The sequence below is a fragment of the Tenacibaculum litopenaei genome (assembly GCF_964514025.1).
Taxonomy (GTDB): Bacteria; Bacteroidota; Bacteroidia; order Flavobacteriales; family Flavobacteriaceae; genus Polaribacter; species Polaribacter litopenaei.
Genome location: NZ_CAZEQT010000001.1, coordinates 576,539 through 630,257, shown reverse-complemented (window position 1 = coordinate 630,257; position 53,719 = coordinate 576,539). Strand labels below are relative to the sequence as shown.

The 53,719-nt window shown below is 37.8% G+C and carries 49 protein-coding genes and 2 pseudogenes; 17 read left to right on the top strand and 34 right to left on the bottom strand.

Annotated features, from left to right (window positions below):
* Positions 1–6,136: 6,136 nt before the first annotated feature.
* The 7 genes from ACKTS5_RS02645 (at position 6,137) to ACKTS5_RS02615 (ending at position 11,543) form a co-directional block, all read left to right on the top strand.
* Positions 6,137–6,598 (top strand): Lrp/AsnC ligand binding domain-containing protein, encoded by a 462-nt coding sequence (locus ACKTS5_RS02645; RefSeq protein WP_408042280.1) that lies wholly within the window; start codon positions 6,137–6,139, stop codon positions 6,596–6,598.
* Positions 6,598–7,179 carry a HupE/UreJ family protein gene (locus ACKTS5_RS02640; protein ID WP_408042279.1) on the top strand — a complete coding sequence of 194 codons (582 nt, stop codon included), beginning with the start codon at positions 6,598–6,600 and terminating at the stop codon, positions 7,177–7,179. The genes ACKTS5_RS02645 and ACKTS5_RS02640 overlap by 1 nt, the downstream gene beginning before the upstream one ends.
* A gap of 64 nt (positions 7,180–7,243) precedes the next feature.
* Positions 7,244–7,666, top strand: coding sequence for a deoxycytidylate deaminase (locus tag ACKTS5_RS02635; RefSeq protein ID WP_408042278.1), 423 nt, complete (start codon positions 7,244–7,246; stop codon positions 7,664–7,666).
* A complete protein-coding gene (locus ACKTS5_RS02630) occupies positions 7,659–9,218 on the top strand; it encodes a S41 family peptidase (protein WP_408042277.1) in 1,560 nt (519 codons plus the stop codon). The genes ACKTS5_RS02635 and ACKTS5_RS02630 overlap by 8 nt, the downstream gene beginning before the upstream one ends.
* Positions 9,219–9,360: 142 nt before the next feature.
* On the top strand, positions 9,361–9,918 hold the full coding sequence (locus ACKTS5_RS02625; RefSeq protein WP_408042276.1) for an RNA polymerase sigma factor: 558 nt from the start codon (positions 9,361–9,363) through the stop codon (positions 9,916–9,918).
* Entirely contained in the window at positions 9,908–10,684 is a 777-nt protein-coding gene (locus ACKTS5_RS02620) for a HEAT repeat domain-containing protein (protein WP_408042275.1), read from the top strand. The genes ACKTS5_RS02625 and ACKTS5_RS02620 overlap by 11 nt, the downstream gene beginning before the upstream one ends.
* Before the next feature lie 16 nt (positions 10,685–10,700).
* Entirely contained in the window at positions 10,701–11,543 is an 843-nt protein-coding gene (locus ACKTS5_RS02615) for a DUF4097 family beta strand repeat-containing protein (RefSeq protein WP_408042274.1), read from the top strand.
* A gap of 38 nt (positions 11,544–11,581) precedes the next feature.
* On the opposite strand, the gene ACKTS5_RS02610 is transcribed toward ACKTS5_RS02615, so the two are convergent.
* The 30 genes and pseudogenes from ACKTS5_RS02610 to thiL form a co-directional block, all read right to left on the bottom strand.
* A complete protein-coding gene (locus tag ACKTS5_RS02610; protein WP_408042273.1) occupies positions 11,582–12,133 on the bottom strand; it encodes an MOSC domain-containing protein in 552 nt (183 codons plus the stop codon).
* Positions 12,134–12,195: 62 nt separating this feature from the next.
* Positions 12,196–15,615, bottom strand: a complete 3,420-nt coding sequence (locus ACKTS5_RS02605) for a VIT domain-containing protein (protein ID WP_408042272.1) — start codon at positions 15,613–15,615, stop codon at positions 12,196–12,198.
* 104 nt (positions 15,616–15,719) lie between these two features.
* Complete coding sequence (locus tag ACKTS5_RS02600; RefSeq protein ID WP_408042271.1) at positions 15,720–17,219, bottom strand: GH3 auxin-responsive promoter family protein; 1,500 nt, start codon at positions 17,217–17,219, stop codon at positions 15,720–15,722.
* Positions 17,220–18,083, bottom strand: coding sequence for a M23 family metallopeptidase (locus ACKTS5_RS02595; protein ID WP_408042270.1), 864 nt, complete (start codon positions 18,081–18,083; stop codon positions 17,220–17,222).
* Between the two features lie 74 nt (positions 18,084–18,157).
* Complete coding sequence (locus ACKTS5_RS02590) at positions 18,158–19,042, bottom strand: hypothetical protein (RefSeq protein WP_408042269.1); 885 nt, start codon at positions 19,040–19,042, stop codon at positions 18,158–18,160.
* Positions 19,043–19,123: 81 nt separating this feature from the next.
* Positions 19,124–19,561 carry a hypothetical protein gene (locus ACKTS5_RS02585; RefSeq protein ID WP_408042268.1) on the bottom strand — a complete coding sequence of 146 codons (438 nt, stop codon included), beginning with the start codon at positions 19,559–19,561 and terminating at the stop codon, positions 19,124–19,126.
* A gap of 51 nt (positions 19,562–19,612) precedes the next feature.
* A complete protein-coding gene (locus tag ACKTS5_RS02580) occupies positions 19,613–19,993 on the bottom strand; it encodes a hypothetical protein (protein WP_408042267.1) in 381 nt (126 codons plus the stop codon).
* Positions 19,994–19,999: 6 nt separating this feature from the next.
* On the bottom strand, positions 20,000–20,563 hold the full coding sequence (locus ACKTS5_RS02575; protein ID WP_408042266.1) for an RNA polymerase sigma factor: 564 nt from the start codon (positions 20,561–20,563) through the stop codon (positions 20,000–20,002).
* Positions 20,564–20,682: 119 nt separating this feature from the next.
* A complete protein-coding gene (locus ACKTS5_RS02570) occupies positions 20,683–21,531 on the bottom strand; it encodes a hypothetical protein (RefSeq protein ID WP_408042265.1) in 849 nt (282 codons plus the stop codon).
* A 76-nt stretch (positions 21,532–21,607) separates the two neighbouring features.
* A complete protein-coding gene (gene nadD, locus ACKTS5_RS02565; RefSeq protein WP_408042264.1) occupies positions 21,608–22,192 on the bottom strand; it encodes a nicotinate (nicotinamide) nucleotide adenylyltransferase in 585 nt (194 codons plus the stop codon).
* 6 nt (positions 22,193–22,198) lie between these two features.
* Positions 22,199–22,792, bottom strand: coding sequence for a guanylate kinase (gene gmk / locus ACKTS5_RS02560; protein ID WP_408042263.1), 594 nt, complete (start codon positions 22,790–22,792; stop codon positions 22,199–22,201).
* 2 nt (positions 22,793–22,794) lie between these two features.
* Complete coding sequence (locus tag ACKTS5_RS02555) at positions 22,795–23,661, bottom strand: YicC/YloC family endoribonuclease (RefSeq protein WP_408042262.1); 867 nt, start codon at positions 23,659–23,661, stop codon at positions 22,795–22,797.
* A gap of 31 nt (positions 23,662–23,692) precedes the next feature.
* The gene (locus ACKTS5_RS02550) at positions 23,693–24,592 is read right to left on the bottom strand and encodes a DMT family transporter (protein WP_408042261.1); all 900 of its coding nucleotides are present in this window, start codon (positions 24,590–24,592) and stop codon (positions 23,693–23,695) included.
* Between the two features lie 136 nt (positions 24,593–24,728).
* Complete coding sequence (gene lysM, locus ACKTS5_RS02545; protein ID WP_408042260.1) at positions 24,729–25,199, bottom strand: peptidoglycan-binding protein LysM; 471 nt, start codon at positions 25,197–25,199, stop codon at positions 24,729–24,731.
* A gap of 498 nt (positions 25,200–25,697) precedes the next feature.
* Positions 25,698–26,213, bottom strand: a complete 516-nt coding sequence (locus ACKTS5_RS02540; protein ID WP_408042259.1) for a hypothetical protein — start codon at positions 26,211–26,213, stop codon at positions 25,698–25,700.
* A complete protein-coding gene (locus tag ACKTS5_RS02535; protein ID WP_408042258.1) occupies positions 26,194–26,382 on the bottom strand; it encodes a hypothetical protein in 189 nt (62 codons plus the stop codon). The genes ACKTS5_RS02540 and ACKTS5_RS02535 overlap by 20 nt, the downstream gene beginning before the upstream one ends.
* A 415-nt stretch (positions 26,383–26,797) precedes the next feature.
* Positions 26,798–27,310, bottom strand: a complete 513-nt coding sequence (locus ACKTS5_RS02530; RefSeq protein ID WP_408042257.1) for a hypothetical protein — start codon at positions 27,308–27,310, stop codon at positions 26,798–26,800.
* A 476-nt stretch (positions 27,311–27,786) separates the two neighbouring features.
* On the bottom strand, positions 27,787–28,278 hold the full coding sequence (locus tag ACKTS5_RS02525) for a hypothetical protein (RefSeq protein ID WP_408042256.1): 492 nt from the start codon (positions 28,276–28,278) through the stop codon (positions 27,787–27,789).
* Between the two features lie 576 nt (positions 28,279–28,854).
* Positions 28,855–29,316, bottom strand: coding sequence for a hypothetical protein (locus ACKTS5_RS02520; protein WP_408042255.1), 462 nt, complete (start codon positions 29,314–29,316; stop codon positions 28,855–28,857).
* 121 nt (positions 29,317–29,437) lie between these two features.
* Positions 29,438–30,223, bottom strand: a pseudogene (locus ACKTS5_RS02515) (RHS repeat domain-containing protein); the annotation flags it as partial.
* Positions 30,224–30,566: 343 nt separating this feature from the next.
* Entirely contained in the window at positions 30,567–31,127 is a 561-nt protein-coding gene (locus ACKTS5_RS02510; RefSeq protein WP_408042254.1) for a hypothetical protein, read from the bottom strand.
* A gap of 179 nt (positions 31,128–31,306) precedes the next feature.
* A pseudogene (locus tag ACKTS5_RS02505) lies at positions 31,307–31,465 on the bottom strand (RHS repeat-associated core domain-containing protein); the annotation flags it as partial.
* 133 nt (positions 31,466–31,598) lie between these two features.
* Positions 31,599–32,372 carry a hypothetical protein gene (locus tag ACKTS5_RS02500; protein ID WP_408042253.1) on the bottom strand — a complete coding sequence of 258 codons (774 nt, stop codon included), beginning with the start codon at positions 32,370–32,372 and terminating at the stop codon, positions 31,599–31,601.
* Positions 32,373–32,414: 42 nt separating this feature from the next.
* The gene (locus tag ACKTS5_RS02495; protein ID WP_408042252.1) at positions 32,415–32,657 is read right to left on the bottom strand and encodes a hypothetical protein; all 243 of its coding nucleotides are present in this window, start codon (positions 32,655–32,657) and stop codon (positions 32,415–32,417) included.
* A gap of 1,107 nt (positions 32,658–33,764) precedes the next feature.
* A complete protein-coding gene (locus ACKTS5_RS02490; protein WP_408042251.1) occupies positions 33,765–34,211 on the bottom strand; it encodes a hypothetical protein in 447 nt (148 codons plus the stop codon).
* 627 nt (positions 34,212–34,838) lie between these two features.
* Positions 34,839–35,138, bottom strand: a complete 300-nt coding sequence (locus ACKTS5_RS02485; RefSeq protein WP_408042250.1) for a hypothetical protein — start codon at positions 35,136–35,138, stop codon at positions 34,839–34,841.
* Between the two features lie 457 nt (positions 35,139–35,595).
* Positions 35,596–36,015 (bottom strand): hypothetical protein, encoded by a 420-nt coding sequence (locus ACKTS5_RS02480; RefSeq protein ID WP_408042249.1) that lies wholly within the window; start codon positions 36,013–36,015, stop codon positions 35,596–35,598.
* 38 nt (positions 36,016–36,053) lie between these two features.
* Entirely contained in the window at positions 36,054–36,416 is a 363-nt protein-coding gene (locus ACKTS5_RS02475) for a hypothetical protein (protein ID WP_408042248.1), read from the bottom strand.
* A gap of 447 nt (positions 36,417–36,863) precedes the next feature.
* Positions 36,864–37,151, bottom strand: a complete 288-nt coding sequence (locus ACKTS5_RS02470; protein WP_408042247.1) for a hypothetical protein — start codon at positions 37,149–37,151, stop codon at positions 36,864–36,866.
* A 530-nt stretch (positions 37,152–37,681) separates the two neighbouring features.
* The gene (gene thiL / locus ACKTS5_RS02465; protein WP_408042246.1) at positions 37,682–38,728 is read right to left on the bottom strand and encodes a thiamine-phosphate kinase; all 1,047 of its coding nucleotides are present in this window, start codon (positions 38,726–38,728) and stop codon (positions 37,682–37,684) included.
* Between the two features lie 164 nt (positions 38,729–38,892).
* On the opposite strand from thiL, the gene ACKTS5_RS02460 reads away from it, so the two are divergent.
* From ACKTS5_RS02460 to sufD, 8 genes are all read left to right on the top strand, one after another.
* Positions 38,893–40,356: a choice-of-anchor B family protein gene (locus tag ACKTS5_RS02460; protein WP_408042245.1), complete on the top strand. Its 1,464-nt coding sequence runs from the start codon at positions 38,893–38,895 to the stop codon at positions 40,354–40,356.
* A gap of 8 nt (positions 40,357–40,364) precedes the next feature.
* Positions 40,365–41,687 carry a hypothetical protein gene (locus ACKTS5_RS02455; RefSeq protein WP_408042244.1) on the top strand — a complete coding sequence of 441 codons (1,323 nt, stop codon included), beginning with the start codon at positions 40,365–40,367 and terminating at the stop codon, positions 41,685–41,687.
* Positions 41,688–41,692: 5 nt separating this feature from the next.
* Entirely contained in the window at positions 41,693–42,451 is a 759-nt protein-coding gene (locus ACKTS5_RS02450; protein ID WP_408042243.1) for an MbnP family protein, read from the top strand.
* A 6-nt stretch (positions 42,452–42,457) separates the two neighbouring features.
* A complete protein-coding gene (locus ACKTS5_RS02445; protein ID WP_408042242.1) occupies positions 42,458–43,516 on the top strand; it encodes a cytochrome-c peroxidase in 1,059 nt (352 codons plus the stop codon).
* Between the two features lie 136 nt (positions 43,517–43,652).
* Positions 43,653–43,982, top strand: a complete 330-nt coding sequence (locus ACKTS5_RS02440) for a HesB/IscA family protein (RefSeq protein ID WP_408042241.1) — start codon at positions 43,653–43,655, stop codon at positions 43,980–43,982.
* A 31-nt stretch (positions 43,983–44,013) separates the two neighbouring features.
* On the top strand, positions 44,014–45,462 hold the full coding sequence (sufB, locus tag ACKTS5_RS02435; RefSeq protein ID WP_408042240.1) for a Fe-S cluster assembly protein SufB: 1,449 nt from the start codon (positions 44,014–44,016) through the stop codon (positions 45,460–45,462).
* Positions 45,463–45,540: 78 nt separating this feature from the next.
* Positions 45,541–46,293: a Fe-S cluster assembly ATPase SufC gene (gene sufC / locus ACKTS5_RS02430; RefSeq protein WP_408042239.1), complete on the top strand. Its 753-nt coding sequence runs from the start codon at positions 45,541–45,543 to the stop codon at positions 46,291–46,293.
* A 48-nt stretch (positions 46,294–46,341) separates the two neighbouring features.
* Positions 46,342–47,655, top strand: a complete 1,314-nt coding sequence (sufD, locus tag ACKTS5_RS02425) for a Fe-S cluster assembly protein SufD (protein ID WP_408042238.1) — start codon at positions 46,342–46,344, stop codon at positions 47,653–47,655.
* A 51-nt stretch (positions 47,656–47,706) separates the two neighbouring features.
* Here sufD and ACKTS5_RS02420 read toward each other — a convergent pair whose 3' ends face one another.
* Both ACKTS5_RS02420 and ACKTS5_RS02415 read right to left on the bottom strand, forming a co-directional pair.
* Complete coding sequence (locus tag ACKTS5_RS02420; protein ID WP_408042237.1) at positions 47,707–48,192, bottom strand: acyltransferase; 486 nt, start codon at positions 48,190–48,192, stop codon at positions 47,707–47,709.
* Between the two features lie 84 nt (positions 48,193–48,276).
* Positions 48,277–50,610 carry a trypsin-like peptidase domain-containing protein gene (locus tag ACKTS5_RS02415; protein WP_408042236.1) on the bottom strand — a complete coding sequence of 778 codons (2,334 nt, stop codon included), beginning with the start codon at positions 50,608–50,610 and terminating at the stop codon, positions 48,277–48,279.
* A 232-nt stretch (positions 50,611–50,842) separates the two neighbouring features.
* Here ACKTS5_RS02415 and ACKTS5_RS02410 point away from each other — a divergent pair, with 232 nt between their 5' ends.
* Positions 50,843–51,775: a hypothetical protein gene (locus ACKTS5_RS02410; protein WP_408042235.1), complete on the top strand. Its 933-nt coding sequence runs from the start codon at positions 50,843–50,845 to the stop codon at positions 51,773–51,775.
* Between the two features lie 245 nt (positions 51,776–52,020).
* Positions 52,021–52,737, top strand: coding sequence for a DUF547 domain-containing protein (locus tag ACKTS5_RS02405; RefSeq protein WP_408042234.1), 717 nt, complete (start codon positions 52,021–52,023; stop codon positions 52,735–52,737).
* Positions 52,738–52,796: 59 nt separating this feature from the next.
* Here ACKTS5_RS02405 and ACKTS5_RS02400 read toward each other — a convergent pair whose 3' ends face one another.
* Both ACKTS5_RS02400 and ACKTS5_RS02395 read right to left on the bottom strand, forming a co-directional pair.
* Entirely contained in the window at positions 52,797–53,168 is a 372-nt protein-coding gene (locus ACKTS5_RS02400; protein WP_408042233.1) for a VOC family protein, read from the bottom strand.
* Between the two features lie 16 nt (positions 53,169–53,184).
* Complete coding sequence (locus ACKTS5_RS02395) at positions 53,185–53,706, bottom strand: GNAT family N-acetyltransferase (RefSeq protein WP_408042232.1); 522 nt, start codon at positions 53,704–53,706, stop codon at positions 53,185–53,187.
* Positions 53,707–53,719 lie beyond the last annotated feature (13 nt).

Genomic DNA, 53,719 nt, shown 5'->3' with positions numbered 1-53,719 from the left:
ACAGTAGTGCCTCCCACCAAACGCGCTTCTACTCCTGAGGGTAGATTTTCTGGTGTTCCTAATCCTGTTACTCCCGAAACCGAATGTTCGATGGTTGTTAACAGTGTGCCCACACATAAACGTTGTGATTTATCAACATTATCAACAGTACTTTGTGGTAACACGTCAATACTTCCTTCAGCAAACAGATTTCCACATACCGCCGTTAAAGGAATACGATAATTAAAAACTCCTGATTCAGAAGGTGTTCCTGTGATTTCCACAGTAGTACCTCCTACCAAACGTGCTGCTACTCCAGAGGGTAAATTTTCTGGTGTTCCCAATCCTGTTACTCCTGAAACCGAATGTTCGATACTTGTTAACAGTGTTCCCACACACAAACGTTGTGATTTATCAACATTATCAACAGTACTTTGCGGTAACACGGTAATACTTCCTTCCGCAAATAAGTTTCCACATTCGGCTGTTAACGGAATACGATAATTAAAAACTCCTGATTCAGAAGGTGTTCCTTTGATTTCCACAGTAGTACCTCCTACCAAACGTGCCTCAACTCCCGAGGGTAAGTTTTCTGGAGCTCCCAATCCTATTACCCCTGAAACCGAATGTTCGATAGTTGTCAACAGGGTGCCCACACATAAGCTCTCAGACTTATTAAGGTTATCAACAGTACTTTGCGGTAACACGGTGATGCTTCCTTCAGCAAATAAATCTCCACATTGGGCCGTTAAAGGAATACGATAGTCGAAAACTCCTGACTCAGAAGGTGTTCCTTTGATTTCCACAGTAGTACCTCCTACCAAACGTGCTTCTACTCCGGAGGGTAAGTTTTCTGGTGTTCCCAATCCTGTTACCCCTGAAACCGAATGTTCGATACTTGTTAACAGGGTTCCCACGCATAAACTTTGTGATTTATCAACATTATCAACAGTACTTTGGGGTAACACCGTGATGCTTCCTTCCGCAAATACATTTCCACATACCGCCGTTAAAGGAATACGATAATTAAAAACTCCTGATTCAGAAGGTATTCCTGTGATTTCCACAGTAGTACCTCCCACCAAACGTGCTTGTACTCCTAAGGGTAAGTTTTCTGGTGTTCCCAATCCTGTTACCCCTGAAACCGAATGTTCGATAGTTGTTAACAGGCTGCCCACACATAAGCTCTCAGACTTATTAAGGTTATCAACAGTACTTTGCGGTAACACGGTAATGCTTCCTTCAGCAAATACATTTCCACATACCGTCGCTAAAGGAATACGATAATTAAAAACTCCTGATTCAGAAGGTGTTCCTGTAATTTCCACAGTTGCACCTCCTACCAAACGTGCTGCTACTCCAGAGGGTAAATTTTCTGGTGTTCCCAATCCTGTTACTCCTGAAACCGAATGTTCGATAGTTGTTAACAGTGTGCCCACACATAAACGTTGTGATTTATCAAGGTTATCAACAGTACTTTGCGGTAACACGGTAATACTTCCTTCCGCAAATAAGTTTCCACATTCGGCTGTTAACGGAATACGATAATTAAAAACTCCTGATTCAGAAGGTGTTCCTGTGATTTCTACAGTAGTACCTCCCACCAAATGTGCTTCTACTCCGGATGGTAAATTTTCTGGTGTTCCTAATCCTGTTACTCCTGAAACCGAATGTTCGATAGTTGTTAACAGGGTTCCCACGCATAAACTTTGTGATTTATCAAGGTTATCAACAGTGCTTTGCGGCACTACGGTGATGCTTCCTTCGGCAAATAAATTTCCACATTCGGCAACAAGTGGAATACGGTAGTTAAAAACTCCTGATTCAGAAGGGGTTCCTGTGATTTCCACAGCGGTACCTCCTACCAAACGCGCTTGTACTCCAGAGGGTAAATTTTCTGGTGTTCCCAATCCTGTTACTCCCGAAACCGAATGTTCGATAGTTGTTAACAGTGTGCCCACACATACAGTTTGTGATTTATCAAGGTTATCAACAGTACTTTGCGGTAACACCGTGATGCTTCCTTCGGCAAATACATTTCCACATACCGCCGTTAAAGGAATACGATAATTAAAAACTCCTGATTCAGAAGGGGTTCCTGTGATTTCCACAGTAGTGCCTCCCACCAAACGCGCTTGTACACCTGAGGGTAAATTTTCTGGTGTTCCCAATCCTGTTACTCCCGAAACCGAATGTTCGATACTTGTTAACAGTGATCCCACACATAAGCTCTCAGACTTATCAAGGTTATCAACAGTACTTTGCGGTAACACCGTGATGCTTCCTTCGGCAAATACATTTCCACATACCGCCGTTAAAGGAATACGATAATTAAAAACTCCTGATTCAGAAGGTGTTCCTGTGATTTCCACAGTAGTGCCTCCCACCAAACGCGCTTCTACTCCTGAGGGTAGATTTTCTGGTGTTCCTAATCCTGTTACTCCCGAAACCGAATGTTCGATACTTGTTAACAGGGTTCCCACGCATACAGTTTGTGATTTATCTAGGTTATCAACAGTACTTTCTGGTAACACCGTGATGCTTCCTTCAGCAAATAAATCGCCACATTGCGTCGTTAAGGGAATCCGATAATTAAAAACTCCTGATTCCAAAGGACTTCCTGTGATTTCCACAGTAGTACCCCCAACCAAGTGTGCTTCTACTCCGGAGGGTAGATTTTCTGGAGTTCCCAATCCTGTAACTCCCGAAACCGAATGTTCGATAGTTGTTAACAGGGTGCCCACACATAAGCTTTGAGACTTATCAAGATTATCAACAAAGTTAGGTAGGACCACCAACAATGCCTGAGGACTACTTACACTAAAACAATCTTCGCTTTGACCATCAGAAACTACCACCCGATAGATGTTCGACGATAAGGATCGTCTGACATCTGTTAACCTTAAAGTATCCGTTGCTACTCCTGAATAAGTCTCAGATTTTGAAAGATTCTCCCAAAGCCCGCTGTCTACATTCTTTATTTGCCACTGGTAATTAAAACCATTGAAAAAGAAATCCGTATCCTCATCAAAAATTGGAACTCCATCCAAAAAAGTCGAGGTAATATTCTTGGTGACATCCACCCACAAGATGCCAGATTCCCCTTCACAAAGCGTCAACTTTGAAAAAAACTTATCAATGGACAAACGCTCAAAAACGGTTTCACTACCTACTGCCCTCTGCCCTTGATTCCCATCAATATCACCTAAACCTCCTACATTAACAAGATTCGGGACACCTTCACTATCCACACCTCCTGTAGTGGCGATGTCAATACGTCCCGTATTCGTCAACTGCTCGCTTGTGACATTTCCTCCAGCTTCCAAAGCATCAAAACAGCCATCATTATCGGAATCTAAATCAAGAGAATTGATAATTCCATCGTCATCCGTATCACAAGATAACAAGCTAATATTGATTTCGTCAATTAATAGGGTGTTTCCAACGCTGGTAGTATTCCTATTATAAATTTCTATACTCACCTTTGGAGTTGTGGATGTAAACTGCATTTCCACATAAGTCCACTCCAAATTCAAAACCCCGGAATCTTCTTCACTCAACTCTACCCCATTGCTATCAAAAACTTTCATAAGAACGTCTGGAAACTGGCTTGCAGGTCTACCAGCTTCTTCCAAAGGAGCTGCAGCGTACAAACTGTACAGATAATTTTCGTTAACTGTTACTTCTACCTCCTTTTTATATAATAACACTGGACTAGTCCCAATTGGGTTGTCCATGGCCAAATACCGCCCTTCTGCATCCCCTTTCGCATCCTTACCTGACTGGGTTTCATACCACGGAAGACCATTAAAATCTGTGTTGGTCCCCACCCGAACGTTTCTGACATTTGCACTCGGAACATTTGAATGACTCGTCAACATTTGGCCCGATCCTACACCGAAACTCTCATAATAGGAAAAACACACTCTTTCCTCATCATCTAGTATTCCGTCATTATCATCATCCAAATCATCAACATCCGCGATACCATCGCCATCAGAATCCACTTGGTATGTAAATTTGGCAGCGCGTTCTTCTACCAAGCATTTATTTCCTGGGTGCCTCATTACAACTGTATAGACATTCCCACTCAATCCAGTGGTATTGGAAAGGTATAAACTTGATGTTTTAGTTCCTCTATAAACACCTCCATCCTTTAAATCTACTCCATTCTCTTGCCATTGAAATAGAGGGTTCAATTTCTCAGCTTTTGCGTAATTGGGAACCCCATCCACATACTTTTCAGTAGCAAGTACCTTTGAATCGATACTAAAAGTAACCTCTCCTCCTACTACGGTTGTTGTTTGATCTGTAAATGTAGCCTCATCAATCGCAAATTTGGATGCTTTATAGCAATCAACACTCAACGATTGACCTTGCTTATGGTCCGTGTCTGAAGTCCCGCCGGCATTGACTAAATTAGGTACGCCATCTGCGTCGACACCTCCCGTATTACTCGTATCGATACTGCCATTGCTATTCAGTTCGGTTAAACTGACATTCCCTTTGGCTTCTATAGCATCAAAACAACCATCATTATCGGAATCAGTATCAAGGTGATTTACAATACCGTCACCATCCGTATCAAGATCCCGATAACCAAGATCCCATTCCAATACCGTATCCACATAAATTCTACTCAACCAAACTTGTGGACTCGCCGAAGTGTTAGATCTGCCAAAAAGATATATTCGTAATTGATAATCAGAATTCGGCTGTAATTCAAAAGCGGTTTCCATATCAATTTTTCTGTATATACGATCTGAAAAATTTCGATTCAATCCCTCAACATAAATTAAATGCTCTCTACTCGAAGCCACATCAAATACCGCAACCGCAATTTTTACGCCCAAATTTTGAAGGTATGGCGGTACCACTTTTTTATTATCTATCCGAATTCCCGAAATAAACACCGCTGAATCTCCCGTAGTTATATCCGACTCGATATAACGTCTGTCAAGATGTGATACTGTAAACGAAGGATCCCTTTTTACACCCCCAATGGCATAAGCCTTTTGTCCATTTGACAGCGTACCATCATATACATTTAAACGTCCTCCTCCTCTACCTCCATTATAAAAATCGGAAGCACTTATAAATCTATTTCCTATCACTGTCGCTCCATTGTAATAAAACACCGTAGACACCCAATTTTCATTAGGGATTCCTTCCCTCATTTCATGAATATCGAGAATCCCATCATTATCATCGTCCAAATCGATTTCATCCTGCACACCGTCCTGATCCGAATCTTCCGAAACCTGCGCTTGCCCTTGTTTAGTACTTAAATCGTACCTATAAGGATTCTTAAGTTCCATAACAGGATTCACAACGTCATCTACGCAAAAATCCGTAGAAGCTATAGCGCTACTAGGCTTATAAAACCAATTAAACTCTGAGGTGGAAAACTTGAATACTTCTTTACACAATACATTTTGAAGAGTTGCATAGAGCAACATCGGCATTAGTAAAACGAGATAGTTTTTTTTCATATTTTCATCTTTTTTCGTGAAACAATGGAATCAAACTCTTAGAACACCTCTACTAGCACTAAATCATATACACCTTTACTATACAGAGGTCCTTGTAATAAGGCAAAAACCCATATCTATTGAACTCCTTTACTACGATAGTAAAACAGTACTTAACTTGCTGCCTCAAGGAGGCGTCCATCAAAAAAATCCCAAAGTTTATTGCTATATTGATCTAGTTATTTAGGCGTTCATGCAGTCTCGTTACGACAAACGCCCTCTGTAGTTGCGAACGACCACTTCATTATTGAATTCCTCCTGATGTCAAAAACACAGTTCACTAACACTACTAAAAGCCTTCTTTTAATAAGTTATTTTAAACTAATTGCACCAGATCATAATCTATTAGGTCACGATACTTTCCTCTCTCTGACACAAAGGTAACCTGTCGAAGTAGCGATAAAACTAAGAACTCTTAGAGACGATATTTTTTGTAATAAGCGGGAAATTTAGACGGTTTTTTGAAAAGCTAAACAAGCTGATCTTCCAAGAACGGATGTTGGATTGCCCAGGCAGTAGGTTTTAGGATTTTAAGAAAATTTAACACAATCCACTTACATATTAACATAAAAAATCAGACTCGGTGCCTTATTTTTTTTATAATTTTACTTCTTTTACTTTAAATTATGACAAAGAAGCTTAAAATTGACGGTATTGATAAGATCATTATCAAGCGACTCGTTAAAGATGCTCGAACTCCGGTTTTAAGCATCGCAAGGGAGGTAGGAATTTCAGGAGCTGCCATTCATCAGCGCCTTCGTAAATTAGATGAGTCTGATTTAATCGATGGCTATAAGATGGTACTGAATCCGAAATCCTTGGGCTATACTACTACCGCCTTTGTCGGAATCTTTCTCGATTCGTCCAGCTTGTACTCTTCTGCCATTAAGCGGTTAAAAGAAATTCCAGAAATTGTAGAGAGCCATTACACGACCGGAAACTATGCTGTCTTCATTAAAATCATGTGTAAAAACAATGAAGATTTAATGCATTTACTCAATAAAGACATTCAAACTATTAAAGGGGTTTCGCGAACAGAAACCTTTATTTCATTAGACCAACAAATTAACCGCCAAATCAAAATTTAATGGACGAATTTTTTACTTATTTCCGAATAGGACTTACACATGTACTCGATTTTAAAGCCTATGATCACATCCTGTTTTTAATTGTACTCGCCGTAGTATATCAGTTTAAACAGTGGACAAAAGTACTGTGGTTGATTACCTTATTTACCTTAGGACACTCCTTAACCTTAGCACTTTCGGCGTACGGAATATTAAACGTCAATGAAAAATTAGTAGAGTTTCTGATTCCCTTTACCATTTTCGTCACAGGATTAATGAATGTGTTTACCGCTAAAAAAGCTTCTGTAGGGAAGGAAAATCAGAATTTGTTTTTCGCCTTGTTTTTCGGGTTGATCCACGGTTTAGGATTTTCAAACTATTTTAAAGTAATCATCGGTCGTACTTCTGACAAACTACTGCCTTTATTGGAATTTGCTTTAGGTGTTGAAGTAGCTCAAGTACTTATCGTTTTAGCCATTTTACTCATCGGAACCTTAGCCCAATCCATATTGGGAGTCAATAGGAGAGACTGGATTTTAGTTGCTTCGGCCATCGTGGTAGGAGTTGCCTTTGAGATGATGATGAATCGCATTTTTTGGTAAGCATTTTAATTGGGAAACTCAGTAATTCAACTTAAATTAGTTTTTTTCTTAACAGTTAGTAGTAGTGGAATCAAAACAAACTAAATACGATTTAGCTTATTTAAAAATGGCGAAGGAATGGGGACAGTTATCCCATTGTATTAGAAAAAAAGTAGGCGCCCTTATTGTCAAAGATCGCATGATCATTTCAGACGGATACAACGGTACTCCCTCTGGCTTTGAAAATTACTGCGAAGACGAAGAAGGCTATACCAAATGGTATGTTTTACATGCAGAGGCCAACGCCATTTTAAAAGTGGCCGCCTCAACACAGTCGTGTAAAGGAGCCACGCTGTACATCACGCTTTCTCCTTGTCAGCAGTGCAGTAAGCTCATTCACCAAGCAGGAATTAAACGCGTCGTATATTCAGAAGCTTACAAAGACGCTTCTGGATTGGATTTTTTAGAAAAAGCCGGCGTAGAAATCACTTATTTACCTTATGAATAAAAATAATTTACCTATCTATTTTGCTTTCGCCGTATTCTTCGGAATACTCATAGGCGTGTTGTTTGATGGTCCCCAGAGCCCCATGCTGGCAAAAAGTTCAGCAAAAGAGCGAAAAATCAAACGATTGATAGAATACATCCAACAAGATTATGTGGACACCGTTAATACGGACCAACTTTTGGACGATGCTATTAAAAATATGCTAGGTAAGTTAGACCCACATTCCGTGTACATTCCGCGTGAAAATTTACAGTTAGTAACCGAGAACATGCAGGGGAATTTTGTAGGAATCGGTGTTCAGTTCCGTGTAATTAACGATACCATTACGGTCATTGCTCCTATTAAAGGTGGCCCGAGTATCAAAATGGGGATCAAGGCAGGTGACCGTATTTTAATGGCTGACGAAGATACCCTTTATAATAAGGACCTACGTACACAAGACATCTTTAAAAAGCTCAAAGGAAAACCGGGAACAGAGGTAAAACTTCAGATTTACAGAAAAATGAACGACAGTATTTTTAACGTATCTGTAAACCGAGGTAAAGTCAATATCAAAAGTGTTGATATTTCTTATATGCTCAACGATAGTGTTGGATATATCAAATTGAATCGCTTTGCGAGAAATAGCTACCGCGAGTTTAAAGAAGGACTCGATACCCTGCTCGACAAAGGAATGCGCACCCTCGTTTTGGATTTACGAGGTAATGGAGGTGGTTACATCGATATCGCAAATAAAATCGTCGATGAATTTTTGGAGGACGACAAACTGATCGTTTACACCAAGAATAACAAGGGAGCAGTTAATAAATCTTTCGCCACTGAAAAAGGTGATTTTGAAGATGGGAAACTCTATGTTTTAATCGATGAAAATTCAGCTTCCGCATCAGAAATTGTTGCCGGAGCCCTTCAAGACAACGACAAAGGAACGATTATCGGACGTCGTTCTTTCGGAAAGGGATTGGTACAGCAAGAAATGGATTTAGGTGACGGCTCGGCAGTTCGCTTAACCACTGCTAGGTATTATACTCCAACCGGTAGATCGATTCAAAAACCCTATACCAAAGGAGCTGAAACCAGTGAGTATCGCAACGATATCGAAGAGCGTTTTTCAAGTGGTGAACTCTTTGAAAAAGACAGTATCAAAACAGTTGATAGCTTGCAGTATACCACACCTAAAGGAAAAATTGTATACGGCGGAGGTGGAATTATTCCCGATGTGTTTGTCGCCGTAGATACCTCAGCGTATTTACCAACACTCTTTTTTAGTCCTTTGAGTAAATTCTCTTTTGACTATGTAGACAACCATCGAAAAGAGCTGTCAGCAATGAGTTTGGAATCATTTATCAAAGATTTTGATAGCGACCAAAAAGTATCGGATAGCTTTCTGAAAAAATTTAAAGATGCTCCTATTAGTAAAGAAACCAAAAAACAATTGCGCAAAAATTTAAAAACGTTAATTGCACGCGATTTATTTAGCGATGAAGGACTGTATCGCATGAACCACCGCGATGATAAAATGCTGCTTAAAGTTCTAGACCTGAATAAAAATTAGACAGATACCAAGCTCACTTTTTTAGTGAGCTTTTTTTATGGAAATCGCTCAGATTTTTTTCTTTTTAAAAAAAATACTCACTGCGATGTAACCTTTTCAAAATTTTGAGGTTATCAATATAACAACTATCAAAAACGACATTTTGAAGCACCTAACTGATGAACAGCTTATGTTATGCGTACGTCAGGGCGATTTAAAAAAATTAGCCCTGTTGTTTGAACGCCACCACAAGCACCTGTACAATTTTTACAGGAAAATGACATTGGACAGTGCGTTGAGTGAAGATTTAACACAGGAAGTTTTTGAGAAAATTTTAAAATATCGGACATCGTATCAAGAAGGAAATTTTCAGTCGTGGATGTTTACCATTGCCCGCAATATTTTTTCTAGCCATTATCAGAAAAGTAAGAAAATGAGGCTGCAATCGGTCCATTCCGATGAATTGGCAAAAATCCCCTTGGTCACTCCCTTAGATCGAGACGAGGAGATTGCTCATTTGCTATTGTGCTTGCAGCACTTAACCCCTGCTGACCGAGAACTGATTATCCTGCATCGTTTACAAGAAATCGGTTACGAACAATTGGCTCATATTACAGGAAGTAGTGCGGGTGCACTCAAAGTAAAAATGCACCGTGCTCTAAAAAAGCTGAGAAGCGCCTTTTTTAATCATCAACCTAAAGGAACCCATTATGAAGTGTAAGGAAATAGAACAGGCCTGTGAATTATACCTAGCAGGGGCGCTAAACTCAGAAGAGCTGGTACAATTGCGCTTGCATGTAGCTACTTGTCAGACGTGTAAAAAGCAGTACGACGAGGTCGTTGTATTAGAACGCGTTCTCAATACAGTTCCTGAAGAAGCTCCTAGCGAACAATTGCAACAGAGGTTTGAGCATTTCTTAGCAGCGGAACTGGCAACAAGTACCTCAACACCGACTTCCAAAATCATTGCTATCAGCAAACCGACGTGGAATTTCAAAAATATCGCTGCGAGTATTGCCCTTGTAATAGGTTCTTTCTTGTTGGGTAAATACCAACACACCGTAAGTACTTCCTCGGTAAAAACCAGTACTATTGCTTCTGCAGAACAACGCTTTTTTGCAAATATCAACAGTGCATCACCGAGCAAGCGCCTTTCGGCAGCTCAGGCAGCTATACAGTTCAATCAAGAGCATCCAAAAATTATCGATGCCATCATTGCGAAACTCTTTCACGAAGAAAACGTCAATGTCCGTTTGGCAGCTGCAGAATCACTGCGTAAGTTCAGCGCGCTAGAACGCGTCAAAACAGCCTTGTTAAAAGCCTTAACCACCGAAGAAACAGCCATCATTCAAATTGAATTGATACAGATATTGACCGATATCAAAGAAACTAGGGCATTGCCTTCGATGAAAAAACTCTTTGAAAATCAACAAACACCCAATTTAGTTAAACAAGAATTACAATACGGAATGGCCAACCTCATGTAATTTAAATCAACACCTTATGAAACAAATTACCAGCATATTATTTATACTACTAAGTTCGAGCCTCTTTGCTCAAAACACCGCTTTTACACGCTCTTTAAAAGGGGTTCAGCAAGTGACCATCCAAGTAAACTCAGATATCACCATCGTAGCCAAGTCTTCGGGGAATTCACTGAGTATCCGCAATGCTACGAAGGCGGATTGTGAAACGCAGGTAGAGGATTGTACCTATCCAACTCGAACCTTTTTTAGCCATCACACTAAAAAACACGATTCTTTAAAAGTTGTTAAAGCCAAAGGACTTGTACCTATATATCCCGATGGCAAGGATGAAACCAACGGTTTTGGCTTTAAAATTGAGCAAAAGGGTACAGGACTCTTAGTCAAAGACCTCAAATCGAGACTTCAAGGAAAACCGGTCGTTATCGAATTACCGCAAAACATGATGATTTCAGTAAAATCAAGATCAAATAGCGCTGTGTCCCTCCGTGGATTTAGTTCAGAAATCTCCGTACAATGTCCGCATGGTAATATTAAGCTCTCAGCCATCACAGGACCTGTTACTGCCTATACCAGTATCGGAAACATCACCGTAGATTTTTCCATGCTCAACCAGGCTTCTCCTACCTCTTTGAGCACTGTTGGTGGAGAAATAGATGTTACCCTACCCAAAAACAGTAATGCCGACCTCTCAGTAGAAACGCGAGGAATGGTTTACAGTGACCTGAATTTAAAAGAAAAAAAGAACTCGAAGACTCCAAAGAATACGCATTCACGTAAAATACTCCGCGCAATGAATAATGGGGGTGTTGCCATCAATATCAAATCGTCATTAGGCAACGTATACCTGCGAAAGAAATAAACCAAAAACCCCGAACACTCGTGTTCGGGGTTTTTGGTTTATTTTTTATTGCGCTTTCTCGCATAGACATCGACGATGGTTTCATTTTCAGGACAGGACTTGAGGCACTCAAAAACATCACCGGCTTTCACTTGCCCCGTTTGTAATACTTTAAAGTACACCCCAGGGAAATTCTCTTTCCAAAAGTGCTTTACAATTCTCATGTTATTAAAACGAACTCCTAATTTCATACACGGCTCTCTCGGCTTGGTTACCTCTAGCACGGTTTCCCCTACTCGGTACTGATTTCCGACGTGTAGTACGGCTTCATCTAAACCTACAACCGTAAGGTTTTCACCAAACATACCGTGACTCCATTCTAAGTCAGGGTAAGCCTCTTGCCAGTAGGCATAATGATCAAGGGAATAGGCATATACAGCCTGATCTACCCCACCGTGGTATTTCCTGTTACAAATGGCATCGTTTTTAACCTCTTCGGTATCTAAAAAAATGGGGTCCGTTACTGGGTACTTGAATATTCCGGTTACGACGGTCTTTCCTTTCCAGTCTACTTCTTTTCGTTCTCCTATGTTCGTTGCGATTATTTTCATATTGTTCTGGCTTGTTCCTGAGTAAAAATACTAAATAAAGACGATTGAACCCATAGAATTTATCACTGTCTCAACACCACCTTACCTACTTGTACGGTTTCTTCTTTTCCGCTTAAACGAATTACGTTAATCTCTTTCGTTTCTTCTGGACTCCCGTATTTCGTATAGACAGTTACTTTGACAAAAGTAGGTCCTGAAATGCGATTTTTTATATCATCATAGTAATCCACCTCGATGGTGTAGGTTCCGGAAGGCGCATTTTTAACCTTGTAAGTTTCGGGTCCGAAGCCTTCTAAAAAATCATAAGACATACGCTCACCAACTTCAGAAGTTTTGTTTTGATAATTCAATTTTTCTCGCTTCGGATTTTCTACCCATAAATCCAAATCTGTATCATTGTGATTCCAGTCAATTACAATACGAACATCCATGGGCATCGGTTTGAAAACTTCACTGAGATCCTCAGGAATTTGTAGTTTGTTTCGCTTGGTGGCCACTAGGTGATTCAATTCTAAAAAAGCGGCTTCAATAATCCCTTCAAAACGTCCTCCCCTGTCTAATTTGAGGTGCTTTCCACGGTAAAAATCGCATAGCATATCAAAACTCTTTTGATAAGCTCCTATTCCTTGATATGCCAAAGCCAAGTCTCTATACGACTGTGGATCTTCGGGTCGCAGTTCCAGTACTTTTTTATAAGCATCCACAGCCAATTGTGTTGCTCCCCAGGCCTCTGATAAATACCCAACCAATTTTAGCAATTCGTAGTTATTTAAATCCATATCTAGCAGATTAGTAAGTATTCTAAGAGCGTACTGTTCAGCACCACGCTGTTTAAAAAGTTGAGCGACATCGACAAAAAACATGGGAATATTTTCATAACGACTGCGCACTTTTAAATAGGCAGTATAACATGCGTCATTATCGGCTATCGCCTTTAGTTCTTTTAAATATACTTCCTGCGCATTCCAGCCCTTAAGCTGGATCTGCTTTTTTAGTTTTTCTTTAAATGCAGAAATTTCTTGTTCTTTATTTTCAACACCTGTAGTAGTAAATACCACAATAGCTCCATTGCGTCCCTTTACACCGTAGATTTTCATTGCCTCTTTCGGTTTCAATACCAGCACCTCTTCAATAGCGTCTTTCGATAGCTTTTGAAGTTGCTGTATCGCTCTTACCTTCAAGTCTAATACCAACAATGGAGACGATTCAGTAATTGAATTCTCTGTTATGACTCCTGAAGTTGTTTCTTTAACAGCAGTCTGAACACCACTGACTACACCAGCAAGACTGGCATTCATCACGGTATTCTTTAAACTAACCCCATATGCCACAACTACTACTTCATCTAAATTGTTAGCCGCTGCTAACACAACATTTAATGATACTGAATTCGTTACGCGATGCTCTTCCGTATTCATCCCCACAAAACTATACACCAATACGCCTCCTTTGGGAATTTCTATACTGTAATTACCGTCAAAATCAGTTTCCGTCCCGTAGGTCGTATTTTTCAAAACAATGCTTGCTCCTGGTAGTGGGCCACTTTCGTCTGAAATTACCCCGGTCACTTTAATTCGATTTTCTGGTTGGATATCGTCTATACGAAAACCTCCTATTTGCTGAGGCGTTGCGTGGTTCGACTCTGTTGCTGTCTGTTGCTCTTCCTGTTCTGGAACCTTCGTCATTGTACTAAGGACCGCAGTTTGAGGCACTACAGTAGGCTCTTCAACGGTATTATCTTGAAGCGATGTAGTTTTAGCCTTTTCACTGCTGAAAGGAAATTCATACCACAATTTCACCTTTGCTAGTTCATTTTGAATCTGATTCGCGTCTTCGAGCTCCGAAATTGTAGCCCTCTTCAATCGCTCAGCCAGCAATCGCTTGTATGCACTCCTTAATTCTGATGGAGGCACAATTTCATAGCGCACATAGTCTTCTATTCTATCTAAAACAATTAAGGAAGTATAAGCAGTTACCAATTGCTGTTCTTTTGCAAAGGCCGCAAGTTGTTCGCGTTTCACCCGTTGTTGTTCCATAGCCTGTAACTTACGATACGCCCATCGTTTGGTCACAAAGCTTGCAGGGACATACGATTGTGATTCAATTTCTTTAGTATACAATGTTTTACCAGCCACTCGTAATTCAAAACTAGGTTGCCTTCCTTTTCTCAATTTTCCGACCACGGGTTGCTTTATGTCTACGAGTGCCCCTGCAGGTGGAAATACAGTAGTGGTATCAACGCCAGAGACTGCTAAGCTCACCGGAGCATTCCAGAGTGCCTTTTCCGCTGCTTCCAAGGTCATTCGATTCAAATTGATATAGCTACCTCCTTTCACCAAGGCTTGTGCCTCCATCACTTCATGGTCGGCCTGAACAGAGGCATTGATTAGGTACAGCCCTGTAGTTTTCGGTAATTGTAAACTCCCCACATTCACCAAGCCATCGGTGAATACTAAAAGTTCCTCCGTATCCATCAAGTGTGTAGGGTGAATTTTTATACGGGTTCCACCATCGTAAACACGTGCTACCAACGCCTTTCGAAGGGCCGTCCAATCACCTTTTTTAACGCTAAACACACGTGAATATCGAAGTTCGTTGGCCGCGCAAATCAAATTTACCTCGAGGTTTTTTATACGCTTAAAGTACCGGTCAAGGAGTGCTAGTTCTTTGGCTAAATTTCGCTGTTCCATAGAATACGAAACATCCCAAAAGATACTGAGTGATTTGGGTGCTGGTTTCTGTGGTACTGCTAGCCCTGCAGGAGGTAACCACAAAAAGGTGTCATTTTGAACATACAGCTGTGCAGTGCTATCTGTATATTCAATGTCCAGTACTAAGGGGGTATTGAGTTTCGCATTGCTGATTTCTCGTACTACCTTAGTTAAACCTTTCTGCTGTTGCTGTTTTAATCGCCCTATAGGACTTTCTACGATGTGCAACGCACTATTTCCGGCTATTTCCAACTCGTAACGCATTTTTGGAATCGGATTGGGAAACTGAAACGGGAGTACGTAGCGTAACTTCGCCGCGCTTGGCGGAAGTACCTCTTCGTAACTGATGATTATTCTTTTCTTTTCCTTAGGAAAAATAGGGTATACACGCGCCTTATAATTATTTCCCGCCGTTTTCTCCAATAAGGCGGGATCTATATTCCCACGCACAGTAGTTTCGTAGGCTACTCTGGCCTTGGTACTTTCAACTACGACGGCCTTTCTGAGTTTTCCTCGGAGTTCCATGGCCAACTCAGTCACTGTTTGACCCTGCCCAAGGGGAAATAAAAACTCCCCTTCCAGTTCTCGATCAGTATGATTAAAAAACTGCAAGTCGTAGGTAGTTTTCGCATAGCCACCAACAATGGTCGTATACACCTTAACATCGATTAATCGCAACGGGTCCGCTCCTGAAATCGCAATTGACGGACCTCCTTGAGCTACCGTAGTTAGGGCACTCAACACACACAAGAATAGTACTAATTTTTTCATAGAATACAGGTTATCTATTCCAAAGTACCACTGTGCATGCAGTTATCAAAACGACAATGAGTAAAGTAGTCACTACTCATCGTCAGTTCTTCTTTTTACTGAGTTTAAGAACCTGCCTTAAAATTGGATAATACGTCGGCTATTTTTCGATTGTCTGAAAGTTGTGGAATTTTGTTTTGCCCTCCTAGCTTTCCAATAGAACGCATATATTCGTGAAAACCTCCTTTTTGCACTCTCGTAATCTTAAGAGGTTGTAATACTTTCCCCTCAATAAGGTCACGGTAATAAATGTTCTGTTCTTGCATGGAAGCATCGATACGTTCAGCCATGGCTTCAAGGTTATCAGGTGCTGTTTCAAATTCGATAAACCACTCGTGATACGGCAAGCCCACTTCAGGATTCACCTGTGGAGCCACAGTAAATTCACTGATATTGATAGGAGTTCCTTTAATGGCTTCATTTAAGGCCAGCTCCACTTCTTTTCCAATAACGTGCTCACCAAAAGCCGAAATAAAATGCTTAATCCTTCCTGTTACCTTGATTCGATAGGGTTGTAAAGAGGTAAACTCAACGGTATCGCCAATATTATACCCCCACAAACCAGCAGTAGTATTCAAGATTATTACATAATTTACACCAAGCACTACGTCTTTTAGTGAAACTCGCGTTGGATTCTCATCAAAAAATTCCGTAGCCGGAATAAACTCGTAAAACATACCGGAGTTTAGCTGTAACAGCATTCCTTTCTCCGTTTGGGTATCTTGATATGCGATAAATCCTTCAGAGGCAGGATACAGTTCTATATAGTCGACCTTTTTCCCTATTAGGCTCTCAAACTTGTTTTTATAGGGCTCAAAGTTTACGCCTCCGTAGATAAAGAAATTAAAATTAGGAAAGAGCTCACTGATATTTTTGCCTGTCTTTTCGATGAGTTTTTCGAAGTACATTTGTACCCATGACGGAATTCCGCTAATAACGGTCATGTTTTCAGGTAAGGTTTCCTCAACAATTTTATCTACTTTGGTCTCCCAGTCTTCAATACAATTGGTTTCCCAACTCGGCAAGCGATTTTTTAGTAGGTAGTTCGGAACGTAGTGTGCAGCAATTCCGCTCAAGCGACCTAATTTCACTCCACTTTTATCTTCCAGTACAGGGCTTCCTTGGAGGAAAATCATTTTACCATCCACAAATCGGGCATCTTTGGTTTCTGCAATATACAGCAACAGTGCATTTCTTGCGGCGGTAATATGTGTCGGCATCGACTCTTTGGTAATCGGTATGTACTTGGCTCCTGAAGTGGTCCCTGAGGTTTTTGCAAAATACAATGGACGTCCTTTCCAGAGTACGTCTGATTCCCCAGCTACCACGCGATCTACATAAGGACGTAATCCTTCGTAATCATTGATAGGAACGCGTTTTTTAAAGTCTTCGTAATTGTTAATAGAAACGAAATCATGATCTTTTCCAAAAGCGGTTTTACACCCCTCTGAAACGAGATGTTGAAACACTTTTTCTTGTGTTTTTAACGGGTTATTGGCCCATTTTAACACGCTTTTTTTAACTCGTTTGGCAAAGGGGATCGCCAATCGTGACTTTATACTCATCTATTGAAAATCTATATAATTAGTTGGATTTACAGGGTGGGCATCGTGCCATAACTCAAAATGAAGGTGTGGTCCGGTAGTCAATTCACCTGTAGACCCTACGGTTGCTATCACTTCTCCTGACTTTACAAAGGCTCCCTGCTCTTTTAAGAGTGTACCGTTGTGTTTGTACACTGAAATATACTGTCCTGGATGCTGAATAATTATCACATAACCTGTTTCGGCCGTCCATTCTGACATCACTACACGACCGTCGGCAACGGCTTTTACGGGAGTTCCTGTTTGAGCCACTATGTCAACGGCAAAATGTTTGTCATCGATGTTGTAGTTTTGGGAAATGGTTCCGGTTAACGGTGAAAAGAACACCGTTTTTGCACGTTCTAAGGCGCCATCACTTAAACCAAACCTACTTTCACGTTCAATTTCTTCTCTAAACAATGAATCTTCCTTCGACGCTAACAGGCGAGAATCATTGAAAGCCGTATCTCGGCTGAGCTCTAAGATAGAATCAATTTTCTCGGCCTTGATATCTCCTGTGAGTACTGGTCGAATGGCTAGGGCATAATTTTCTAATCGATTCAATTTTCGCTGTAAAGTATCGACCTTAAACAGTAAATTTTTAGCATCTGTTTTTAACTTGGTCGATGAATAGCCTGGAATGTATTCTCGCAGTGAAGTAAAGGCAATTAAAAAAGTTGTCAATACAATCAATACTATCGAAAACAATCCTCCAAAAACAAATACATTCAAACGCGACAACTTCAACGAAAATCGTTCTTGAAAGGTGTCTTCGTTCAAAATTACCAACCTGTATTTATCGGTAAGCTTTTGCTTGAGCTTTCGGTTTTTATCTAATTTAGCCACAGTAGTAAGAATTGGAATCCAAATATACAACGAAAAATTAGCAATTCATTTCTTAAAAAAGTATTAAACTAGACTTAAAAATCAAAGAGATACGACAGTGATAGCGTCCATGTACCCGTAGTCTTTAAATTTGTTTCGCCCTCTAGGGCCGAAGGAAAGTTTAGTTGGTATCCCAATTCGAACTCAAAATCTCCAAGGGAATATTGCAATGGCAGTAACAGCTGCGTATTTAAAAAGCCAAAATCGTCTTGCTGTCGGTATACGGTAATTCGCCTCCCTCGAAAGAAGAAGGTTCGCGAGAGCTGCACGCTTTGTCGGCCAATAACAAATCGCAATTCTGGACGAAATGCCAGCTGGCTCGACCCCGAAGTCAACAAATTAAGTTCGGCGTAGGTCGACGATACCAATTGCAAGGTTTCGTCCGTACCAAACAGCAATCCTGCCGCTAGTTCAGTACCCAATGTTCGTTTGTTATTCGAAACTTCTATACTCGCGTTGACTGCATTGCTAAAAGGATTGTCGGAAGCATTCGAAAAAAAATAACGTTCGTAATTGGCAGCCCAACGAAAGTTTTTGCGTTTCCCAAAGCGCTTTCCATAGCCGATACTCAGCGCTCCGTTATCCCACTTAGGGGTAAATTCGTCAAAATACATCACCGAAGCACTCACAAAAAATCCTTTGGCATGTATATACGACAATTGCGGACTCAGGGAGTACTGATCTACTCCGATATCACGTCCGGCAAAAAAAGTGTTGTTTGCGTACTCTAAAGAGAAGTGAAGAAAGTTCGTCGTGGTACTTTTACTGAGTAAATCACTGAGTTCATCTTGACCGAGGAGGTCGTCGATAATCTCATTAATTTCCTCTACATCGTCTTCAGAAATGCCTGAATCTACTTCTTGTGCATAGGCGGGGATACCTAACAGGAGTGCGACAAGTACTAAAAAAACGTTCTTCATATTTTTAATTAAGGTAGAAAAATACAAAAAGTGGTTGAATAATTCAACCACTCAGATCAACCAAATATTGCGTTACCTTGGTTAGTTACGCATTCTTTTTCTCTTTTCTCTACGTAAATTCTTACGGACGTTTTTGCGTACGTCGGTTTTATTTTTTGCCATCCGCTTACGGAGGCGCTGTTTTTGTTGCGGCGTCAGCGTTGCTCTAAACTGAGCTTTCGCTTTTTTGACGCTGCTATTATTTTGCCTTATGATTTGTTTTTGAGAAACGGTCAACGTTTTTCTCAGGGCTATTTGACGGGCCTTTTTTGTCATCGACTTATCGCGTAAAATTGCGAGTTGGTCGGGAGTTAGTGACGCCTTAAATTCTTCCCTATTCTTTTTTATCAGTGCCTTTTGGTTTTTGAGCATGGCCTTTTGTTCCGACGACAAATTCAAATCGGCTTGCTGCTCTTGAGCCACCAAAGGTAGTGCCCATAAAAACGCACAAATTACTACTATGTTTCTTATCTGTTTCATGTTACTCTTAATCTACATCTACTTAGACCTCAAAAAGTTAAAAAAGTTTTATTATTCCGTAAAAACTTCTTCTGTCAATAATTCGTCGTTGACAAAATCCGTTAACAAGGCGTCCACATCCGATTCTTCAGTTACCATAGAAGCCAGTAAAATATCGTCTTCTACGGGGAGTTCTGTCTTGCTAAATGGGTTGGTAATAGTAAGGGTCAATAACAATGCCACAACTGCAGCCGCAGACCACATCACTACCTTTTTACGAAAAAAAACGACACGTCCTTTAGATTCTTCTGCCATGGCTTGCGCCAAAATTGCTTTCTTAGAATTGGCAAAATAATTTTCAGGAACGCTGAGCCCTAAATCTGACTTATGTATTTTTTCTGAATTCACATCTAATGTATTTCGATTGTTAAAGGTATCACTTTGAAGTTTCATAACAAACTAGGCTTTAATTTTTTCTATATAGGCTACCGCATTAATATTTTTTTCAATGTGCTTTACCACGGCGTAATAATGCGTTTTTACAGTATTCTCACTAATTTCTAAAATTTCTCCTACTTCTCGAAACTTCAAATTATCGTAATACTTCATCATAAACACTCTTCGTTGGTGTTCTTTCACTCCTTTTAACACTTCGTGCAGCTTCATCTGTGCTTCTTCACCGTCAAAATAGCTATCTCCTTGCAAACTTCCCAAAAAGTGCTCATTGACCTCCGTTAAGGATGAAAAGTGTTTTTTCTTCTCCCTGTCCAAAAAACGAATCGACTCGTTGTACGCTATTTTATACATCCAAGTGTGCAGGGAACTATCCTGTTTAAAATTTGCCAAACTCCTGTAAACGCGAATAAATGTATTTTGCAATACATCGTCAGCATTTTCGTGAGTTCCCACAATTTTACGTATGTGCCAATACAAACGCTCTTGATACAGATCGAGCAATTTGGCGAATGCCTTTTCTCTTGTCTTTTTGCTGGTTAGTTCTTTTATAAAGAGCGCTTCATTCATATGGCGTGGATTTATCCTTTAGACCCTGGAAAGTCAAAAAAGTTTTAACTCGTATTAATTTAATGATTTTAAGAGTAAAAAGCCAGCACTCGGTACTGGCTCTTTAAAAAAACTGAGACTTAGTGTCTTTTTCTGTACTTAAGAGTGATTTCTTTTACGTTACCAGCCGAATCGGTTAACGTTGCTTTATTATCACAAGAACCATCTCCGAAGTCTAAGGTATAGTCATTTCCTCCTTTAGAAATTTCCACTACTCCACTCACGATGTACTTACATGCGTACTCTCTTCTCAAGTCTGTTGTAATTGTTGCTTTTACTTCAGATCCATCTTTCTTTACTGACTCCCAAAATCCAGAGATCATTACGACATCGTCACCTCTATCATCCGTATCAGCACCTGCGATCTTTTCTTTTGTTTTCTCTCCTTTTTTAACAATCACCTCTCCAGAATCAAAGGTTACCGTAATGTCTACCGTATGCGTACGTTCTGGATTTCCGTTGGCATTTTCACGTACTTTTGATACTGACTTTCCACCTTCTACAGCATTTCCATTCACTGAAAAATTATCAAAACGCACGGTTTTAGAGAACGATCCTGTATCTTTTACATAGGTAATAATTATTTTTCCTGCGTACACGCGTCCTTTTCGGCCTTCACATCCTGTTCCGAAATCTAAGGTTACAATTTTTCCTGTGGCAGTATCCTCTACTGTTCTGGTTAAACACTGCGGGTGGTTTCCTTGTGAAGAAGTTCCTCTTGCTGATCCTTCACTCAGGGGAGCGTCGTCTTCAATAACATCGTCCACATCCGAAGCAATATCATCGGCCAGGACAACATTCAACGCTTCTTCAGTAGTTAATACATCACTTACTAAATCATCTGTATCGTTGGTGTTACAAGAAGCAAAAGCTAATAAACCTACACTCAAAAGGAATAAAACGTTTCTTTTAACAAATCTTAAGGTCATAATTTCTAATTTTTAAAAGTTAATCAGTTCTTTGACCTCAGCAGTTGTAAAAAGTTTTAAAAAAGTGCTATTTTTTTTATTTTTTATAGAACCCCATGTCGTCTATATACTTCCAAACCCCAGAAGAAATAAGGGGTCGAACGTTTTTATTTTCTTTGATTCCCTTTCGTACTGAAGTAGAAGAAATTTGTACTATTGGGGCATCAACACGGTGAATTTTAGGGTGATTATGAAACTGATGTTCTACCCTACCTTCAGAAATTCGCGGATACACATACACGTTGTAGTCTTGCAATATGGTTTCGTAATTTTTCCATTTGTGGAAGCCTTTCAAGTTATCTTCTCCCATAATTATACTAAACTCATACTTGGGATATTTCTCTGAAATATGCGCTAAGGTATTGATGGTATAATTAGGTTGCGGCAATCGGAATTCGATATCAGAAGGTTGAATTTTATCGAAATGTTGCGTTGCTAGATACACCATTTCCAAACGATGGTGATTATCTAGCAAGCTACTTTTTTTCTTAAAAGGGTTGTGCGGTGTAACCACCATCCAAATTTCATCGAGGTCAGAATACTCTGCCATGTGGTTGGCAATAATTAAATGTCCTACGTGAATTGGGTTAAACGTCCCGAAATACAGCCCTATTTTTTTCATGTGTTCTTAGTTCGATTGTTTAATACCTAGGTAATTATCAACGAGGTCTTCCGCATCTTGTAAGGCTACCTCTAAATCGTAATTTTTTATAATTTGATCAAACTGCGGTGCTGTTGCTAACTCCACAGAGGCTTTCGCTACGCGCATGTTGATTTTGTCTTCACTTTCTTCTCCTCGGTCTTTTAGGCGACGGAGTAGCTCATTAATATCTGGTGGTTTTACAAATACCGCCAGGGTTTGTTCAGGGAATTTTTCTTTGATTCGCAATCCTCCTACCACATCGATATCGAAAATCACGTGCTTCCCTTTTGCCCAAATACGCTCAACCTCGGTTTTTAATGTTCCGTAGAAGTTGTCGCGGTACACTTCTTCCCACTCTAAAAACTCTTCGCTTTTGATTTTGTTTTTAAAGTCTTCCAAACTGATGAAGTAATAGTCAACTCCATCTTTTTCATTGCTTCGTGGGCTGCGAGAAGTCGCTGAAATAGAAAATTCTAAATTAAACCGTTCTTGTGCCAATAAATGGCGTACAATAGTAGTTTTACCCGACCCAGAAGGTGCAGAAAATACGAATAACTTCCCTTGAAAATCTTTCGCCATTCTTATAATACGTTTAAAATTTGTTCCTTAATTTTCTCTAGTTCATCTTTCATTTGGATCACTAACTTTTGCATAGGTGCGTAATTAGCTTTGGATCCGGTTGTATTGATTTCTCTTCCTATTTCTTGCACGATAAACCCGAGTTTTTTTCCATTGGATTCCGGAGTTGCCAACTGCTGTAAAAAGTACTCTAGGTGATTTGTCAAACGCACTTTTTCTTCGTTGATATCCAACTTTTCCAAATAGTAAATCAATTCTTGTTCAAAGCGATTTTCATCGACCTCCACCTTTAAATCAGTCAAGGCTTTTCGCAAGCGTTCTTTAACGTGCTGGATACGATCGCCATCCAAACTATCAATAACTTTTAACGCTTCACGGATATTAAATATTCTGGTTTTAAAGTCTTCCTCCAACGAGGCTGCTTCATCTTTTCTGTACTGTACAATTTCTTCGAGGGCTTTTTCGATACCCGTTTCAATTTCTGCCCACTCTTTTGGATCTAGCTCTTCGCGTTCCGTTTTTAACGCATCTGGCATTTTAATTGCCATGTGCAACAAATCGACATCCTGGCTCGATCCCGTTTGTACGATGTTACGCAGCTGTTCCATATACTCATTTACAACTCCTTTGTTTACAGTAGTACTGGTTTCGTCGGCCGTCATTTCAACAAAAATGGAAAAATCAACCTTACCTCTTACCAATTTGGTGGCCAACCTTTTACGAACACTGAGTTCCTTCTCTTTGTAATACGAAGGTATTCTGGTGTTTAGGTCTAAGTTTTTGCTATTCAACGATTTTATTTCAATCGTTACCTTTTTGGTTGCCAGCTGCAAAACGGCTTTACCGTACCCGGTCATAGAGTGTATCATACTTCCAATTTTATTAGCTGCAAAGATACATTTATTTATGAGTTGATTCAGCTCCTTGTTTCGTTACCAAAAACACTCCAAAAAATATGAGTAAGGTCGCTATAATTTTCACCCAGTTTAAGGAGTCACTCCCTACAAAAAGGGCATAAATGGCGGCGATAACAGGCTGCAAATAGATAAATACACTCACCGTAGTAGGTTTGAGTTTTGACAGCGCAAACAGGTTAAACAAATACGTAATGCAGGTAGTAAAAAGGACAACAAAACCTACTCGTAGGTAAATTCCTGTTGGCATGGTTTGCCAGTTGACTTCTAAAAACTCTTGGATACCAAAGGGCAGTACAAACAAGAAACCGAAGGTATACAGCCATTTTACGAATACCAACGGATGGTATTTTTGTAAGAGGCTTTTAACGACTACCAAATACACTGCATAAGAGGCCGCATTTACGAGCACCAAAAAGTTCCCCAGCATTCTATTTTCGCCGTCGCCACCTCCTTGACTACCGTAAGCAATGAGAATTACAGCTCCGATTAACCCAATGATCACTCCGGCTATTTTTCTCGGAATCATACGTTCTTTGAGTAAGATACTCGAAAAAATCAATACCAATATTGGGGTGGTCACCATCATTACAGAGGCACTAATTGGCGTTGTATAGCTCAATCCTTTAAAAAAGCACAGCATATTTAAGGCTACCCCAAAAAAAGCTGCCATGGCTATTTTTTTATAGTCTGCGCGTTCTATTTTTTGCTTGACAGCAAAAGCATTCAAAAGCCAAAACACCGTGCAAGCCCCTCCTACCCTGAGAAAGATAAACCCGTACGGTTTTACAAAAGTGGGCATTACTTCTTTGGCTACCGTAAAGGTAATACCATAAATCAACGTTGCTATTGAAGTTGCTAGCAACGCTAATACTCTACCATTCATCCTACCTAAAATTTAAAGCTGCAAATATCCGTATATTTTTTACAATCAGCGTTACAATTCACCGTAAAATAAGGGCTGTCAAACTAAAAAAGCACTGCTATTGCAGTGCTTTTTCCCTTGGTTGATTAACTTTTGATTAGTCCACTAAAGGTGGTATTCTTAAAACCTGTCCCGGATAAATTTTGTCTGGGTGACTAAGCATAGGTTTGTTTGCTTCAAAAATAACAGGATATTTCATTGCGTCTCCGTAAAAGGCTTTTGCAATTTTACTCAATGAATCCCCGCTTACTACCGTGTGAAACTGCGCCATTGCTTCTTCTGCAATTTCTTCTACTTCAGCAACGGTCATCGCATCTTCAACAGTTGCAATCCCTTCGGTATTCCCAACAACTAAAACTACTTTTTCTTTGGTTGCTAGGTCTGCAGCTTCTCCGCTTACAGTTGCCTTATCATCATCTACAGTAACTGCTAAATCTGCGACCTCCAATTCAAGGGCCTGTACTGCCGCTACCAATTTGTTCGCTTTTTCAGCAGCTTCTTCTTCCGTTGTTTTTCCGATGCCAAAAACTTTGGCACCTGCATTTTTAATAAATGAAAAAATTCCCATTCGATATAATTTTTTGTAGATTAATACTTTACTGATTGACAAGATACAATTTTTAGTTCAAAAATAACAGGGCAATCAATCTCTTCTCGGAGCTTGTCTCCTCAATTTTTTAGACACCAAAATCTTAAAAAAGTCACAGGTATTGACAGTAAAGCTGGAAGTCTCTCTACACCACGTTTTAGGTACCACCAAAAAACGATCAGGTCAGTAGCCCCTCCCATTCTAAAAACAATCAACCCTACCGCAATACTGATGGAGGGAAGCACAGTAGCTTAAAAAAAAGGACCTATGTTACTATTGGTGACCACCTACCAATGAATATATTGAAAAGAGTGTAAATAACGGTGGCTTTCTAATTGCTAACAGTACCTATATTCGGCAGGAGGTCCCTTATAAACAACAAAACCACAACATCGCTGCTGCGGTTTTATCTATTTTATAATTTAATTTCTATTTGCTTATTGATACTCTCCTCCGATTATAAATCCGAGCAACGAGTTAGTTAATTTTTTTTCCATATTTTTTTATTACATCTTTTAAGGATGAATAAGACATATCTTTGATCAGAATTTGTTTATCACTATTCATGTTTCGTAATAAAATCCATTCAGGGTAATTTGAGTTAAAAGTTACTAAGTTATTATGATAGAAAGATTTATTCAATAAAACGTTTCTTATACTATCAAAATCTCCGTTTACTTTTTCTGTAAAGTAAGCTATTTTAATTCCTTTTTTAGTCGATACTTTGTTAGGGAGTTGTTTTTCAGTATTAAGGAGCCCTTTCTCTAAGTATACCCTATATGATTTATAGTTTTCTAGAGAATCTGTTTTGACTTTTAGCAATAACAAACTTTTATCTTTTTCCTTAAAACTTTTAATAACCATTAATGTTTCTAAGTAATCGTCAATAATATTCTTTATATTATCCTTGTTTTGTTTTTTATCATTTTGACAAGAAAATAATAGTATGCATACTATACAAAACATTGTCTTTCTAATAATCTTTCCAACCATCTATTGCTGCGTTTATATAGTGAGGGTATTTTGGGTTCGTTCCGTTATTTCTCTTTTCACCTGTTTCTGTGTCTAATCCATAATTATCAAGTAAACCTGTAGGGTCAACTCTGAGAATCGGACTATTTTGAACAAAATTAATGGGTATATTAAGTATGATTTTCAACATATAATATCTTTTTAATTACTTCAATAGAAGCCGGATTACTGGGGTTTGGTTTTAAAAAATAATCTCTAACAGTAACGTTAGCACATGATCGAAGAAAAAAATATTAGTAATACTCTTATAAGTTACATCTTTAACTTTTTTAACGTTATGATTTTCTATTGTTACCCTTAATGTTTTAAACATTCCTTTTTGCTAAACATTAAAAACTTTCATATTTCCTCTTTAATAAAATCACCTCTTCTTATTCCAGATATTTTAATTTCTCGCTTCACACAAATAAATTACTTTATTTACAGCAGAAAGGTAGTTTTTTACCCGCTCCTGCTGGCCCATATTGGCAGACCTACTACCATTATATTTTTAGTTACGAGAATCTTTTGATGCTCTCATAGCACACGTCGTGCCAGCTGAGGAATTAATTATTTATAAGAGTTTTAAAAACTCCTTTTGTAATCGTGTTTTTTTTATCAAACACAAAAAGAATTTTTATTGATTTACCCAATTTCAACAAGGAATCACTATAGTCATCAAGACTTAATTCTACTATTAAAAAATTACTAAATACCTTTGAAAAATGGATTTTTACACTATTCTTATTCTCAGGAAATAAATTTTTATAATCATGATCTTCAGGCTCAAAAAAATTATTACTGTAAAAATCACTCGTATCAAACTTTTCATTTTTTTCCAGATATTCTTCAAAAACATCGATACCTATAAAAAGTACTTTATTAGCAACTTCATAAGTTAAGTAACAATTATCAATCAATTTATCTCTAAAAACATTTCTAATCTCGTCTCTAATTTCCTTATTATTCTGTAAATAAATTATTGCTTTTAAAAACTTAGAATTTTCTTTTTCATCTTGGCTGTAGCTTATTTTTAGAAAACCAAGAAAGCAAATTAGTAGTAAAAATATTTTTTTCATAACTTTCATATTTTGGATAGTTCGGCAGTTCAATACGATCAATATTGGAAGTTTCATTGGAGATAATTACCCAATGTTTATGATATAACTTCGCATCAAAAGTATTTCCAAAGAATAAAATAGTATCTGCTAACAGTTCTTCTATATCTGGTCGTGAACGGTATTACCCCTCAAAAATTAGTATGCCTATTGAGGCTTGTTAAGAGTATTAAACATTAGCCCATAACTTTTTGTGTTATCATTAATAGTAAATTCAAATATGTCTCCCTTTTTTAATTTCATTATTATTTCTTCTTAACATTTTTTTACTCTAAACTCGCTAATTCTAAGCTGTCCGATTTAAGGGGAGGAGGTCAGATTTCTTCTTTAACAGTTGCTTTACCTAAAGCATTATCTAAATTTAATTGTAAAGCCTTCAGATGCCATTCCAACGACATATTTACCTCTTAAAAAAACAAATAGCATCAAAAATCAATTTATTCACGCAATTCAAAATAAATATCAATTAGGCTTTTAGCTATTTTATTGGATTGGACACAGTGCGTATAAAAACTATTTGAGATATCTATACTCGCACTTTTTACACTAAAAAAAACTTTAATAAACGAATGAGCATTTTTAATACAATCTGATTTTGAGATACTAACTTGCTCTATTTTATCTATTAAGCGATCAACTTTAATACTTTTCTTTTTAGATAAAAGACTTATTTGTTTATCACTATTTAATTCTGTTTTATAATTAGTTTTCAAAACCTTATACCTATGATCATCTTTCCAAATAATTAAAACTTTCCCTGAATTATCATAGTAAGTAATAATATTGTTAAGAACTTTCATATTTAAAGAACTTAGTTCCTTCTTAAGAAATTTCTCCCCGATGATACTATCTTTTACCTGTCTATTTTGACCATTAACAATACCACTTAACATTGTAAGTAGGCATATTAAAACTAATTTCATTTTCATTTGAACACCAATTTATTGTTGAAATAACTTTATTCAATGCGTTTGTTTGATTTAATTGCTGAGAAGCTCCATGAACTTGATTCCAGGTTAAAGGAATTCGAGTTGTTCCTCAACAACTCCTACCATCTCTTTAAACCCCAGAGTTCCCTGTCGTCACTCTACTACGTAAATTTATTAATTGCACAGCATTTAAAAACGAACTACCTCTATTAAACCTTGTTAAACCATCCCTTAACAATTCATGTACTAGGAATTCCCTTGATACAGCAATTCTATTTGATTCATTTACTCCTGTACTATTATCTATGTCTGGTTTATAGCCATACTTGACCTATATCCAAACCTAGTAAAAATTACAATAAAACTACTGCCCTAAACAACAAAAAATGAACCTAAGTCCATCTTTTTGATTATTTAATCTATCAATTTATTGTTTCTGCTCAACCACACGATACAATCGTGAGTGAGCAGGGGGCATTATAAATGACTTTTTAACTTTTCCTTTCTTTTCAACTTCTCTTTAAATATCAATTAGCAGAGGCAAACCTATTTCAGAACAAGACACTCGTCGTGACACTACCTATATTCGACTACCAAATCCCCCCAAGGTTTTCGGTTCTCTCTAATTAATAGGCTTCCACAATTACACTCTTTATATTCAATTGATATCGGAAGGTCATTTTTCTTAATTGGTTGATAATATAAATATTTAGATGAATCAAGCTTGTTTTCTATTAATTTCGCATAAGAAGAAGCTATTTTCCATTTATATCCATTAGATTCATTCCAACAAACAGAAAAACCATCTCCTAAACGATCTACTTCTGATAAATCAAGTAATAGATAATCATCGTTTGGAATTTTATGATGAGTACCATTCATAATGTATCTTTTATCTCCCTTAGTAATGATAGTAACTAACTGCGATTTATCCTTTGGACTTATCTCTATGTGTTGCCATTTTTCTTGTGGTTTATTTTTCTTACAAGAATTTAACGTAAAGATTAATATAATTAATAATAAAAATTTACTGTACACTTTATTAGTTTTAGAGTTTTTATTTTATCGTGATTCAACTTCGTAATGTTTAATTACAACCCCTACAAGTTTTTACTGATTCTCTCCAAGCTCTAAATTTTTGAGCATCCTGTTTCTTTATTTAAAATCCTTTTTTAAAACCTATTTCTTGCGCTTTGGAACTTACAGGAGGTTCTTTTCCTCCATGTAATTGTTCAAACATATATATAGCTACAGGTTTAGGAACTCCATTTCTAATAGCTACTATACCAGCTGCCATATTTCCAAAATCTCTTGCTGAAGCCATTTTACCATCGTTTGTCATACTTCCTCTAGTTCTATGAACTAATGCTTCTTTACCTGTCGATCCAACTTTAAGATTCCTCGATTTAAAATCATATTTTTGATTTAATTTAGCATTGTCCTTATAATTGAAAAGATTAGGATCTCCTTCAACAATTTCATCATCTATAAAATCCTGACCTTCTGTACTACTAGTATCAATAATAGCACCTTCAACAGCGTTGTTTTTTTCATCTACAAAAGAATGTGTGGTAAGAGATTCTCCTATTTTCGTTCCATCCTCCAGAACAACATCTGTTTTTCCATCGTCTACCCAGGCAGTTACTTCGTATTTGCCATCCCCTATATCTTTTACAATAGTTGTTTCTGGCCCCATCCCTGTAGGATCAATAAACTTTAAAGGACTGTTATAAACAAAATTGTAAGGAGACCATTCATAATAGTCCTCAGCTAAAGGATCAACATTCATCCACCTACCTAAACTAGCATCATAATTTCTTGCTCCGAAGTCATGCCATTCTATTCCTAACTCATCGTTTAACTCTTTACCATTATACCCAAACTTCTGTGCAGTGCTATTTCCTAGAGAATTTGTTACACTATTATATCCTTTATGTTTTAAACCAAAGGGATAGTAATTAGATTACCTCACCGCTCTTTATTTATTTTGGTATTCGATGATTCTCCTTTGTCGATTTCTTCAATAATTTCAGAAGAATAGTGACCCGACTCCATAACATTCTAGTTACTGTCTTGGCTAATGTTACACCTATAGCATCCTAGCTGTATATATCAAAACGTGTTTGGCAATACTTGACATATCCAAACCGAGCAAAACCACTTCCCTATAAAACTAAAAGGTATACTTGAGTACATCTTCTTGGTTGTTTTAAATATTGATTTAACATCATCTATTCTCACTTAAGCACTCAGAAGAATTCGTATGGGAGCTAAGAGAGCTCATTACATTAGTCTATTCTTTTTAGATATTCTTTATACTTTTTCCTGATCTGTCTTTTTTTGTTTGAATATTTCCTCTTTTTTTTCTTTTTATATATATCTACATAAGCCGCACTATCTTTAGGTATAATCAATAGCTCCTTTTTACTCTTTCTCTCAAGAAAATAAATGTAATAATGATATAAACTTTTGAGATATTTTTTCTTATCTCTTTTACTCAAATCTTTAATATTCAAAACTTCATCAAAAAGACTTTCTTTTATGGAGCTAATATTGTAAAGAGTAAACTTTTGTTGACTTTTTAACAAGAAATAATTTCCAAAATAAAGAGGGTCTGTTTTGACAACATAAACCCCATTTTCGCTTTCATTTGTTAAATCTTCATTACTTACAATGTCATTAATAACAATAGACTCTGATTTTAATTGAGGGGCACTAATTTTCTTTCTTAAAAAAATAGATTTCACCTTTTCTCTAACTTCATTAACTTCAACAGAATTGAAGCTATTTTGACTGTAACTATAACTACAAAATATTATAAATAATAAGGTTAATGTTAATTCTCTCATGGTTTAGCCCTTTTTGTTTCTTCTTTTAATTCGTTCATTTAAAATTGTATTACCAACCTTAGTTGTTTTTTTTCATAAGCTTTCTATTTGCTTTCGTAGTTTGTTCTATTTCATGACCTATAGTTTGAGCTGTAAAATCATTACTATCTACTCATCATAAATTAGAACTCCTCCTTTATTCACTCCATATCCCTCCAATATTGAGGAGCCATCCCATCAGGATCTATAAAATAGATAGTATTATTAAAAGCGTAATTATATGGGCTATGCCTTCTCATTTGTTCAGCTAATGGATCCAAATTCATCCACCTTCCCAGAGAAGCATCATAATTCCTTGCTCTAAAATCATGCTATTGGATTCCTGACCTCCTCCTACTCAACCATACGATACAATCGTTCGGGAGTGGGGAGCGCTTTTCTTCTATTTGAGCTGGAAATGAGGTACATCCGAGCAGTTTGGAAGTGAGTTTTTTATCGAACATACCCTTCTTTTAAAAATAACGTATCAGAAATACCACTAGATGTAATTAAGAAATTCTTCATTTCTGGTGAATAAATTTCTTTTTCCAAAAGAATATTATTTCCTTCACCCAATTTAAATTTCCCTATTATTTCTTTTTTATTACCACATAATGAATAAACAGTTACAATACTCCCCTCTAAGATTCTAACAATCGTACACCAATCTTTTAACAAAACTACACTCTTACTTTCAATTGAAAAAAGAGTATCGAAGTTATCATCTGACAAGTTTACATAATGCTCTATTAAAGCATTATAGGCTGTTCCATTATGCATTCTTTGCCTAATAATTAACATTTTTTTCTTATCCAAGTCAATAAGAGATATCAATTCTCCATCTAATAATTTGTTTTTAAACCCAGATTCACTTTCTTCTAACCATTTAATATTAATTTTTTTATTTAAAATTTTAATTGTTTTTACGCTTTTTTTGAAAGTATGAAGCTCTATAATTCCATTATCTCCATAACATTTATAAAAGAAAACATCTGTTTTATTATTCAATTTCAAAAGGAATAATTTATGTTTATTAATATTGTCAACACCATATTCAGAATTTATTTGTTTTATTGTATGTAATATATCTTCCGGTATAAGTAGTACTGTTTTTTTGGAATTATTAAAACTTAAACTATCCTTATCTAACATATAAATAGTTTTCTCTTTGTTTTGTGAACTACATGAAAACACAACAATAAAAAGTAATAAACTTATATATTTCATATATCTATTTTTTTCTTTAGGTATTATTTCGTAAAAAATTATTTAAATCTCTCCTTTTCGTGCATCTCCTCTTCCAGAATTGTAAAATGATCCGTATGATACTACTGCCTTTCGATTCCAATATTTAGTGGAAATACCAGTATGTTTAGCATCTGGAGAATCTGCTGAAAAGAAAAACTTAACATTTTCATTACCAGAAACTCCTTCAGAAGCCTCTGGCAAATTCTCTTTTAAACCATAGGTTACTAAACTTTTCTCTATGTTATCACTAGCTTTAGTGATCATCTGTAAAAAGGCTGAATCATTACAATTTTCATAAATGTAATCAATATCAGCTCTAGCTTGTAGAAGATTTTGAGTTTTTTCAGCACTCCAATTAGCTGGATTTTATAAATAGGACGCTGATGGTTTCTCCCCAAGATACTCTGCTTACAGTATTAATAATTTTACTATTGGCTGTTGTATAGTTTAAAGGTTTATTTTTTAAAGGCTCGACTGGTAGTGACACAGGTTCTGTATTTTGATGATCTGGCTATTGATTAAAAGTGATCCCTTCAAGACCTCCAAGCTCTATTTTCCAAATTGGACTGTTATGAGCCAATTGATAAGTAGATATTTTATAAAAATCTTCACTTATTGGATCAGCCCCAAAGAACCTAGCTATTTCAGGTATATAATTTCTATATCTAAAAGTTAACCAACTCAATCATAACTTCTTATCGATTCCCTATCCTTGATACGATTAAAATCATTCTCGGTTCCAACAATTACGTTGTTGTATCCCTTATGTTTTAAGCCAAAGGATAGTAATTAGATTACCTCACCGCTCTTTATTTATTTTGGTATTCAATGATTCTCCTTTGTCGATTTCTTCAATAATTTCAGAAGAAGGAGTAACCGGACTCCATAACATTCTAGTTACTGTCTTGGCTAATGTTACACCTGTAGCATCCTAGCTGTATATATCAAAACGTGTTTGGCAATACTTGACCTATATCCAAACCTAGTAAAAATTACAGTAAAACTACTGCCCTAAACAACAAAAAATGAACCTAAGTCCATCTTTTTGATTATTTAATCTATCAATTTATTGTTTTTGCTCAACCACATGATACAATCATGCGGAAATGGGGTGAACTAAAACAGAATAGTTCTCGCACACAAGATTCTAAGGTGTAGGACAAACCAGCATAACCTATAATGATAGTTTCTTTAATCTGGTTTGTGCCTTAGACTATTTGAACCATGTCCTCATAGAAAAAGGGGCTAGGTTGCTTAGTTGTTAATGATACTCTAAATCAATAATTATTTTTGGGTAAGTAAATAAGTACAAAAGAGAAACGCCCACTTAAAAAGTGAGCGTTTAATAAGAAAAATATGATAATTTTGAAATTACCTATTAATCATTGAAAATTTAGTGAGACCATACTTTTCATAATTTTCAGAATATTCCTTAACATCATCATATGTTTTAATCCTTTTTAAAATCACTTTTATATTACTCTTAAACTGATTTGGTTCTTTAGTTTCACTTTCCGTAGCGTAAACTATTAACCCATTATCATCTTTTTTGTAATAGATATCACTAGAATAAAAAGTATATACTTCTTCCTTCTTTAAATCTTCTTTGTTATTTAATTTATATGATGATAGTATTATTTCTTCGTGATTTCCTCCAAGACCCCATGCTTTACCATAAAGATATAAGTTGCCATTGGGAAAATTAAGGGTTACTTCATTTACTTGCTCTTTCCATACACTATTCTTCTCTTCCTTACAAGAATATAGAGAGGTTATCAAAGCTATAATTAGCATGGTTATAAAATTGTTTTTCATCATTCATTCTTTTATTGTGAACTAAAACGTTAATTGCAAAGAAGTTATTATTTTTTGCAACATATATCACTTTATAGTAAACTGATGAGTTGCCTTTAACAGGTTTGTAGCCTATTTTTTCTGCTTCTTTATAGGTTAAACCCAAATCGTCTATATTAAAAATACGATTGCTATTTCTAGTACTTCATGAATATATTATCATGCAGAAAACTATTATTAAAATTCTCATAATTTCAATTTTTGGTATTTTGGTAATTACATCCCCTTTAAATATTCCTTGAGGAGGGTGTGTTTTAGCATTCTTCAATCCTCTCGATTTAACCATTTTCACATGTCTTTTTGAGAAATTTCTACAATTAAGCAGTTCTAACTTGAGAAAGCTTATACTCTTGCTTGTCACGAGCAAAAAGATGCTCGCGCTAGCGGGGCGCTATTGGTTTCAAATCCGCGCTATCGGTTACTTAACACTAGTTATTAAAAGTGTAGGTAACATATAAATAATTTTGATCTAATACTTTCAAAACTTTACATGTATAGAATCTATTAATCAACTTATTTTTACAAGAGAAGGAATAACTATTTTTATCGTCTGAAAAATCATTAAATTCTGTTAATGTAAATCCTTTTTTTCTAAAAAAAATCTTGAATATTGTTTCTATCAAAATTTGCGATTTTGATTTTCCATGTTTTAGAATATATAACATCTGAATTTGTATTCATTTCCAACTGAACAATTGTATCATGTTTTCTCTTCTCCATAATCAATAAATCAACATCTTGCATTTTAGTAAAACCTTGTTTCTTTAATGACTCAAAACTTGTTTTCCGATTTGCTTCTTCTATATCAAATAAATCTGTACTAACATTAGTTTTACAGCTATACATGAATAATAAAAAAAACATCAACATTGAATATAAATAACTTCTCATCTATTTTTTATTTTTAATAATACATCCTTGTTACTATTAATTGAATTATTTTTATTTTGAAACCCATCATGCTCTCCACCTGTTTTAAGCTTATAATAGAATCAAAGTATATTAACACTTCCTTCTATATTGCCAAAAGGATGAATATGTCTTAATAACTCAAGCAATGTTACTCTACCTATCGTATGTTTTCTAGAATTTGGCGTATAAAGACTTAGTTTATTAGAAATTTTCACCAAATTTGGTTTTAAAGCATATCCTCCTTTCCAATCAGATAAAAAACCATTTGGAGTATCGTATGGTACTCCATAATTTAAATATCCAGGACCTTTATCTGATATTATATCTAATTTAACATCACTATTAGAATAAATAACATCGTATAAGTATATCTATCTGTACTCCGATCAATTATCCTATTTAAATTTCAGATTGAAAATCTAAGTTATATTATTTATCATTTTTTCACATAGTACAACCCCACTAAATCTTCTGTTATGTAAGGGCCAAAAACATTTTCTTCCGTACATATTTGAGTATTTTTATCAAGAAAAAAACAAGGGTCAGACGAACTATAGCCTGTTAAAGGATTATCATCTTGTTGCCTAAAGTTTTTTAGGCTTAAAAGGTAATTTTTCCCAATTTCTAACTTTTCTTCAGTTTCTGCACTTAATTCTTTCTTACTAATGATCTTATAAGAATTCTTATTTTTTAAACCATAAATTAGGTAATAAGAATTAGTACTATCAATTTTACTAATAATAAAATTACCTGTTATTAATTTAATAGCCTTTCCATTTTTCAATACTTTCTTATGGCCAGTACAATTAGTTTTTGTTAATGTCATTAACATTAAGATGAATATATATCTAAACATAATTTCTAATTTTCTTTTGGTACTGTATGGAATACTTGTCAAGAGTTAGCTGTAGAGTATTTTAATTTAACTGGTCTAAAGTTACTATTTCCTCTAAAAACTTCAACACCACTTGAGTTATAAAAATGCCCGTAAATTTTTCCAGATTGTGGTACAACACTATCATGAGCTCTCCTATTTACACTATTTGGATTACTAGCATCGGTAGGTGTTACTTTTCCAACTGATTTTCCACTATTTTGTGATAATTTACCTCCTTTGTATGATTCTGTGACCTCATGTAAAGTTGTTTGCCCAGGTCTACTGATTATTTTATCCATTTTACCTAGGGCTACTGGATTTATCTCTTGATTAGTACTAACTTTATTTACTGTACTATTTCCATCAATTTCTAAGGACACAGGAGGAGGTCACTAGTACTGCATGAATACATTAACATGCAGGAAACTATTATCAAAATTCTCATAAATAATATGTGATTTTAGCAATTATTATTTTTTCTTCTACGCGAACATAAAAGTACTCATTTTCAATTCATATCAAAGTTCATTTTACTCAAGAGCAACATGATTATCTTCTTGTTCAAGTCATTAGTAGTTTTCTCCTTAAAAAATGCAATGCTTGTTAAAAAATTGCTTTTACTTTTTAAGCGAAAAAAAATCTTTATTGATTTTACACCAAGGTTTAATTTTAGCTCTCTTACCTGTCAACTCATCCGCTATTCTAATCACTATAAACAGCCCATTTTTGAGGTATTCTAACCACTATAAAACACCATCCCAAACTCAATTAGGACGGTATTTACAATAATTAATCAAAGATTATCAACTATAACTTGAAGGATTAGGCTAGTATAAACCATCAGACTTTGAATTCAGAAATTTAGCAATTCCCTCCAGCTCACTTTCTGGGTAACTATCCAATACAATTCTACTCAACCAATAAATACTAACTTTGACCTCCATGGCTAATTCATCTTCCAATTCTGTTAGTAATTTTATAGCCTTTATCAGGGCTTGTTGCATATAACTTAACTCAAATACATCTACTATCGGTAATTTTATAAACTGCTGTTGTGTAATCGGGTCCTTATGCATTATACTCGCATATCGATGGGTGAATTCTTCTATTTTCATTTTTTTACGTTTCAAGGGTATAGAGCCCGTTGTAGCTCCTCTTCTTACAGACCTAACGGGCCTATGAATGATACTTTTAATTTTTTACGTTATACGGTTATAAGGAAAAATATCATTTACATATCCGGTTATGGTCCTCTTATAGTTCTTAGTTTTTTCATAGCTATTTTACTTAGCATTTGTTGCACCCCCTTACCTCCTAACCAAGTGCCAAATACCTATTGATAGGGACTCCTGTGGGACGGCTTTGTAAAACTAGCTAGTATAGCTACCACGGACAACAGCGATGTAATCAAGGCACGTATCTATGTAGTACCGGTAAATTAAAACAAAGAACTCCGATCCATTTTCTCCTCCTTTCAATTACACAGGTATGGCAGTGTATTAAACTGCTCTTAACAACAAAACACGTCGAAAGGAAGGTAGTTTGTTAAGTACCTCACCATCGGAAGGCTTTTTCAATGAATCGTAACTAAAAACAAAAAGACCGCAAATTTGCGGTCTTTTTTATGTGCTATTTTTTCAAAATATTATTCTTCAAAAGAATTCCATCCCTGTGCTTTTAATGCAATTTCCTGATTGGCTCTGGTCACTAAATTCATTCCAGCTGCCGCTTCCGTAATGTGCCCTATCACACTTAAATTCGGATTCCCTTTAATCTTATCAAAGTCATTAATACTTACCGTAAACAACAATTCGTAGTCTTCACCTCCACTCAAAGCGACCATAGTAGAATCGATATTGAACTCCTCACAAGTTCCAATCACCTGAGGGTCTAAGGGTAATTTTTCTTCGTAAATTTTACATCCAGTATTGCTCTGCTTACAAATATGCATGATTTCTGACGACAATCCGTCTGAAATATCAATCATTGCGGTCGGTTGTACTTCCAAATCGCGTAATAATTTCGGAATATCTTTTCTGGCTTCCGGTTTTAATTGACGCTCTATCAAATATGAATATTGATCCAAGTCTGGTTGGTTGGTCGGATTTACCTGGAATACTTGCTTTTCTCTTTCTAGTACTTGCAATCCTAAATAAGCTCCTCCTAAATCACCAGAAACCACGATTAAGTCTGTTGCTTTGGCTCCATCTCTGTATACGAGCTCCTCCTTCTTAGCCTTTCCTATCGCCGTAATTGACAAGAGCATCCCTTTAGTCGATGAAGTTGTATCTCCACCAATCAAATCAACTTTATAGGTAGCACAAGCCAACTGAATTCCAGCGTACAACTCTTCCAATGCTTCCAATGGAAATCTGTTAGACACAGCTAAAGATACCGTAATTTGTTCCGCCTCTGCATTCATCGCATACACATCCGACAGGTTCACCATGACAGCCTTGTACCCCAAGTGCTTTAACGGCATATAACTCAAATCGAAATGCACTCCTTCTACTAACAAATCTGTAGTGATAACCGTTTGTTTTTCACTGGCATCAATCACCGCAGCATCATCACCAACAGCCTTTACGGTTGTGCTGTGTGTTACCTCAAAATGCTTGGTTAAATGTTCAATTAATCCAAACTCTCCCAACTGTGACAACGATGTCTTTTCTTGATTTTTATCTTCTAACATGTTGCAAAGATACTGTGACTGATTGACATAGCACAAACTATCCTTACGAAGTTTTTAGACACTAATTTTATCATATTTTAGGGTTTTTACTCTTATAACTGTTAAATTACCAAAGACTAACCGCTAATTTTCATAAATTAGCACGATTCCCTAATTTATAGTATATGATTAAAAAATTACACTATTCTCTCGCCATCACATTTTTCACCGTCAGTTTGGGCTGGGCTCAAACGGCATGTTCTGGAGGAAAAGCAGGGGCTTACCCTTGTAAAGATTACGATTTAATGTCGAACCTTCCTGTTGCTACCTTAGCCAATAGTAATTTGAGTGCCAACGGTAGTGCCCCAGAAGGAAGTGATGTTTGGGGTTGGACAGACCCAACCACCAATAAAGAATACGCCATTGCTGCAATGACTAACAGTACGGCATTTGTAGATATTTCTGACCCTGTCAACCCCGTGTTTCTAGGTCGATTGGATTCCAATGCGGGAAATAATTTTTGGCGAGATGTCAAAGTTTATAATAACCACGCCTTTATCGTTGCCGACAATACCGGAAATCACGGAATGCAAGTTTTCGATTTAACGCGCCTTCGCGGTGTGAGCACCCCGCAAACATTTACCGCCGACCAGGTATTTACCGATGTGAGCAGCTGCCATAACATCGTTATCAATGAGGCGAAAGGAATTGCCTATTTAGTAGGTTGTAGGGCTACCAATGGAGGTGGACCTATTTTTGTAGACATCTCTGACCCAAAAAATCCTAAGAATTTGGGTGATTACAAAGGAGCAGGGTACTCACACGATGCCCAAGTGGTGACCTACAAAGGACCTGATGCTGCGTATACCAACAAAGAAATTTACATCGGAAGTAACGAAAATGAAATTGTAGTTCTCGATGTTACAGACAAAACAAACGTCAAAAAAATATCGGCCATTAACTACTCGCAAATTGGCTATACCCACCAAGGGTGGTTTACTGATGACCACCGCTATTTTATTTTGGGTGATGAAACCGATGAACGAAATTTTGGTATGAACACAAGAACCTTGGTATTTGATTTAGCCGACCTTGACAATCCTAAACTTTCTTCAACTTACTTTGGGCCTACCAAAGCCATTGATCACAATGGGTATGTTAAAGGCAAGGATTTTTTTATGGCAAGTTACCGTGCAGGAATGCGCGTATTGGATTTAACAAACATCAGTGCGAGCACCAATGCCATGACGGAGAAAGCTTATTTTGACACCTTCCCTGCCGATGACAACGCCGGTTTTGCGGGAGCTTGGAGTGTTTATCCATATTTTCCTAGCGGGAATATTATTATCAACGATATCCAACGCGGATTGTTTGTGGTGAGAAAAAGTGGTACACTTTCGACGGACAGCGTAACTAAAAATACGGTAAGCTACCAGTTAAGTCCTAACCCAACTCAAAGCAATCCAACCATCACCACGGTTAACGGCACTATTAAATCGGTAGTCGTTTATACTATTTTAGGAAAAAAAGTGTTTTCAAGTAACGGCCTGTCTACTACCCGCTTTGAAATTCCAATGGCAGCTTATGCTAAGGGAATTTACCTCGTGCGTATCAACGGGAGTATCTCGAAAAAGTTAATCGTACAATAATTACACTTTTGATAAAAAAAACACTTCTTTATACGAGTCTGATTTGCCTGTTTGCCTGCGGTAAAGAAGGCATTACGTTACCACCTAGTTTCAAAGGTGAAACAGCCTTTGTCAAAACTTTTGGCGGAAGCCTTAACGACGTAGCGCATTCAGTAGTCGCCACCGCTGACGGAGGCTATGCCATTGCCGGCTATACCCAAAGTAACGATTTTGATTTACAAGGAAAAAGCAACACGAGTTTTGATTTCCTAGTTTTAAAATACGATGCTAACGATGCACTCGTTTGGAAAAAAACCTATGGTGGCTCTAATGACGACCGAGCACAACAACTCATCAATACCAGTGATGGTGGCCTCGCCGTTATTGGTTATACGAAAAGTAATGACGGAGATGTAACCCGAAATGCAGGAGATCGCGATTATTGGATCGTCAAACTGGACAGCAACGGCAATCTGAGTTGGCAACAATCTTTTGGCTATTTAGGCCGAGATTTTGGCACCTGTGTGACCGAGACCAAAGACGGTGGTTTTTTGATTGCCGGAGAGTTAGACGTCACCTCTTCAGGAGGGCAAGGAAATTCTAAATCGAGCAGAACACTTCATGCTGGCGGTGATTTTTGGGCCATTAAACTCAATAAATCGGGCACCAAGGAATGGAGTAAATACTACGGTGGGAGTTTTAGCGATACCCCCTACGGCGTGGTAGAAATGCCCAATGGGAACTTTATTATTACCGGAACTTCTGACAGCAGTGATGTCGACATTACGGATAACAAAGGAACCTATGATGTATGGGCCGTGCAAATTACCAGCAAAGGAACACTCGTATGGCGAAAAAACTTCGGTGGAAGTGAAATTGACGAAGCCAAAGGAATTATCGCCACTCCCGATCAACACTACATGCTCATCGGAAACACCCGAAGTAGTGACAAAGACATACAAGCCAACAAAGGAGGTGCCGATTTGTGGTTGCTAAAAATAGACTCCCAAGGAACTAAGGTTTGGGAACAAACACTTGGCGGCAGTAGTTTTGATGTTGGCAATGCAATTCGTACATTCGACACAGCTAATTTTTTACTAGCCGGAAGCTCCCGTAGCGCTGACAACGGACTCACCAATCGAGGACAAAACGACGCTTGGATCGTTCAAATCGATGCTACCGGAAAAATCCAATGGCAAAAAACAATTGGCGGCAGTGATATCGACTTTTGCTACGACGCCACAGTCCTAAACAACGGGCGTGTCATTGCGGTCGGTGAAAGCACCAGCAAAAATGGAGACATCCCTGGCAACAAAGGATTCTCTGACGTACTTATAATTAAATTACAATAATATCAATGAAACAATTAACGCTTTTACTACTTGGACTCATCTTATTTTCGTGTACTTCTGACAGTGATGAACCTGTGAAAGAAGTCAGTTTAAGTTTGGCTTTTGCTCATAACTGGGATGGAACCAGCGTTACAAAAGATGAATTTAACAAACTGGACTATACCAATAAAAAAGGAACCAAAATGAGTATTACGAAACTCAGGTATCTTATTTCCAGAATAAAATTGACCGACAGCGCCAACAATGTTATCGAATTTGATGGCTATAAGCTGGTGGATCTAAGCGATAATGCAACCCTAAGTCACCGACTTACCAAATTGGTAAAGGAAGGCGCCTACAAGCTTAGCTGTACGTTTGGTTTTAGCAATGCCGACAACAAAGACGGGGTATATCAAGATTTGAATTCTGCAAATTGGAATGTACCATCACAGCTCACCGGTGGGTATCACTATATGCAATTGGAAGGAAAATTCAAAAATACCAGTTTAGTAGAGCTAGGTTATTCGTACCACGCTATCAAAGCCTATAATCCTACTACCAAAGTATCAAAGGATACCTCTTTTGAAATTGATTTAGGAACCATTACGCTAAAGGGAGATGCCACAGCAACGATCAATATGAACATTGCTGAGTGGTTTAAAAACCCGAACGAATGGGATTTAGAAACGAAAAACAGTGGTTTAATGATGAACTACGACGCACAAATCCAAATGTCAGACAACGGAAAATCCGGAGTTTTTAGCCTTGGAGGTGTACAACAATAAAAATTTATGATACGAAAACTGAGTGTACTTTTTATACTACTTTTTATTGGCTGTTCCTCAAAAAATGAAGAACAGCCGTACACTCCAGTACCCGTAAACTTAGCCATTCCTACACTTTTTAAGCAGAAGCTCGTAGCTCCTGTAATTCCCAGCTCAAACCCGTTGACAGAAGAAGGCATCGCCTTGGGAAAAAAATTGTTTTTTGATCCTATACTATCCAAAAATGAACAGCAGTCTTGTGCCAGCTGTCATGCGCCTAAACAAAGTTTTACCGACGGAAAACAATTTAGTCTTGGAGTAGACGGTTTGTCAGGAACTAGAAATGGCATGCCTTTATTTAACCTCGCTTGGAATTACAACGAACGTTTTGCTTGGGACGGTAAAGAGTTAAGTCTCGAGCGCCAGGCACTTGAACCGGTACAAAACCCCAAAGAAATGCACAGTAATTGGGACGAGGTACTTAAAAAGTTACAAAATCACGGACAGTACCCCAACTTATTTAAACGGGCTTTCGGCACCGACAATATTACCAGAGAACAAGTTACCAAAGCTTTAGCGCAGTTTGAGCGCACGCTTATTTCTGCCAACTCAAAATTTGACAAGTACCTCCTTGGAAAAGCGCAACTAACACCACAGGAGCGCAACGGCTTTAACGTATTTATGGACGAAAACCGAGGTGATTGCTTTCACTGTCACGGCAGTAATAACAATCCTCTTTGGACCGATAACGAGTTTCATAACAACGGGCTCGACGCCAACTTTACCGACCTCGGTTTGGGCGCAGTGACGGGTGACCCCAACGACAACGGTAAATTCAGAACTCCTTCATTGCGAAACCTCGCCTTTACAGCACCTTATATGCACGACGGACGCTTTGCCACTCTTGAGGCCGTTATTAATCACTACTCAGAAGGACTACAACACTCTGCGACCATCGATCCACTCATGAAACAGGTGGCCAAAGGAGGGGTACAACTCAACGCCCAAGACAAGGCCGACCTCAAAGCATTTTTATTGAGCTTGACCGATAATGACTTCGTAAACAACCCTGATTTCCAACCCTAAATACCACATGTATTGAAAATATTTATCTATAGAATTGATTAAACTTATAAGGCCATAAATGATATTCATTCCAAAAAATGATAAAAATCATATTTTGTCACTATCTTTGCAGTTGATTGAGAAATAATCTATAGATATGATAAAAGTTTCAGACACAGCAAAAAAGAAAGTTGTTGAATTAATGACCGATGACGGTTTTGACGCTACCAACGATTACGTTCGAGTAGGTGTTAAAAGCGGCGGTTGTTCAGGTTTATCATACGACTTAAACTTTGACAAGAATCAGCAAGAAAACGACAAGATTTTTGAGGACAATGGAATCAAAATCGTCGTTGACAAAAAGAGCTTCTTATACCTTGTAGGTACTACTTTAGAGTATTCAGGTGGGTTGAACGGAAAAGGGTTTGTATTCAACAACCCGAACGCCAACAGAACTTGTGGATGCGGAGAAAGCTTTTCTTTATAATTAAACACAGCAAACAGAAGACTTAGAACGGATGAGTAAATACACTGAAGACGATTTACGCGAGGAACTGAAAACCAAAGAATACGAATACGGTTTTTACACGGACATTGAGAGTGAAAAGTTTCCTAATGGGCTCAACGAAGACATCGTTCGTGCCATTTCTAAAAAAAAGAACGAACCAGAGTGGATGACTGAATGGCGTTTGGAAGCATTTAGAATCTGGGAACAAATGGAGGAGCCAGAATGGGCCAATGTACAGTACGAAAAACCAGATTTCCAAAACATCTCTTATTATTCAGCTCCTAAGAAAAAACCAAAACTCAACAGTTTAGACGAGGTAGATCCGGAGTTATTAGCGACATTTGAAAAACTCGGAATTTCATTAGACGAGCAAAAACGCTTGGCCAATGTAGCTGTTGATGTTGTAATGGATTCTGTTTCTGTTGCAACGACTTTTAAAGAGACCCTAGCTGAAAAAGGTATTATTTTTATGCCGATTTCAGAGGCTATACAAGAACACCCTGAATTGGTTAAGAAATACATCGGTTCTGTAGTTCCTACTACTGATAACTTTTACGCAGCCTTAAATTCTGCGGTATTCTCTGACGGTTCTTTCTGTTATATCCCGAAAGGAGTTCGTTGTCCTATGGAATTGTCTACGTACTTCCGTATCAATGAAGGAGGAACAGGACAATTCGAGCGTACATTGGTTATCGCCGATGAGAGCAGTTATGTATCGTACCTTGAAGGATGTACGGCTCCACAGCGTGACGAAAACCAATTGCACGCCGCAGTGGTTGAATTGATCGCCTTGGACAATGCGGAAATTAAATACTCAACAGTACAAAACTGGTTCCCTGGAGATGCTTCAGGAAAAGGAGGAGTTTTCAACTTCGTAACCAAAAGAGGACTGTGTGAAAACAATGCCAAGATTTCTTGGACACAGGTAGAAACGGGATCAGCCGTTACTTGGAAATACCCGAGTTGTGTGCTAAAAGGAAACAACTCTGTAGGAGAGTTCTATTCTATCGCCGTTACCAACAACTACCAACAAGCAGATACAGGTACTAAAATGATTCACTTAGGTAAAAACACGAAGTCAACAATCATTTCAAAAGGAATCTCTGCTGGTAAATCACAAAACAGCTATCGCGGATTGGTACAAATTGGACCACGTGCAGAAAATGCGCGTAACTTTTCGCAATGTGATAGTTTGTTGATGGGGAATGAGTGTGGTGCTCATACCTTCCCGTACATTGAATCGAAAAACAAATCGGCTCAAATTGAGCACGAAGCGACGACGAGTAAAATTGGGGAAGATCAGTTATTTTACTGTAACCAACGTGGAATTGATACCGAAAAAGCCATTGCACTTATCGTGAATGGATTTAGTAAAGAGGTACTCAACAAACTCCCAATGGAATTCGCAGTAGAAGCTCAGAAATTATTAGAAATCTCATTAGAAGGTAGCGTTGGATAAACTTCGCTTATAGATAAACAAAGTATAACAAAATCAATGCTGAAGGAACATACCGGAAGCACATAGCATAGAGATAAGATGTTAAAAATTGAAAACTTACACGCACAAGTAGAAGACAAGGCCATTTTAAAAGGAATTAACCTTGAAGTAAAAGCCGGAGAGGTTCACGCTATAATGGGACCAAATGGAGCAGGAAAAAGTACGTTATCATCAGTAATAGCAGGTAAAGAAGAGTACGAGGTAACTGCTGGAAATATCGAATTAAGCGGAGAAGACATCAGTGAATTAGCTCCTGAGGAGCGCGCACACGCTGGAGTATTTTTATCATTCCAATACCCTGTTGAAATTCCAGGTGTAACGGTTACCAACTTTATAAAAACTGCCATTAACGAATCACGCAAAGCTAAAGGAATGGACGAAATGCCAGCCAAAGACATGCTTAAGATGATTCGTGAAAAATCAGAATTGTTAGAAATCGATCGCAAGTTCTTATCGCGCTCTTTGAACGAAGGATTTTCAGGAGGTGAAAAGAAGCGTAATGAGATTTTCCAAATGGCAATGTTAGAGCCAAAATTGGCTATTTTAGATGAAACAGACTCTGGATTAGACATCGATGCCTTGCGCATTGTAGCAAACGGAGTAAACAAATTAAAATCAGAAGACAACGCTGTTGTGGTTATTACGCACTACCAACGTTTGTTAGACTATATCGTACCTGATTATGTACACGTTTTACACGATGGTAAGATTGTAAAAACAGGAGACGCTTCTTTAGCCTTAGAGCTCGAAGAAAAAGGATATGATTGGATTAAAGATGAAGTAAAGGCCTAAGCCCGATTCGTATTTATTGACATCACCTTTTACAATTACAAGACTACCATGGAGTTAAAAGAAAAATTATTATCATCATATGTTGCCTTCGAAAATCGAGTAAACATCAATTCAGATGTACACGCTATTCGCAGCAACGCATTACAAAACTTTGAAAACCTAGGCTTTCCAACGAAAAAAATGGAAGCTTGGAAATACACTTCGTTAAATTCAGTATTAAAAGAAGATTACAGCTTGTTTCCAGAGCACGATATCGCTATTGAATTAAACGATGTTAAGAAGTACTTTATCCACGATATCGACAGTTATAAAATCGTTTTTATCGACGGAAAATACAGTTCTTTCTTATCGGAAACTACGCATGACGGTATGGACGTATGTTTGATGTCTGCGGCTTTGACGAAAGCGAAGTACAAGCCAATTATTGAAAACTACTTCAACAAAGCGGCGAAACAAGACAATATGACTTCGTTGAACACCGCCTTCGCCAGCGAAGGAGCCTTTATTCACATTCCTAGAGGTGTAGAGGTGGAAAAACCGATACAAATTATCAGTTTTACTACTGGAAACGAGAACGCTACCCTATTACAACCACGTAATTTAATCGTCGTTGAGAACAATGCGCACGTACAAATTATTGAGCGTCACCAAAGTTTAACTGAAAATCCAGTATTGACCAATTCCGTTACGGAAATCTATACAGACGTACACGCAACAGTTGACTATTACAAAATTCAAAACGACCATAGCAATGCTTCTTTGGTTGACAATACGTATATAGAACAACAACGAGAAAGCGTTTGCTCGGTACATACCTTCTCTTTTGGAGGTAATATTACCCGTAACAACCTCAATTTCTACCAAAAAGGAGAACGTATCGATTCTATCCTAAAGGGAATTACGATCATTGAAGGAAAGCAGCACGTAGATCACCATACCTTAGTACACCATATTGAGCCAAATTGTGAAAGCCACCAAGATTATAAAGGTATTTACAACGAGCGCTCAACAGGAGTATTTAACGGAAAGGTTGTTGTTGAAAAGGAGGCTCAAAAAACCAACGCTTACCAACAAAACAACAATGTTTTAATCAGTGACAAAGCAACGATCAACGCAAAACCTCAGTTGGAAATTTTTGCTGATGACGTAAAGTGTTCTCACGGTTGTACTATTGGTCAATTAGACGATCAGGCGTTATTTTACATGCAACAACGCGGAATTCCTAAAAAAGAAGCACAAGCGCTGTTAATGTACGCTTTTGCCAATACCGTATTGGAAAGTGTAAAAATTCCAGAAGTTAAAAAACGTATCAATAAGTTGATTGCTCAAAAACTCGGTGTAAATATCGGATTTGATTTATAAGCATTCACTTACAAAATATACAAGGCCTTGAGAGTATTCTCAAGGCTTTTTTTAGTACGCTATTTTACGTACAAATCTGGCTGGATTCCCAACCCACAACTCCCCTGCCGGAACGCTTTTGGTAACCACACTCCCAGCACCTATCATTGCCCCAGCGCCTATAACTACACCTCCGAGTATGGTCGCATTTGCACCAATAGAAGCTCCTGCCGCTACCACTACTTTTTGATACTCCTCTAAATAGTGTTTGGACCTCGGGTACTTATCGTTGGTAAACGTTACATTAGGACCGATAAAAACGCGATCTTCCAAGCGACAACCCTCCCATAAAAACACGCCGTTCTTTATCGTTACATCATCGCCAACAACCACATTAGCTTCTATAAAAGTATGCGCACCTATATTACAATTACGCCCAATGTGCACTGCCTCCATAATCACACTAAACTGCCATATACGCGTGCCTTTTCCTATAGTCCGCGTCATAACTTCTGCTGTTGGATGGATTTGACATCCTAAATTTTTTCGTTCTTCCATGTTTTGTATTCACCTAATACCCATTAAAATACATAAAAAAACTGCCCGTAAACACGGGCAGTTCTATATTATTTAGGTTTACGACTATTTTCCAGCCAATTTCACAAAACTTTGTGAATATACAGCCTTATCAGTTTTCACCTCCATTAAATACACACCACTTTCCATATCTGTAATAGAAATTGATTTTGTCAATGCACCTTGCTGAACTACAGCACCCGTAACATTCACAATGCGATAGGTACCTGTTAACTCGCGTTCTGGTATTCTGATCTTAATCAATGAAGTAGCAGGACTAGGATATACCATTAAATCAGTAATCACTTCGGTAGTAGGCTTAAATTCTGCAACTTCCTGTACCAATTCGTTCCCTACACAGAAATTCTTAGTATCTGTACTTGTAAACTGTCCTCCAGATGCTAATACAGTACCTGAACTATTGGTTAACTTGTACGAACCATTTCCGTAACTACAGCAAATACCATCACCGTACGAATCTTTAAATACCAAGCTATAACACCCAGTTGCTAAAGTTTTGTTTACAGTTACCTTTGAACCGCTTGCCTGACCACTGTAATTACCTCCTGATGCAACTACAGAACCCGCACTGTTTTTAATTTCCCAGCTCGTTTCCGATGCGTAATTGTCAAAAGTAATTTCTAATGATACGGTGTCGTTTCCGCCACCACCACCAGAACCAGAGGTAGAAAGTGCAAACTTATCGATTGCCATATCTCCTTGCCAAGTAGTTCCCGTAGTTCCGTTAAAACGAAGTTTTACGTCCTTCCCTACATAACTCGTAAGGTTTACGCTCGCATTTTGCCAAGAGTTTCCTTGATTTCCTGACTTACTCCACACGCTCGTCCAAGTACTTCCTTTGTCGGTGCTCGCTTCTAACTTTAAGTTCCCCATACTTGCACTACCGTACATGTGGTATGCAAAAGTTACTGTGGCATTGCTCGCATTTTTTAAATTAAAACACGGAGAAGTTAATACCGCTGACTTATTTGAATAGTTTGGTGATGACGACTCCATATATACGTAATAGGTTCCTGCATTGGCTCCTGAAGGTCCAGTGTTATTAGAAGGAGTACCTCCTGAACGCACCGTCCAGTTAAAGTCATCACTCGTACTTTGTTGCCAATTACCAATGGTATTTTCAAACCCTTGGCTATACGGGAATGAACTCACAGTGTTAGCACAAGTTCCTCCTGGTGGGTTACCACCACCGCCACCGCTACCGGTACCGTTGGTTGGCATATCACTACCAATGGAAGAAATTAAGTTATCACAACGACCATACGATCCGTTTGGACAACCTCCTGTATTGTGAATTGCTATTACCAAGTTAGAATTGTAATCAAGTACTGGCGATCCTGAACTTCCTCCTTCGGTATCGGCGTAATAACGCACTTGTTGTCCTGAACCTGTTTTACTTTCAAAAACCTGTGAAAATCCACCTGCATTTGCATCGGTATCCGTTTTTACAGATATTTCTTTTCTTCTTCCTCCTGGATGTTGAGGAATGTAAATACGATCACCTTTCGCTGGTACTGCCGTACTCAAACTCAAGTACCCGTAAGTAGCTGTCGGATTGGTCGGTAATTTCACTAAGGTATAATCTAATGACGAATTCGTTTTGATAAACGTCGCTGAAGAAGCTACGACATCACGTGTTGCCTCACCTGAACCTGTACATCCTGAATATTGATAGTTAAAAATATAATCGGTGTTTTGCGCATTTGAAGCCGAACCAATACAGTGATTGTTAGTCATTAAGTGACCTTCGCTTCCCAATAGCCACCCCGTACACAACGAGCTACCACCAATTAATAAGCGACATACAGACTTGGCCTTTTCGTACATGGTAGTACCTTGGTAACAAGCGATTCTCTCTTTGTTATCGCTAGAACAGATAGAACGTATCTTTGCAGCCATCAATTTCTTCATGATTTTGTCTTCACTGTAACCATAGGCCACTTTGGTGATTTCAAATCCACGGTGCTTACCTGCTTTTCCAGAAGAATACAAGCTAACTACTACCTTATCGTCGAAAAGTACTCTCGACCAAAAGTCAGGAATCATCGTCATATTGTTATCGATAATTTTACCTTGACCACCGTAGATTAACGTTTCTTTAGAGTTCGCTCCTTGAACTTCTAGATAATCACCTGGTGCCAAATCAAAATTCTGAAAGTACAATTTGATATACGATGAATTTCTTGAAAAGAACTCCTTGCGATACACGAGTTCTTTATCGGTTTTACTCGATTTTTTTGAAAATCGTTGATAGGTTTTCGTGACTTTGATATCAGCCTCGAGTTCATCTCCAATTTTAAAAACTTCTTGAGCATTTAAGTTTCCCGCACAGAGAAACAGTGTGGTAAGAAGTACCACATTGAAAAAGTAATTTTTCATTATTAGAAGGGTATTTTGGTTAATTATTGCAACTAAGTTACTAATTACCAGAACAAAAACACAAAAAAAAATCAATTTTATCACAATAAAATTTACAAAGTCACGTTGGCTCTGGTCTCGTCTATTTTTAACACTAGGGTAAAAGTAGCCACTTCATTCTTTACATAAGCCTAAACCTCTATGTTGCTCAGTGGCCTAACTTCAAAAACCGATAAATCAACCCATTACCTTTATGAAACTAACCTTTCTAATTCCGTGCTTCACCACAATTCTTTTACTTGTGAGTTGCCAACCTTCAAATGTACAACCGTCAGCATCACAGCTCGCATTCAGCCACAAACCTCCTACCCAACAAGACATCGCCCAGCATCACGCGCCACTATTTTTTCAGGATGTAGATGTAACCGACCTCTTTGTTTGTCCAAATTCGTCGAAAACGGGAACGGCCGATTGGATAGCGCCTGTCAATTACGATGGAGATTGGGATGCCACTAACAATTGGGAACACCTCATTAACAAAGGTCGAGACCTCGGCAGCCTCAAAGGAACTGCATATATCAATTATGCCAGTACAGCCAGTCATTATTACTTCTTGTACGCCGTATATCACCCAAGAGATTGGGCCGACAGCCTGTGGTGCAGCTTAGACTCTCATGAAAACGATTTGGAAGGCGTGCTATTGTGTATTGAGAAACAAGACTCCCATCCTATGGGGATACTCCGCTACGCCGCTACTATTTATCATTCTGAGCGCAAATTATACCGTGCTCAAGACCTCCATTACCGAGCTTCTCACCCTAAATTCTTTATTCAAGCAAAAGGTCACGGTATTCGAAAGTACGAAGGTTTAGCTGATGAAGACGGCACTCATATCGTTTACCAAATTACGGAAGATGAACAAAAAGTACATCAGCCACTTGCAGGTAAAAATCAGCTTCCACAAACCGTGTATTACCATTTAGTCCCCACCAAAACTACCTTATGGGCACGACGCGACCAACCGCTGCTCTTTACCGGAAACAGTTTTAACGGAGATACCTATCGCGATAACGCTGCCCACGCTCCTTGGGGCTGGGGAAGTATCGGAACCGATCCCGCAGGATTTATCAAAGATAAATTTTCATTAAAAAGCTGGGATACCACCTATTTGACAAAAGACTTTTAGTAGGCGCTTTCATTTTTGCAAATAAGTTCTTAACTTTAAGTAGGCTATACAATGAAAGACCTTGTTCTGATCAATTTAACAAAACTTTAAAAAATGAAGAAATTCTACGTGTTTAGCCACTAAAGCGGAGTGTTTTAACCAAAAATGACAAAATTTTACGACAGTTTTTCAACTTAATTGTAATGTGTAAAACTTTTCTTCGTCCAAAGCACTATAGAATGTATTTATTACTAAACTGAAAAATTATGCGAAAAATTATTATTATCACCTGTCTACTTTTTATAAGTGTACAAGCGCAAGCTCAAACGGACGTTTTTGATGCTTTGCTAAAAACCTATGTCGACAAAAAAGGGAATGTCGATTACAGAGGATTGAGAAAAAACAGAGCTCTATTAGACATCTACCTCAAACACTTAGAAAAAACTATACCGGGTAAACGATGGTCATCTAACAAGGCAAAAGCCTTTTGGATAAACGCATACAACGCCTATACTATCAAGTTAATTTTAGATAGCTATCCATTGAAAAAAATTACAGATATCAAACGCAAAGGACGTAATGCCTGGAAGATTGAAATGGCTGTCATTGGTAAAAAAGCGTATTCACTTGACTATATCGAACACAAAATTTTAAGAAGATGGCATGACGATCCAAGAATTCACGTAGGAATCAATGCCGCATCAATATCAGGGCCACAGTTTGTAAACTTCGCGTTCACTGAGAAAAATATCAATAGCAAACTCGAAGAATTGATGAAGCGCTTTATCAATGACCCTACTAAAAATGTTATTGAACTGGATAAGGTAGCCGTTTCAAAAATATTTGAGTGGTATCAAGAAGATTTTACTATAAAATCCACTTTAATTGATTATATTAACAAATATTCCAAAGTAAAGGCAAATGACAACGCAGAAGTTGTATATTTAGACTATGATTGGAATTTGAACGAAAAATTAAAATAAATTGCGACTTATTAATTAATTCAATATAGAAAACAAAGTACCTAGTACTTTGTTTTTTTTTATCTGTGTTGATCGATGAGAATTCTATTGCCATCCGGATCTTCTAAGGTACCACTAGCAGGCCCGCTCGTAGAGCTAGCTATAGGCTTGTGAAACTGCAGTCCGGAAGCGCCTAGCTGCTCTTGAATTTCACGGATGTCGTCAAAAGTTGCTAACTCCGCGGCTTCCTGATCCCAACCAGGGTTAAAGGTCAGGATGTTTTTTTCAAACATTCCTTCAAATAAACCAATTAAAGTTTGCTCATTCTTCATAATCAAATACTTCATTTCCAAGGATCCTGCAAAAACAGTAAATCCCAATTTTTCATAAAACTCCTGAGAGACTCTTAAATCTTTTACAGCCAAGCTCACAGAAAAAGCTCCTAATTTCATATCTAACGGTTTTTGGTTACTCCTTTTGAATACGGTATTGCATTAACTCCTCATCGTCTCCGGGTATACGCGTCCATCCTACGAATTTCAAACCCAGTTTTTCAAGCAAGCGTTGTGATCCGGTATTTTCGGCGGTGGTAATCGCTTGCAATTCATTTACCTTAAACGCACTAAACGATTGTTTCAATAATTCTTTTGAGGCTTCAAAGGCATAGCCTTTCCCCTCGTACTCAGGTAAAAAAGCAAAACCGATGTCCAAGCCCTCCAAGCCCTCTCTATCAAATAGTCCACAACTTCCGATAGCTACTCCGTCGTCTTTGCGCACGACCACGTAATTACCAAAGCCTAAACGCTCGTGCTGAGGGAGCATTCTATCAATAATGTATTGGGTAGCCTGAGCTAAATCGTACACCTTTCTATCTCCAATATGTGCCAACCATTTCGGGGTATTCATCAAGGCTAGAAAAAAAGCAGCATCTGCAGTCGTTGCTAACTTCAAATACAATCGTTCCGTTTCGAATTCACTGAATTTTTTCATAAAGTTTTTCCTA

Coding starts and splice junctions, on each gene's coding strand:
- ACKTS5_RS02645 (WP_408042280.1), top strand. CDS start 6,137: ATGACAAAGAAGCTTAAAATTGACGGTATTGATAAGATCATTATCAAG.
- ACKTS5_RS02640 (WP_408042279.1), top strand. CDS start 6,598: ATGGACGAATTTTTTACTTATTTCCGAATAGGACTTACACATGTACTC.
- ACKTS5_RS02630 (WP_408042277.1), top strand. CDS start 7,659: ATGAATAAAAATAATTTACCTATCTATTTTGCTTTCGCCGTATTCTTC.
- ACKTS5_RS02620 (WP_408042275.1), top strand. CDS start 9,908: ATGAAGTGTAAGGAAATAGAACAGGCCTGTGAATTATACCTAGCAGGG.
- ACKTS5_RS02615 (WP_408042274.1), top strand. CDS start 10,701: ATGAAACAAATTACCAGCATATTATTTATACTACTAAGTTCGAGCCTC.
- ACKTS5_RS02610 (WP_408042273.1), bottom strand. CDS start 12,133: ATGAAAATAATCGCAACGAACATAGGAGAACGAAAAGAAGTAGACTGG.
- ACKTS5_RS02605 (WP_408042272.1), bottom strand. CDS start 15,615: ATGAAAAAATTAGTACTATTCTTGTGTGTGTTGAGTGCCCTAACTACG.
- ACKTS5_RS02600 (WP_408042271.1), bottom strand. CDS start 17,219: ATGAGTATAAAGTCACGATTGGCGATCCCCTTTGCCAAACGAGTTAAA.
- ACKTS5_RS02590 (WP_408042269.1), bottom strand. CDS start 19,042: ATGAAGAACGTTTTTTTAGTACTTGTCGCACTCCTGTTAGGTATCCCC.
- ACKTS5_RS02585 (WP_408042268.1), bottom strand. CDS start 19,561: ATGAAACAGATAAGAAACATAGTAGTAATTTGTGCGTTTTTATGGGCA.
- ACKTS5_RS02580 (WP_408042267.1), bottom strand. CDS start 19,993: ATGAAACTTCAAAGTGATACCTTTAACAATCGAAATACATTAGATGTG.
- ACKTS5_RS02575 (WP_408042266.1), bottom strand. CDS start 20,563: ATGAATGAAGCGCTCTTTATAAAAGAACTAACCAGCAAAAAGACAAGA.
- ACKTS5_RS02570 (WP_408042265.1), bottom strand. CDS start 21,531: ATGACCTTAAGATTTGTTAAAAGAAACGTTTTATTCCTTTTGAGTGTA.
- nadD (WP_408042264.1), bottom strand. CDS start 22,192: ATGAAAAAAATAGGGCTGTATTTCGGGACGTTTAACCCAATTCACGTA.
- gmk (WP_408042263.1), bottom strand. CDS start 22,792: ATGGCGAAAGATTTTCAAGGGAAGTTATTCGTATTTTCTGCACCTTCT.
- ACKTS5_RS02555 (WP_408042262.1), bottom strand. CDS start 23,661: ATGATACACTCTATGACCGGGTACGGTAAAGCCGTTTTGCAGCTGGCA.
- ACKTS5_RS02550 (WP_408042261.1), bottom strand. CDS start 24,592: ATGAATGGTAGAGTATTAGCGTTGCTAGCAACTTCAATAGCAACGTTG.
- lysM (WP_408042260.1), bottom strand. CDS start 25,199: ATGGGAATTTTTTCATTTATTAAAAATGCAGGTGCCAAAGTTTTTGGC.
- ACKTS5_RS02540 (WP_408042259.1), bottom strand. CDS start 26,213: ATGGTTGGAAAGATTATTAGAAAGACAATGTTTTGTATAGTATGCATA.
- ACKTS5_RS02535 (WP_408042258.1), bottom strand. CDS start 26,382: ATGTTGAAAATCATACTTAATATACCCATTAATTTTGTTCAAAATAGT.
- ACKTS5_RS02530 (WP_408042257.1), bottom strand. CDS start 27,310: ATGAAAAAAATATTTTTACTACTAATTTGCTTTCTTGGTTTTCTAAAA.
- ACKTS5_RS02525 (WP_408042256.1), bottom strand. CDS start 28,278: ATGAAAATGAAATTAGTTTTAATATGCCTACTTACAATGTTAAGTGGT.
- ACKTS5_RS02510 (WP_408042254.1), bottom strand. CDS start 31,127: ATGAGAGAATTAACATTAACCTTATTATTTATAATATTTTGTAGTTAT.
- ACKTS5_RS02500 (WP_408042253.1), bottom strand. CDS start 32,372: ATGAAATATATAAGTTTATTACTTTTTATTGTTGTGTTTTCATGTAGT.
- ACKTS5_RS02495 (WP_408042252.1), bottom strand. CDS start 32,657: ATGATCACTAAAGCTAGTGATAACATAGAGAAAAGTTTAGTAACCTAT.
- ACKTS5_RS02490 (WP_408042251.1), bottom strand. CDS start 34,211: ATGATGAAAAACAATTTTATAACCATGCTAATTATAGCTTTGATAACC.
- ACKTS5_RS02485 (WP_408042250.1), bottom strand. CDS start 35,138: ATGAGAAGTTATTTATATTCAATGTTGATGTTTTTTTTATTATTCATG.
- ACKTS5_RS02480 (WP_408042249.1), bottom strand. CDS start 36,015: ATGTTTAGATATATATTCATCTTAATGTTAATGACATTAACAAAAACT.
- ACKTS5_RS02470 (WP_408042247.1), bottom strand. CDS start 37,151: ATGAAAATAGAAGAATTCACCCATCGATATGCGAGTATAATGCATAAG.
- thiL (WP_408042246.1), bottom strand. CDS start 38,728: ATGTTAGAAGATAAAAATCAAGAAAAGACATCGTTGTCACAGTTGGGA.
- ACKTS5_RS02460 (WP_408042245.1), top strand. CDS start 38,893: ATGATTAAAAAATTACACTATTCTCTCGCCATCACATTTTTCACCGTC.
- ACKTS5_RS02450 (WP_408042243.1), top strand. CDS start 41,693: ATGAAACAATTAACGCTTTTACTACTTGGACTCATCTTATTTTCGTGT.
- ACKTS5_RS02445 (WP_408042242.1), top strand. CDS start 42,458: ATGATACGAAAACTGAGTGTACTTTTTATACTACTTTTTATTGGCTGT.
- ACKTS5_RS02440 (WP_408042241.1), top strand. CDS start 43,653: ATGATAAAAGTTTCAGACACAGCAAAAAAGAAAGTTGTTGAATTAATG.
- sufB (WP_408042240.1), top strand. CDS start 44,014: ATGAGTAAATACACTGAAGACGATTTACGCGAGGAACTGAAAACCAAA.
- sufC (WP_408042239.1), top strand. CDS start 45,541: ATGTTAAAAATTGAAAACTTACACGCACAAGTAGAAGACAAGGCCATT.
- sufD (WP_408042238.1), top strand. CDS start 46,342: ATGGAGTTAAAAGAAAAATTATTATCATCATATGTTGCCTTCGAAAAT.
- ACKTS5_RS02420 (WP_408042237.1), bottom strand. CDS start 48,192: ATGGAAGAACGAAAAAATTTAGGATGTCAAATCCATCCAACAGCAGAA.
- ACKTS5_RS02415 (WP_408042236.1), bottom strand. CDS start 50,610: ATGAAAAATTACTTTTTCAATGTGGTACTTCTTACCACACTGTTTCTC.
- ACKTS5_RS02410 (WP_408042235.1), top strand. CDS start 50,843: ATGAAACTAACCTTTCTAATTCCGTGCTTCACCACAATTCTTTTACTT.
- ACKTS5_RS02405 (WP_408042234.1), top strand. CDS start 52,021: ATGCGAAAAATTATTATTATCACCTGTCTACTTTTTATAAGTGTACAA.
- ACKTS5_RS02400 (WP_408042233.1), bottom strand. CDS start 53,168: ATGAAATTAGGAGCTTTTTCTGTGAGCTTGGCTGTAAAAGATTTAAGA.
- ACKTS5_RS02395 (WP_408042232.1), bottom strand. CDS start 53,706: ATGAAAAAATTCAGTGAATTCGAAACGGAACGATTGTATTTGAAGTTA.